This window comes from Mycoplasma todarodis, assembly GCF_004335995.1.
Classification (GTDB): domain Bacteria; phylum Bacillota_I; class Bacilli_A; order Mycoplasmatales; family Metamycoplasmataceae; genus Mycoplasma_K; species Mycoplasma_K todarodis.
Map to the genome: position 1 here is coordinate 1 of NZ_PSZP01000005.1, position 57,671 is coordinate 57,671.

54 protein-coding genes and 1 tRNA gene (1 of these 55 running past the window's edge) are annotated in these 57,671 nt (G+C 30.4%); 10 read left to right on the top strand and 45 right to left on the bottom strand.

Annotated elements, in window-relative coordinates:
• Positions 1-915: 915 nt before the first annotated feature.
• Entirely contained in the window at positions 916-3,051 is a 2,136-nt protein-coding gene (locus C4B25_RS01030; RefSeq protein WP_131613213.1) for an ATP-dependent Clp protease ATP-binding subunit, read from the bottom strand.
• 158 nt (positions 3,052-3,209) lie between these two features.
• Positions 3,210-3,980, bottom strand: a complete 771-nt coding sequence (locus tag C4B25_RS01035; RefSeq protein ID WP_131613214.1) for a tetraspanin family protein — start codon at positions 3,978-3,980, stop codon at positions 3,210-3,212.
• A 37-nt stretch (positions 3,981-4,017) separates the two neighbouring features.
• On the opposite strand from C4B25_RS01035, the gene C4B25_RS01040 reads away from it, so the two are divergent.
• The 3 genes from C4B25_RS01040 (at position 4,018) to C4B25_RS01050 (ending at position 6,149) form a co-directional block, all read left to right on the top strand.
• Positions 4,018-4,680 (top strand): copper homeostasis protein CutC, encoded by a 663-nt coding sequence (locus C4B25_RS01040; protein ID WP_131613215.1) that lies wholly within the window; start codon positions 4,018-4,020, stop codon positions 4,678-4,680.
• A 78-nt stretch (positions 4,681-4,758) separates the two neighbouring features.
• Positions 4,759-5,205 carry an NfeD family protein gene (locus C4B25_RS01045; protein ID WP_131613216.1) on the top strand — a complete coding sequence of 149 codons (447 nt, stop codon included), beginning with the start codon at positions 4,759-4,761 and terminating at the stop codon, positions 5,203-5,205.
• Complete coding sequence (locus C4B25_RS01050; protein WP_131613217.1) at positions 5,205-6,149, top strand: SPFH domain-containing protein; 945 nt, start codon at positions 5,205-5,207, stop codon at positions 6,147-6,149. The genes C4B25_RS01045 and C4B25_RS01050 overlap by 1 nt, the downstream gene beginning before the upstream one ends.
• Positions 6,150-6,179: 30 nt before the next feature.
• Here the strand turns inward: C4B25_RS01050 and C4B25_RS01055 are convergent, their stop codons facing one another.
• The 13 genes from C4B25_RS01055 to C4B25_RS01115 all read right to left on the bottom strand — a co-directional run bounded on the left by C4B25_RS01055 (position 6,180) and on the right by C4B25_RS01115 (position 20,449).
• Positions 6,180-6,482: a hypothetical protein gene (locus C4B25_RS01055; RefSeq protein WP_131613218.1), complete on the bottom strand. Its 303-nt coding sequence runs from the start codon at positions 6,480-6,482 to the stop codon at positions 6,180-6,182.
• A gap of 2 nt (positions 6,483-6,484) precedes the next feature.
• Positions 6,485-7,003: a 3'-5' exonuclease gene (locus C4B25_RS01060; protein WP_131613219.1), complete on the bottom strand. Its 519-nt coding sequence runs from the start codon at positions 7,001-7,003 to the stop codon at positions 6,485-6,487.
• A 285-nt stretch (positions 7,004-7,288) separates the two neighbouring features.
• On the bottom strand, positions 7,289-8,407 hold the full coding sequence (locus tag C4B25_RS01065) for a hypothetical protein (protein ID WP_131613220.1): 1,119 nt from the start codon (positions 8,405-8,407) through the stop codon (positions 7,289-7,291).
• A gap of 1,489 nt (positions 8,408-9,896) precedes the next feature.
• A complete protein-coding gene (locus C4B25_RS01070) occupies positions 9,897-10,382 on the bottom strand; it encodes a hypothetical protein (RefSeq protein WP_131613221.1) in 486 nt (161 codons plus the stop codon).
• 65 nt (positions 10,383-10,447) lie between these two features.
• Positions 10,448-11,794: an ABC transporter permease subunit gene (locus C4B25_RS01075; protein ID WP_168380656.1), complete on the bottom strand. Its 1,347-nt coding sequence runs from the start codon at positions 11,792-11,794 to the stop codon at positions 10,448-10,450.
• Entirely contained in the window at positions 11,787-12,755 is a 969-nt protein-coding gene (locus C4B25_RS01080; RefSeq protein ID WP_131613223.1) for an ABC transporter ATP-binding protein, read from the bottom strand. Before C4B25_RS01080 ends, C4B25_RS01075 begins: the two co-directional genes overlap by 8 nt.
• Positions 12,756-12,764: 9 nt before the next feature.
• Positions 12,765-13,499 carry a DegV family protein gene (locus C4B25_RS01085; RefSeq protein WP_131613224.1) on the bottom strand — a complete coding sequence of 245 codons (735 nt, stop codon included), beginning with the start codon at positions 13,497-13,499 and terminating at the stop codon, positions 12,765-12,767.
• Positions 13,480-14,292 (bottom strand): DUF1295 domain-containing protein, encoded by an 813-nt coding sequence (locus tag C4B25_RS01090; protein ID WP_131613225.1) that lies wholly within the window; start codon positions 14,290-14,292, stop codon positions 13,480-13,482. Before C4B25_RS01090 ends, C4B25_RS01085 begins: the two co-directional genes overlap by 20 nt.
• Before the next feature lie 177 nt (positions 14,293-14,469).
• Entirely contained in the window at positions 14,470-14,838 is a 369-nt protein-coding gene (locus tag C4B25_RS01095) for a hypothetical protein (RefSeq protein WP_131613226.1), read from the bottom strand.
• Positions 14,838-16,856 carry an AAA domain-containing protein gene (locus C4B25_RS01100; protein WP_131613227.1) on the bottom strand — a complete coding sequence of 673 codons (2,019 nt, stop codon included), beginning with the start codon at positions 16,854-16,856 and terminating at the stop codon, positions 14,838-14,840. Before C4B25_RS01100 ends, C4B25_RS01095 begins: the two co-directional genes overlap by 1 nt.
• 93 nt (positions 16,857-16,949) lie before the next feature.
• On the bottom strand, positions 16,950-18,878 hold the full coding sequence (locus C4B25_RS01105) for a transketolase-like TK C-terminal-containing protein (RefSeq protein WP_131613228.1): 1,929 nt from the start codon (positions 18,876-18,878) through the stop codon (positions 16,950-16,952).
• On the bottom strand, positions 18,878-19,753 hold the full coding sequence (locus tag C4B25_RS01110) for a 6-phosphofructokinase (RefSeq protein ID WP_131613229.1): 876 nt from the start codon (positions 19,751-19,753) through the stop codon (positions 18,878-18,880). Before C4B25_RS01110 ends, C4B25_RS01105 begins: the two co-directional genes overlap by 1 nt.
• A 48-nt stretch (positions 19,754-19,801) precedes the next feature.
• The gene (locus C4B25_RS01115) at positions 19,802-20,449 is read right to left on the bottom strand and encodes a hypothetical protein (RefSeq protein WP_131613230.1); all 648 of its coding nucleotides are present in this window, start codon (positions 20,447-20,449) and stop codon (positions 19,802-19,804) included.
• Between the two features lie 306 nt (positions 20,450-20,755).
• Here C4B25_RS01115 and C4B25_RS01120 point away from each other — a divergent pair, with 306 nt between their 5' ends.
• Positions 20,756-22,075 carry an SHOCT domain-containing protein gene (locus tag C4B25_RS01120; protein ID WP_131613231.1) on the top strand — a complete coding sequence of 440 codons (1,320 nt, stop codon included), beginning with the start codon at positions 20,756-20,758 and terminating at the stop codon, positions 22,073-22,075.
• Between the two features lie 41 nt (positions 22,076-22,116).
• Here C4B25_RS01120 and C4B25_RS01125 read toward each other — a convergent pair whose 3' ends face one another.
• The 4 genes from C4B25_RS01125 to C4B25_RS01140 all read right to left on the bottom strand — a co-directional run bounded on the left by C4B25_RS01125 (position 22,117) and on the right by C4B25_RS01140 (position 25,487).
• Positions 22,117-22,836 (bottom strand): Bax inhibitor-1/YccA family protein, encoded by a 720-nt coding sequence (locus C4B25_RS01125; protein ID WP_131613232.1) that lies wholly within the window; start codon positions 22,834-22,836, stop codon positions 22,117-22,119.
• A 115-nt stretch (positions 22,837-22,951) separates the two neighbouring features.
• Positions 22,952-23,215 carry a hypothetical protein gene (locus C4B25_RS01130; RefSeq protein WP_131613233.1) on the bottom strand — a complete coding sequence of 88 codons (264 nt, stop codon included), beginning with the start codon at positions 23,213-23,215 and terminating at the stop codon, positions 22,952-22,954.
• Positions 23,199-24,821, bottom strand: a complete 1,623-nt coding sequence (locus C4B25_RS01135) for an ABC transporter ATP-binding protein (RefSeq protein ID WP_131613234.1) — start codon at positions 24,819-24,821, stop codon at positions 23,199-23,201. Before C4B25_RS01135 ends, C4B25_RS01130 begins: the two co-directional genes overlap by 17 nt.
• A complete protein-coding gene (locus C4B25_RS01140; protein WP_131613235.1) occupies positions 24,822-25,487 on the bottom strand; it encodes a PHP domain-containing protein in 666 nt (221 codons plus the stop codon).
• Between the two features lie 231 nt (positions 25,488-25,718).
• On the opposite strand from C4B25_RS01140, the gene C4B25_RS01145 reads away from it, so the two are divergent.
• Positions 25,719-26,159, top strand: coding sequence for a hypothetical protein (locus C4B25_RS01145; RefSeq protein WP_131613236.1), 441 nt, complete (start codon positions 25,719-25,721; stop codon positions 26,157-26,159).
• A 22-nt stretch (positions 26,160-26,181) separates the two neighbouring features.
• Here C4B25_RS01145 and C4B25_RS01150 read toward each other — a convergent pair whose 3' ends face one another.
• The 4 genes from C4B25_RS01150 to rmuC all read right to left on the bottom strand — a co-directional run bounded on the left by C4B25_RS01150 (position 26,182) and on the right by rmuC (position 29,028).
• A complete protein-coding gene (locus tag C4B25_RS01150) occupies positions 26,182-27,312 on the bottom strand; it encodes a Vmc-like lipoprotein signal peptide domain-containing protein (protein WP_131613237.1) in 1,131 nt (376 codons plus the stop codon).
• A 123-nt stretch (positions 27,313-27,435) separates the two neighbouring features.
• Complete coding sequence (locus C4B25_RS01155) at positions 27,436-27,654, bottom strand: hypothetical protein (protein ID WP_131613238.1); 219 nt, start codon at positions 27,652-27,654, stop codon at positions 27,436-27,438.
• 57 nt (positions 27,655-27,711) lie between these two features.
• Positions 27,712-27,903, bottom strand: coding sequence for a hypothetical protein (locus C4B25_RS01160; protein ID WP_131613239.1), 192 nt, complete (start codon positions 27,901-27,903; stop codon positions 27,712-27,714).
• Between the two features lie 33 nt (positions 27,904-27,936).
• Positions 27,937-29,028 carry a DNA recombination protein RmuC gene (gene rmuC, locus C4B25_RS01165; protein ID WP_131613240.1) on the bottom strand — a complete coding sequence of 364 codons (1,092 nt, stop codon included), beginning with the start codon at positions 29,026-29,028 and terminating at the stop codon, positions 27,937-27,939.
• A gap of 94 nt (positions 29,029-29,122) precedes the next feature.
• Here rmuC and C4B25_RS01170 point away from each other — a divergent pair, with 94 nt between their 5' ends.
• Positions 29,123-29,416 (top strand): hypothetical protein, encoded by a 294-nt coding sequence (locus tag C4B25_RS01170; protein WP_131613241.1) that lies wholly within the window; start codon positions 29,123-29,125, stop codon positions 29,414-29,416.
• Between the two features lie 43 nt (positions 29,417-29,459).
• Here the strand turns inward: C4B25_RS01170 and C4B25_RS01175 are convergent, their stop codons facing one another.
• The 13 genes from C4B25_RS01175 to mnmE form a co-directional block, all read right to left on the bottom strand.
• Positions 29,460-30,263: an HAD-IIB family hydrolase gene (locus C4B25_RS01175; RefSeq protein ID WP_168380657.1), complete on the bottom strand. Its 804-nt coding sequence runs from the start codon at positions 30,261-30,263 to the stop codon at positions 29,460-29,462.
• Between the two features lie 25 nt (positions 30,264-30,288).
• Positions 30,289-30,597, bottom strand: coding sequence for a thioredoxin family protein (locus C4B25_RS04705; protein ID WP_168380658.1), 309 nt, complete (start codon positions 30,595-30,597; stop codon positions 30,289-30,291).
• A gap of 21 nt (positions 30,598-30,618) precedes the next feature.
• On the bottom strand, positions 30,619-32,055 hold the full coding sequence (gene proS / locus C4B25_RS01180) for a proline--tRNA ligase (RefSeq protein ID WP_131613243.1): 1,437 nt from the start codon (positions 32,053-32,055) through the stop codon (positions 30,619-30,621).
• Positions 32,056-32,224: 169 nt separating this feature from the next.
• Complete coding sequence (locus C4B25_RS01185) at positions 32,225-33,805, bottom strand: MHO_4530 family protein (protein ID WP_131613244.1); 1,581 nt, start codon at positions 33,803-33,805, stop codon at positions 32,225-32,227.
• Between the two features lies 1 nt (position 33,806).
• Positions 33,807-35,948, bottom strand: a complete 2,142-nt coding sequence (locus C4B25_RS01190) for an ATP-dependent helicase (protein WP_168380659.1) — start codon at positions 35,946-35,948, stop codon at positions 33,807-33,809.
• On the bottom strand, positions 35,948-36,625 hold the full coding sequence (locus C4B25_RS01195; RefSeq protein ID WP_131613246.1) for an RDD family protein: 678 nt from the start codon (positions 36,623-36,625) through the stop codon (positions 35,948-35,950). Before C4B25_RS01195 ends, C4B25_RS01190 begins: the two co-directional genes overlap by 1 nt.
• A gap of 7 nt (positions 36,626-36,632) precedes the next feature.
• Positions 36,633-37,601 carry a glycosyltransferase gene (locus C4B25_RS01200; RefSeq protein ID WP_210725161.1) on the bottom strand — a complete coding sequence of 323 codons (969 nt, stop codon included), beginning with the start codon at positions 37,599-37,601 and terminating at the stop codon, positions 36,633-36,635.
• A gap of 34 nt (positions 37,602-37,635) precedes the next feature.
• Complete coding sequence (asnS, locus tag C4B25_RS01205; RefSeq protein WP_131613248.1) at positions 37,636-38,982, bottom strand: asparagine--tRNA ligase; 1,347 nt, start codon at positions 38,980-38,982, stop codon at positions 37,636-37,638.
• Between the two features lie 237 nt (positions 38,983-39,219).
• Positions 39,220-40,182, bottom strand: a complete 963-nt coding sequence (locus C4B25_RS01210) for a ribose-phosphate pyrophosphokinase (protein ID WP_131613249.1) — start codon at positions 40,180-40,182, stop codon at positions 39,220-39,222.
• Positions 40,172-40,768, bottom strand: coding sequence for a DapH/DapD/GlmU-related protein (locus tag C4B25_RS01215; RefSeq protein ID WP_168380661.1), 597 nt, complete (start codon positions 40,766-40,768; stop codon positions 40,172-40,174). Before C4B25_RS01215 ends, C4B25_RS01210 begins: the two co-directional genes overlap by 11 nt.
• Positions 40,769-40,824: 56 nt before the next feature.
• Complete coding sequence (rsmA, locus tag C4B25_RS01220; protein WP_131613251.1) at positions 40,825-41,634, bottom strand: 16S rRNA (adenine(1518)-N(6)/adenine(1519)-N(6))-dimethyltransferase RsmA; 810 nt, start codon at positions 41,632-41,634, stop codon at positions 40,825-40,827.
• Between the two features lie 37 nt (positions 41,635-41,671).
• Positions 41,672-42,430, bottom strand: coding sequence for a TatD family hydrolase (locus C4B25_RS01225; protein WP_131613252.1), 759 nt, complete (start codon positions 42,428-42,430; stop codon positions 41,672-41,674).
• A gap of 41 nt (positions 42,431-42,471) precedes the next feature.
• Positions 42,472-43,782 carry a tRNA uridine-5-carboxymethylaminomethyl(34) synthesis GTPase MnmE gene (mnmE, locus tag C4B25_RS01230; protein WP_131613253.1) on the bottom strand — a complete coding sequence of 437 codons (1,311 nt, stop codon included), beginning with the start codon at positions 43,780-43,782 and terminating at the stop codon, positions 42,472-42,474.
• 123 nt (positions 43,783-43,905) lie between these two features.
• On the opposite strand from mnmE, the gene C4B25_RS01235 reads away from it, so the two are divergent.
• The gene (locus C4B25_RS01235) at positions 43,906-44,697 is read left to right on the top strand and encodes a hypothetical protein (RefSeq protein WP_131613254.1); all 792 of its coding nucleotides are present in this window, start codon (positions 43,906-43,908) and stop codon (positions 44,695-44,697) included.
• A 30-nt stretch (positions 44,698-44,727) separates the two neighbouring features.
• Positions 44,728-44,811, top strand: a tRNA-Leu gene (locus C4B25_RS01240).
• Positions 44,812-44,861: 50 nt separating this feature from the next.
• Here C4B25_RS01240 and C4B25_RS01245 read toward each other — a convergent pair.
• From C4B25_RS01245 to C4B25_RS01255, 3 genes are all read right to left on the bottom strand, one after another.
• On the bottom strand, positions 44,862-45,683 hold the full coding sequence (locus C4B25_RS01245; RefSeq protein ID WP_131613255.1) for a hypothetical protein: 822 nt from the start codon (positions 45,681-45,683) through the stop codon (positions 44,862-44,864).
• Positions 45,683-47,440, bottom strand: a complete 1,758-nt coding sequence (locus C4B25_RS01250; RefSeq protein ID WP_131613256.1) for a hypothetical protein — start codon at positions 47,438-47,440, stop codon at positions 45,683-45,685. The genes C4B25_RS01245 and C4B25_RS01250 overlap by 1 nt, the downstream gene beginning before the upstream one ends.
• Before the next feature lie 285 nt (positions 47,441-47,725).
• Positions 47,726-48,766, bottom strand: a complete 1,041-nt coding sequence (locus C4B25_RS01255) for a M24 family metallopeptidase (RefSeq protein WP_131613257.1) — start codon at positions 48,764-48,766, stop codon at positions 47,726-47,728.
• A 114-nt stretch (positions 48,767-48,880) separates the two neighbouring features.
• Between C4B25_RS01255 and C4B25_RS01260 the strand changes: the two genes are divergently transcribed.
• Positions 48,881-49,960: a M42 family metallopeptidase gene (locus C4B25_RS01260; RefSeq protein ID WP_131613258.1), complete on the top strand. Its 1,080-nt coding sequence runs from the start codon at positions 48,881-48,883 to the stop codon at positions 49,958-49,960.
• Positions 49,961-49,991: 31 nt separating this feature from the next.
• Here the strand turns inward: C4B25_RS01260 and C4B25_RS01265 are convergent, their stop codons facing one another.
• On the bottom strand, positions 49,992-51,491 hold the full coding sequence (locus C4B25_RS01265) for a phospho-sugar mutase (protein ID WP_168380662.1): 1,500 nt from the start codon (positions 51,489-51,491) through the stop codon (positions 49,992-49,994).
• Between the two features lie 97 nt (positions 51,492-51,588).
• Between C4B25_RS01265 and C4B25_RS01270 the strand changes: the two genes are divergently transcribed.
• Positions 51,589-52,404 (top strand): MurR/RpiR family transcriptional regulator, encoded by an 816-nt coding sequence (locus C4B25_RS01270; protein WP_168380663.1) that lies wholly within the window; start codon positions 51,589-51,591, stop codon positions 52,402-52,404.
• A gap of 7 nt (positions 52,405-52,411) precedes the next feature.
• Here C4B25_RS01270 and C4B25_RS01275 read toward each other — a convergent pair whose 3' ends face one another.
• The 5 genes in view from C4B25_RS01275 to C4B25_RS01295 are tightly spaced (at most 9 nt apart) and all read right to left on the bottom strand, a layout consistent with a single transcriptional unit that may run on beyond the window.
• The gene (locus tag C4B25_RS01275) at positions 52,412-53,374 is read right to left on the bottom strand and encodes an aldose epimerase family protein (RefSeq protein WP_131613261.1); all 963 of its coding nucleotides are present in this window, start codon (positions 53,372-53,374) and stop codon (positions 52,412-52,414) included.
• Positions 53,374-54,789, bottom strand: a complete 1,416-nt coding sequence (locus C4B25_RS01280; RefSeq protein WP_131613262.1) for a DUF4922 domain-containing protein — start codon at positions 54,787-54,789, stop codon at positions 53,374-53,376. Before C4B25_RS01280 ends, C4B25_RS01275 begins: the two co-directional genes overlap by 1 nt.
• Entirely contained in the window at positions 54,749-55,906 is a 1,158-nt protein-coding gene (locus C4B25_RS01285; RefSeq protein WP_131613263.1) for a galactokinase, read from the bottom strand. The genes C4B25_RS01280 and C4B25_RS01285 overlap by 41 nt, the downstream gene beginning before the upstream one ends.
• Entirely contained in the window at positions 55,899-56,879 is a 981-nt protein-coding gene (galE, locus tag C4B25_RS01290; RefSeq protein WP_131613264.1) for a UDP-glucose 4-epimerase GalE, read from the bottom strand. The genes C4B25_RS01285 and galE overlap by 8 nt, the downstream gene beginning before the upstream one ends.
• 9 nt (positions 56,880-56,888) lie before the next feature.
• Positions 56,889-57,671: the final stretch of a glycoside hydrolase family 2 TIM barrel-domain containing protein gene (locus C4B25_RS01295; RefSeq protein WP_131613265.1), read on the bottom strand. It continues 2,343 nt past the right edge of the window; the window shows 783 of its 3,126 coding nt (coding positions 2,344-3,126); the start codon falls outside the window, past its right edge; the stop codon is at positions 56,889-56,891.

The window sequence follows — 57,671 nt, forward strand, 5'->3', positions numbered from 1 at the left end:
TACCTTCAACACCGATAAATCCAAAACCTTTAGTTTCATTAAAGAATTTTACTTTTCCTGTCATAATATATATCTCCTTCCATATGCTTACACACTTCTAGGAGCGTATACATAAATATATTATATAGTGTTATTTGATGTTTGTAACCACAATAAAATAAAAAATAGCATTCAAGATGCCCTATTGATCATATATATTCATACAATGTTACGCATATTAAAAAATTGCAAAGGAAAAACCTGCTCGCCAAAGACAGGTTTTTGAAGCACTCAATCAAGCCAATAATTGAATGCATAATATTTATTCTGAGAGAGAATACACTCTATAATGAAGAAAAACACCTTTATTATTCAAGACCTTTTTCATAACGTGATAATGCATCGCCAAATAAACATTAGCACCATTACAGAATGTTTTATATTAAATTATTAATACACGTAATTTTTCAATTACATTATTATTATACACATTTTATTAATCATTTTGAACATAATAAGCAAAAAAATCATTTTTTTGTTGTTTTTTACATTTTAAGGGTCATAAAACACAATTAAATACTCATAATTTCTTGCTATTGCTTACTTTCCTGTATATACAGTTTTCGACAAAGAAAATGAAAATATTTTCAAATTATGTTCTTAAATGGTAATGAACGAGCATAGTTTCAAAGTGAAAACATTATTTTTTTTCAAAATAAATGGAATATAAATGATTTTATGTTTTTTACATTAATATTAATTGTTAAACCCGCAAAATAAAATACTTAGCAGGAGTGTTCGTTTGTTTTAAACATAATATATCCGCCTTTGAGTGTCATTGTTCATTTTCAACATTTATATATTTTCTCCCTTCAAATCTAACATTCAAATTAGCTATTTTCTTGCTTTTTTCAAAATTGCAAAGAAAAGATGCCATTATGACATCATTGTTTTCTTATCTTTAATAGTGAAAGTTTTCATAGAATAGTCTATTTCATAGTAATTCTTAGCAATTAATTCTCCAGAAATGATTGCTTTAGCTAGTATTGACTCTATGTTTCTCTTAATATATCTCTTAATTGGTCTAGCTCCAAATGCAGGATCGTATGAATTATTAGCGATAGCATCTATAGCTTTTTGAGAAAATGTCAGTCTAATCTTCTGATCGCCTACTCTTTTTATTAGTTTTTGGAGTTCTAATTCCACGATTTCAGTAATAACCTTCTTATTTAATGAGTTGAAAGGAGTAATCTCATCAATTCTGTTGATAAACTCAGGACGAAGATACTTCATTAGTATTTCTTTAGGTTTAATACGTTTTTTATCGAGCATCTCTTGTGCTCCTAAGTTTGTTGTCATTATTACTATTGTATTTTTGAAGTTAACAAGTTTACCTTTTGAATCTGTAACTTGTCCATCATCTAGTATTTGTAAAAGTATATTCAATACATCTGGGTGTGCTTTTTCAATTTCATCAAAAAGGACTATTGAATATGGTTTTCTTCTTACTGCTTCTGTTAATTGTCCGCCATCACCATAACCAACATATCCCGGAGGGGAACCGATCAATCTTGCTACGGTGTGTTTTTCCATATATTCTGACATATCTATTCTAATCATTGCTTTTTCAGTGTCAAATAAGTTTCTAGCAAGTGCTCTCGCTACTTCTGTCTTACCTACACCAGTTGGACCCATAAATATAAATGAACCGATAGGTCTATTTGGATCGTTTATATTAGCTTTGGATCTAAGGATTGCATCAGTTACTAACTCAAGAGCTTCATCTTGACCTTTTACTGATTCTCCCAATGATTCTTTTAGTTTTAATAACTTTTCTTTTTGTGACTCTAGTAAGTTGTTAAGAGGGATACCAGTTCATTTAGACACAATGCCTGCTATCTCTTCTGAATTAACAACTTCTTTAACTAAGGTATTATTATTTTCTTGTATATTTATTTGTGCTTGTTTTAGTTTATTTTCTATTTCAGGAATTCTTGAATACATTATTTCGGAGGCTTTCTCGAATTTACCCTCTACTTGGAATCTGTTCAATTCTGCTTTTGCTGTTGCTAAATCTTCCTTTAGCGTTTGTACACTAAGTACAACATCTTTTTCTTGTTTTCATTTATTAGTTAATTCTTCTTGATTTTCATTAGCTTTATTAAGTTCCACTTCTATTTTTGCTAATCTTTCTTTAACTGAATCGGTATCTTCTTTTGAAAGAGCTGCCTTTTCCATTTCTAATCTCGCAATTAATTGTTTAACTTTTTCTAATTCTTCTGGCATTGAATTCATCTCAGTTTGAATTGCAGCTGCCGCTTCATCAATTAAGTCAATTGCTTTATCTGGTAAAAATCTATCAGAAATGTATCTTGAAGATAATTTTACTGCTGCTATTAAGGCATCATCCTTAATAGTTACACCATGGAAAGTTTCTAGTCTTTCTTTTAATCCTCTTAATATTGAAATTGAGTCTTCTACTGTTGGTTCGTTAACAGGTATCTTTTGCATTCTTCTTTCTAATGCTGGGTCTGATTCGATGTATTTACGGTGTTCATCAAGGGTTGTGGCACCAATTAAATGCATCTCTCCTCTTGCAAGCATAGGTTTAATGATTTGAGCGGCATCCATACCACCTTCAGCATTTTTACCCATACCTATTAAAGTATGAATTTCATCTATAAAGATAATGATCTTACCATCAGAATCTTTAACCTTTTTCATCAATGATTTCATTCTTTGTTCGAATTGTCCCTGGTAACTTGCGCCAGCTATCATAGATGGTAAATCTATTTCATACAATTCTTTATCTTTAAGATTTTCTGGAACTTCTCCATTTGCTATCTTTTGAGCAAGACCCTCTACTATCGCCGTTTTACCAACTCCAGGTTCTCCTACTAGAACTGGGTTGTTTTTTGTCTTACGTGTGAGGATACGAATAATACGTCTAATCTCTTCATCACGTCCTATAACAGGGTCTAATTTATTTTTTATGGCCTCATCAATTAAGTTCCGCCCAAACTCTTTTAATGGGTCTTTCTGTGATTGATCTGGTGTGAAATTAAAGTTCATTTTATCCTCCTTGTTTTAGAACATCTTGGAATGTCCTAATCAAATTATAACACATTATTAGCACTCTACACTTGCGAGTGCTAATAATATGAAAACCATTAAAATATTGACTAATAGCATAAAAAAATACCATTAAAGGTAATTTTTATCATAATATTCTATCTTTTTTTAGAGGCTTTATATTGTTTTTTAGCTTCTTTTATTTCAACCTTAGCCGTTTTAATTTGTTCCTTTGAAGTTGGTTCTTTTGGAGTGTTTGTTTCTGTTGTATCTTGTTTCTCCACTTTTTCTTCTGGAACTTTTGTTTCCGCTGGTTTTTGTGTTTCTGGTTTTGTGTTTACTTCTTCTTTCTTTTCGATTACCCCAGTTGGTCTTGACTCAGTTTTTAAAATTCTTTTGGCTCTTTCTTTGATGGTTTTATATTCATCTTTTGTTAAGAAGCCATTTTCATTTAATGCATCTATTTGTAATATTGATTCTGATTTTGAGATTCTAGTTATAGTAATTGTCTTGAATGCAAGTAATACTAATACAAAGTTAGTTAAACATCCAAAGTTAATCAATCATGGTCATATTGATCACACATGAGCAATATCAAGTATTGACATTACAACCATTATTACCGAAACAATCAATGTTGAGATGAATGATATCACTACAATTCTTTTGGCTTTCTTATTTAATTTTAATGCGAAGAATGTAATTGAAAGTGCAAGTATAAATACAGAAATTGCAATTAATATCCCTCCCACAGCTGTCGAACCTTGTTCTCCAACATGGATCAATTGATTGGCTTCATCAACGTTTCCTTTTGTTCCATATCCCTTACCGGCGATAAATACAAATACTGCTCCAAACAATATAAGTATCATAGCTAAAATTCATAAAATGAAGTTAGTTATTATTAGTAATTTTGTTTTTTTATTCATGGAGACATTATAACTTAAATGGTCTTATAATATTAATATGAAAATAACTACACTAGAGGTCATTGCACAAAGTATTGAAGATGTTATAGCAATAAACAAATCAAAGGCACATCGTATTGAATTATGTGCGAATTTAGAAGTTGGTGGATACACTCCAAACTTAGAATTAATTAAGGAAGCAACAAGTATTTCTAATATACCAGTTATGGTTATCGTTCGTAATCATTCCGATACTTTTGAAATCACAAAAGAACAATTAGATTTAATTATCAAACAGGTGAAGGAGATAAATAAAACTAAAGCACACGGAATAGTGTTTGGGGCAACATTAAATAATGAAGTTAATAGACAAGCATTAGAGTTGATTAAATCAGCATTGAATGATAAAGAAATTACGTTCCACAAAGCCTTTGACGAAATAAATAACAAGGAACAGGAATCAAGATATTTAAAAGAACAAGGTGTTTCAAGAATATTAACTTCAGGTAGAGAAGGTAACCCTGAAGAATTCATCGAAGAATTACTTCAAACTCAATCTTCAGGAATTGAAGTGTTGATAGGTGGTGGAGTTACTTTAAAAAATAAAGATTTATTAGTTAAAAATGGTTTTACCAACATTCATATTGGGCGTGCAGCAAGACAAAATAATTCTTGAGATCATTCAATAGATATTAATAAGATTAATGAATTCCTAAAATAAGAACTTTAAAGATACTTACGTATTTTTTTATTTATTTTTTTATAGAGTTATAATACTTTTATAAAACAAGGAGGTTGTATGACATTTTATATTATCATGTTCGCAGTTTGAGCCATTGTAGCTATTGTTTCAGTTATCATTGAATTCAACACTGTTCAACAAGTCGGTTTTGCGAGTTGTATTGGTGCCTTAGTCGCCTTAATAGTACACTCAGTAAAAAGTGATATGTATTGACCAGAGTTTGTAGCTTACGGTGCAACATGAGCAGTTTCATGAGTTGTGTTATTCTTCGTTATGTTAAAGTTCAAACATAAAATCCACGATACAGAAGATGGATTCTTAGACTTTATCGGTAAAGAAGTTGTAGCCAACAAAGGAAATGAAGATGAAACTTACGGAGAGATAAGTTTTGGAGATAAGATCTTTAGATTTAAATCACATGAAAAAATCAAAAAAGGTGATGTAGTAATTATCGAATCAATAAAGGGTGTTACTATGACCGTAAAGAAAAAAGGAGATAAGTAATGGGAATAGCTATTGGAATAGTGATTGGTGTATTAGTACTACTTGTACTGATATTCGTAGCAATGGGAGTTAAGATTGTCCCACAAACACATGTTTATGTTGTTGAAAGATTAGGTTCATTTAAAAGAACACTTAAGAATGGTGTTACATGAGTCTTCCCAATCTTAGATAGAATCGTTTTAAAAGAAACATTAAAAGAAAGAGTGTTGGATTTCCCAGCGCAAGACGTTATTACAAAGGATAACGTTACAATGAAAATTGATACTGTTGTTTATATGCAAATAACAGATCCAAAATTATATGCATATGGTGTTGAAAACCCAGTTGGAGCTGTAGAAAACTTAACAGCAACAACATTACGTAACTTAATTGGTGATCTTGAATTAGACCAAACTCTAACATCAAGAGATACAATCAATGAAAAACTTAGAGCAATACTAGATGATGCAACAGATTCATGAGGTATTAAAATCCTACGTGTTGAACTTAAAAATATTCTTCCACCTGAAGATATTAGACGTGCGATGGAAAAACAAATGCGTGCTGAACGTGGTAAACGTGAAAAAATCTTAGATGCTGAAGGGGTTAAAGAAGCAGATATCCTTAATGCTGAAGGTAAGAAAAGATCGGCTATTCTTAGAGCTGAAGGGGTTAAAGAAAAAATGATCCTTGAAGCTGAAGGTAGAAAGCGTGCAATTGAGTTAATTAATGAATCAAGCCCTACACAAGCCTCATTATTACTTAAATCATATGAAGCATTAGTTGATGCATCAAATTCAGATTCTTCAACAATTATTCTTCCATCTGATTTAACAAACGTTGCTTCAATGGCAGCTACATTCAAAGCAACAAATGTTGCTCCAAAAACAACTGCTAAGAAAACTGCAGCAAAGAAAAAATCAAACGCTAAAATTTCTAAATTATTAGAAGAGCTAGATAAATAAAAACAGCATCTTATGATGTTGTTTTTTTATTTACTTTTGAACCTTTTTAACTACTTCAATTCATCCGCCATAACGATCTGTTTGGATTTTCATGTTCCCATAAATATCTCCACCCAACACAAATTGCTTTGTAATTGAATATCTAATTCCATTAACTTCACCTTTGGTTTCGTCACCAATTGCTTCAATTGATTTTTTAGAAAGAAGCATTCTATTTTCAGGAATTCTCACTCCACCTTTTGACTTAGGTCAAATATATGTTCCTGTTGGCTCACCTTCATTACCGAAGCAATCTATGTTTTCAAATCTATCTCAACTTCATGTCTTTTTCACGATTACTCCTTTGTCATCTTCATTAATTCTAATGTGTGTTTTGCATCACTTAAACCACGGTGATCTTCTTTAGTTGCTAAATCTAAATCAATTATTAGAGATTCTAATTTATAAGTTTTTCTATCAGGTCATTTTTGTTTGAATAATTTAATAGTATCGAATCATTCTGTTTCGATGTAATCGATTGAATGTTTCATAAGGTTTGTTCTAATAAACCCTTTATCAAATGGTGCATAATGCGCATAAACATTTAAATCACCAGCGAACTCTTTCAATAACTTTAATGCCATACTTAGTGGAATTCCACTCTCTTCAAGCATTCCTTTTGTTATACCTGTTAACCTAGTTATGAATGGCGGAACATTACGTTCAATGTCGATAAGATATTCGAATGTATCAATCACCTCTAATGTCTTCCCATCAACCTTGATTGCTGCAATTTCTATAATATCCTCTGTTTTAGGTGATAAACCTGTTGTTTCTATATCTAGAACTAAAAAATCTTTTCCATTATTAATCATATTTGACCCCTTTATTATTTAACCCAATTATAAACAAAAGTATAACTTAACTCACATATAATAAAAAACAGAGCTGAGCCCTGTTTTCTCTATTCTCTCGAAGTATTTAAAAAGCAATTTTTATAAACTAATAAGGAGTTATCAATTTCTAGATGTGTTTTGAAGGCTTAATTCAAAATTAAAATACTTTTATAAATACGAATTTATCGTGTCAATCATTAATAATATATCGACACATTATTAATTATACACAATTTTGTATATACAAGTATATTAAGTAATAGCTTATATATCTCCTAGTAATTCTTCCATAAATTCTTCATTCAGTTCTTGTGTCACTATTTCCTTTTGCTCGGGAATCTTTGTTTCTATATCATCTTCTCTGATGATTGGATCATTGTGCATAACTTCTTCAACTTCAATAATATCTTCAACACTTTGTTGCACAAGAGTGTTTGAATTTAATAATTCATCCATGAATGAATCATCAAGTGATTGATTATGAAGTTTAACTTCCTTGTTAATCTTCTTCAATTTTTTAGTTGTTGGTTTTTTAGGTTGAACAACAACCGTTTCTTCCAAGCCTACAGAATCCAATAATTGTTTAGCATAATTGTCATCATATTTTTGATTATGAAGTTTTGTTGATTTGTTAACAGGTTGCTTTTTAGGTTTATTGTGGTGTTTTTTATTATTTTTAGCGTTTACAGGTTGCACCATTTCCACTTTTTTAATTTGTACTTTTGGTTCTTCATTAAGACCTATTGCTTTTAATAATTCCTCAGCATATTTTTCATCAAGCTTTTGTGAATATATTTCTTTATCAGGTTGCTTGTGACGTTTAATTCTTTTGGGATGCTTAGCTTTTTTATCTTTGGTAGAGTTTGCTTTCTCATGTTTCCCTAAACCAAATTTAGTTTCAAATTCATTAAAGAATTCTTCAGATGATTTACCACCAAAAAATGAATCTTTAAGTATATCTTCAACTTCGTGAAGTTTTGATTCTTTAGTATATTCTTTTTTCATAAACTCAACAAATCTACTTGTTGAATTAATGAATGCAGTTATCAATAAATAATTCTTTTCATCACCAGTTCTAGTAAACGCTAAAGTCATATCCACTTCTCCGAATGGTATGTTAGCAATAAAGATTCTTTCATTCTTATAAGTAACGAAGGTCTTTGTTGTTCCGTAAATCATAGACCTTATAAATTGAGAGTACTCAGCTTTCTCTTTATTAAGTTCCAATCTTTCATTTAATCTCATTAACGCATGATCTGTTATGAAAACTGTTCTATCTGTAAATAATTCTTTTGATTCTATTCTTAATTGATTTGAAGGTTTGACTTGTTCTGTGAATTTATTGATTATGTGGCTTGTAAGTTTAACTTGATTAAGTGTCATGGTATTATTATAACCTTTAAAATGCCGGCTTATGAAAATGTCGAAATAAAAAGCCCCTTTGCCAGAGACTTATAATTAATATTTGTAAGTTTTTTATCCTCAGAATGCCAACCCCTTGGAAAAAAACTAAATTTGTATACGTTTAAAGAAATGAACGATAATACATTTTCATCTGTACTATCTAATTTTATCTGTGTGGGACGAGAATACCCACCCTTTACTTTATTCGAGAGAATATATCAAGTAAGGGAGAATAACTTGTTTATTGGAGGATAAGTTATTCTTTGCGATAAATAATATCGCTATAGGAAGTGTTGCCAATTATCTAAGAGTGTACTGTTAATTTGCCGAAAATCAGTACATTGTTCCATGCTTCCCTCATGAAACCCTTCCTCCTAAACCAATTATACATTTAAAATGAGTTATATTTTTGCAACCAAAATGACAAATAACCCATATTTAGTGAATATTGGAGCTTTTACAAAATATAAAGACACCACTTTTTTTAAGGCCACCCTTTAAAAATTAAAAAACCGAACGATAAAAAAATAAGAATTAAAAAAATTGTAAAAAATAAAGCAAGAAAAGTATTTCGAAATCTAAAAATACCCAATATGAAATCACTGTAAAAACTTAAAATTACGAGCAATAGGACAATGAATTAATTTTATTGAAATGTTAAAAATATCTAAGAAAAAACACTTGTATACTCATGTGTTAGTTTTTTATATCTTTTAAAAAAAGAGTTCAAAAACTCAAATACATACTAAAAAAACACATTTTTTGCCAAAAATCGCACTTTTTACAAAATGAGCATTAATTTTGTATTCTTCCAATACTAAAATCCATAATATAATTTACTTGTCCTAATAGATTTAAGGGATATTCGGATACAAAAGAAAAACTCACATTTTAAATATCGTCACATTTAACTTTCATAGATTTAATGCAGTTTTTCTCAAATAAATACATCACCCTTTAAGGATGTATTTATACTCAAATCTATATATGATTAATTAATGATCATTATAAATTCGAGGCTTCCAATCCGCTCTTCTTTACAAAATGCTGTATTAAAGAGAGTGATCGGGAGATATAGGTCAAAAAATTATATTGAACTTATTTAATACAAGTAATTCGCCAACCGCTGGAATTGTTAACACCTAACTCAAGAAATAACCTAACATATTTCTTTATATATTAAAATGTTCCCATTTTGTATTTTGTTAGAAGCGCCAAATCAACAAAATATAGAAGGAATTTCGTAAGCGAATTACCTGTCCAGTACACATTCAATACCTTATTTTATTTAAAAAAATAATTAAAAAGAGAACATTCATATGATGTTCTCTTTTATTCTGCCTTGATATCATGCAAATTCAGACATTAAAAGCATTCTGAGAGCTTTTTACCCTGTGAATGTAAATATACTCATACCTTTTAACGATTGGTCTCTAATAAGTCATAAACATAATTAAAAAACACAAGTTTATTCTTGTGTTTCTTCTTGTTCTGTAACGTATTCGAATGTTGAATGATTATTATGGAATTGTCTAGCATATATAAATCACTTAACTCCAATAAAGACATTTAAGAATGTTCCAGCTCCATTGATTATCATTTGAACTTCTAATCCATTATCTGTATCAGTAAGAACTTCATGTATATCTGATTGTCCTAATGCCGTTACCTCTGTTGAAGTTATATCGATGATTTTCTTTCCATGTTTTCTTATTGCTAAGAATAATGCTCTCTCTATTTTTGACATCTTACTTCATATAATGTGTTTGAATAATAATTGCGCAAATCAAATTGCTGCAGTTACTATGGCTGTTATGGCTCATTTACCCATTCCTTGATCTTTAAATACTAAAGCAACAATTGCAAATACTAAAGCTACATTAAACATAATGGCTTCAATTAAGAAATTAGTTGCATACACTCATACTTTTGTTGTTATTTTTTTCATTTTCATAAATGTATTATATTCCTTTGTATGTTTGAAAAAACAAAAGAACTCAAACGAGTTCCTTCATCATTTTATTTAAAGTCTCTACCTAAGTATTTAAATACTACCAATCCAGCAAATGCGATTGCAATTAAACTTCATACAACATAAACCACGATTGGACTAACTCAAGGTGTTTCAGTATAGTAATTCAACACTTTGTTAGAATCATATAATCCAACTTTAACTAATGTTTCAGGTTTTTGTCATAAAGCTTGATCAAATGTTGCGGGTGCATCTTTGAATTTTCTAGCTAATAAATAATTGAATGCTGGTACTCTTTCAAGAATATTATTAGATTCATTTGTTCATTTGAATCCAGATTGTTTTACATTAAGTGTTAAACCAGCAATTGCTTTTTCATATGTATCTCATGTTTTACTATTGTTTCATATAGAAGCATCGCTATAGATTTTATTAGCATCTTCTATATTTTTTCTCATTACTGTACCACTAGTTTTTTGACTTCTGTAACCTTCAGGTTTGAAGTAAAGTAAACTGTAGTCTTTACCACCAATAGTAATTTGCATTGCATTTTTAGCAAAGTCTTTATCAGTTTGTTTTTCTCAGCTTGTTACATTGATTAATGATGTATTTTTTGTTTGGAATACTGAGTAAAATTTAATTAGTTGTTGATAAACATCTGCATAAGCAGCATATTTGTATCAACCATCATTTTGTTCTTCGATTGCTTCTTTAATAGTCTTATCATCTTTGTCATATACTCTACCACTTGTATATGTTGTTGTTCCATCCATCTTAATCGCAATTACATTTTCCTGTCTTGCACCTGAAGATATTTGTCCGTTACCCAATGGTGAAAGAATGAAAGAAGTAATTGAAAATACGAAAGGGATTAATATTGCAGTTACAAGTGTAGCGATCTTACCGAATGAAGATGCTATAAATGTAATGATTGAAGACATTATTATTGTTATAACTAAGTTACCTATAAATAATGAACCTGCAAAATTAAATTTTTGTGCTGTACTTGCATTGTGATCAGCTGCACCTAAAATAATTCCCAATATAAATATAAATACAGAGAAGAATATTATATGAACATATAAAGCCATGAATTTGGCAACTATAATTTTTATCCTTCTAATTGGCTTGGCAACTATGATTAATTCTGTTCCATCTTCTTCTCCATCTTTAAAGATTGTGATTGCTTTTGTCGCAACATATAGAGGACCAAATACAAATGGAAATAAATAGAAGTATGCAAGCAAACCATCAATGACTGCTGCATCTGATTTGTTGTTAGCTATTTGAATTCCTAATGTTCCACCAAAAATTAATGCTAGTCCAAGCGGTATTAAAATTGTTGATAATTTTCTAAAACTTGAACGTAAAAGATATCTTGTATATTTAAACATTTTTACCTCCCTTAGAAGGTTCTTGAACTTCGTCATCTACAGAACCAAGAGATACGTATTTTTTGTAAACTTCCTCTAATGTGTTCTGGTTATTCTTGAATGTATTTACCACCAATCTAGAACTTGCTAATAAACTCATTAACTGTTTAGCTTCTATTTTTTTATTCAACTTAACAATACATCCATTGGTTGTTTTTGAATAGTTGAATTTGTGTTTCTTAAGGAATTTAATTAATGCATTGTTATCAGTTGTTTGAATCATGTATTCTAAATCAGAATCCCCAATAGCTTCTTCTAATTTACCCGTGAAAACTACCTTCCCTCCATCGATTATTGTTAATGAATTCACATATTTATCAAGTTCAGTCAAAATATGTGAAGATATAAGAATAGCAACACCTTTTTCTTGTAATTTCTTAAGTGTGTCAAAGAAGTCTATCCTTGCTTTTGGATCCAAGTTAGCAGCTGGTTCATCCATGATTATTATTTCAGGATTGTGAACCAATGCTTGTGCAAGTAAGACCTTTTTCTTTTGACCTGAAGAAAAGGTATTTGGATTTCTATTCTTTAATTTTTCTAGTCCTATTTCTTTTAAAACATTATTAGCAAAATCCTTGGATTCTCGCATTGATAAGCCCGATAAATAAGACATGTACACAATATATTTATAAGTTGAATATCCTTTTGGAAACTTAGCTGCTTCAGGAATATATCCAACTTTTGATTTAGCTTCTTCACTCAAGTGATCTAACCCAAAAATCTTAATATCACCTTGGAATTTAGCATACGCCCCAATTAATGATTTAATGGTTGTTGTTTTCCCAGAACCATTGGCACCTATGAAACCATGAAACTCTCCTGGATACACATTGAAACTCGCTCCAGATACGGCCGCTTTCTTAGCACCCTTGTATTTCTTAGTGAATTTTTTAACTTCTAACGCTGGTGTGTTTTGACCCATATTGCCTCCTTAATAAATAACGATAAAATCTTGTCCTGAATGAGCTAACATACTATTCGTCATACATTGTTTATTAATTATCAATTCAGGAAAACTGTTTTTTATTTTAGTAATTATCTTTCCTGCATATGACTCATCTATATTTGAGTAGATTATGTTTGCCACCTTCTTTTCTTTGATAACATTCTTCACTAAAGATGTTCCGTTTAAGGATACTTTTTCCTTTACTCACTGACCACCTTTTCATTTCATTTTGATTTTCACATTGGATGTTTTAATTAACATCGCAATTAAAGAATGCACTCTACCTTTGAGATTTAAAGTTTTGGCATTTAACACCACTCCCGTCATCTCGACTTTATCATTTAATTCTTTTATTCTTGTTTCTATTTCTTTGAGTGAATTACCGTTATTAATGATATCTTTCACATCATCCTTGTTTGTAAAGAATGCCGTTCCTTCAACAATTAAAATGTTTTCTGAATTGTTTTGATTTGTATAAGTATTTCATTGTCCACTCATCGATTTTGGAATAGTAAAGATAATAGTTTTTTGATTATCATCTTTTATGTATTCTTCTTTTAATTTTTCAAATGAAAGATACGCTGTTTTGTTATCTTTATTTGAAATTATTTCTCTGATTAATTCTTTATTATTCGTATCTTCCTTCCCATTTATAAAGACAGGGAAAGAAGTGAATCATTGTTCTTCTTGAACAACAGAACTATCCACCAATATTTTCATCCATTCACCCCCTTTTCATGCCTTTTAAACCAATGAAAGGAATTATTCTTGGTGTCTTATTAACATAAATCAGGTATTCAGGATTATTCTTAAATGTTCTTCACATCCCTTTTTCTAACATTGGAAGTCCCGAAACTTTATAAAGCATCATCATTATGAATAAAGGACCTAAAATAGAAATTCAAACTAATGAACTGCTTGTTGCTAGAACAACGAATACAAAGTTAAATATTCAAAATGTGTATTCACCAAAATAGTTTGGGTGCCTTGAAATTTTTCAAAGACCTTTTTGAATAAATTGACCTTTATTTCTTTGTAAAAATGTAAATTTCTGAGCATCAGCAATTGTTTCAAATGTTAAAGCTAAAACAGTTCCTATAATACCAATCAATGAAAATAAATTAAATTCATTTTTTCCTAAAAGTACTACAAAGTAAGAAGGCAATGAAACAATAAATACTGTAACAGCTTGGATTATTCAAAAGAAAAAGAATTTGTAAAAATTGTTCCTCATTTTATCAAATCTATGATCAACCTTTTCTTTGAGTATCCTTATAAATAAAAATGTTCCAAGTCTAATAGATCATGCTCCCACTATTATTAATGAGATTATTGAATTTATCCCAAAACTATCGCTTAATAACATCGCAGCAAGCAAGGTTATAGGAAAAGTACTGGCATAAGTTATGTCTGTAAATAAATCTTTTTGTATCATAAAGGCGAGTACAAAAAACGTCATATTAATGGCTAAAGAAATCGAAAATATAATAAATAATTCTAGTGCAATGTTCATATTGCCTCCTTTATTTGGTGCAATACCTACATATTAATTATATCACTTGTGTATACATATATACTATGTACTTTTATTGTGAAACACATTTAATAGCTTTAAAATGAGTAATATATTAAGTTTTTTTTGCAAATTATAAAAAAACACAAGTTAGAAAGAGTAAATAAAAAAACAACATTATTCGTTGTTTTTCTTTTCTTTAACTTTCACAAAACCTAATTTAGCTAACGTTGTATTTAATGTCGCTGATTTTGGTATTTTGAATTCTTCGTGATTCTCCATATTCATCAATATGCGCTCTTCTTTATATTCATGGAACATAACCACATATCCGTTAGTTATTTTTACTGTTTCTTTATAGTTTATTCTTGAATCAAGAATTATTCCTGAATCGACCAGTGTAACAACAAACTCCCTATAAATATCAGTACCTTCAATGAATAATATGTCATACAGTTCTCTTCAGGTCATTTCTTTTTCTTCAAAATCTTTTGCAAGTGTTCTAATTAATAGAATGTAAAATGGTATGGTTTTATGTTCGTTCATTATACGTTCCCCTTTACATCGAATTTACTTAAAATATCCTCGAAGGTATATGGTAATTTCACATCTTCATTAAATATCGGCGCATATCTGTAAGCGTTAACATTCATAATCATAATCATTTTTTGTCTTGTTCTTGAAAGTGCGACATTCAATCTTTTTATTTCTTGTAATTGTGTTTTAAATTTAGCATTTTTAGGAAGTCTTTTTCCTTCTCTTGCATATGTCGTATTCAAGAATACTATATCAGCTTCGAGTCCTTGTAATTGATCGACAGTCCCATGAGTAAATGAAGCAAATTTCTTTTCTCAATATTTGATTCTTGAGTTTTGTTTTCTAAAGAAGTGTTTATATTGGTCTTTATAAACAAACATAACCATTACATCAAGCGTAGATGCATCCTTTACATTCCTTGAAATAAAACTCAATTGTTCCATCAATACTTCTATTTCTTTATCATTAACTTTAGACATTTTAGAAAGAGTTGTGTCAATTCTATGAGTACCTTTATTATCAAGTAAAATCAAGTTTGCTTTGTTGTACATTTCAACTAACTTCATTTCTTTTTTAGAATTCCTAAATACAATGGGTTTCATAACATCAACTTTGGATTCTATTTGATTATCATAAGCAATAGGATTGTAAAGATTTAATACATATTGTGGTGACCTGTATGTGGTCCTAAACATTAATTTATTATTGTCTTTTGAATACAATCTTTTGAATACCGATTCAAAGAATAACTGATCAAAGATATTTCTTTCTTTTTCATTCAATTCTTCATAAAAACCACCATAACTCGATTTGTTAATTGGGATTGGTGCAAGTTGCATATCATCACCAACTAATATGATTTGTTTTGCATAAAGTGCATATCTTAAAACATCAACAATTGTAGATTTTGAAACCTCATCCATAATTAGGATTGATTCATCAAATCTATATCCCTTTTCAAGTTTCTTTTCTAATTTAGCACTTGTTATTGTTCCAGCAAAAAGTGAGGGATGAGAAAACCCTTTTGGTGTAGATAAAAATCTTTTGGGTCCTGCTTTGGCTCCAAATTCTTTTTTAAGTAAGTATTGTAAATCACCCTTTTCTGGAGCAAATTGTTTCAATCTTTCTCTGATGTTTCTAACAAGTAATGCGTCACGATCTGAATATTCTCTATTGTTATCTCCATATGAAGATTTTTCTAATATCATTCCAGAATAATTCTTAGATGCGGGTGTGTGAGATAAGTTATTAATAACATTATTTAAAGCTGCGTGAGTCCTTGAAGCTAAAATAACTTTTTCTCCTCTTTCATAAACAAAATGCTTGATTAATTGTGTGATAGTTCTTGTCTTACCTGTTCCAGGAGGACCTTTAACTAACAACATATCATTGTGAGATGCTGCTGCTTTAAAGATGATTTGTTTTGATTCATCTAGGTTAGCCATGTATTCTGACTTTACCTCTTTTTCAATATAAATTTGAGGTGCTGATTTCAACCCTAATAATATTTCTAAAACTGATTGATTGACAATAGAACCACTTCTGATACCACTCGCAATACTATTTAATGTTTCCACTTCAAAGTATCTATTAATATCACATTTATAAAGTATGTAATCTTGGAAGTGCGCGTCTATATTTTTTCAATCTTTAGGGAATTTACCTGAAATCTTTATCAATTGTTCTTCAACGGAAACAACCTCTATTTTTGGTTTAACAAATGCATACTTTAAAAGCCCACATTTCCTTGGGTGTGATAAAGCTAATTTCTTAACTTCAATATCCTCCAATAATTGCTCGGGATCATTAATGTAATCTATTTGACTAACTTGTATCGTTAGTTCTATTTCCCTTAGGAATATTTCATCCAAAGGAATATCAACTTCAGGATCTTCCATAGTAACATCCTCAATTTTATGTATTATTCCAACTCCTGTATGGAATCAGTAAGTAATATTTTGTATGTGAGTTGCGTACTTCGATATTATGCTCGCTGTAGTTGCTCTTTCAAGTTCGTGGTTTATCATTTAGTAATTATATAACTTTATTTAACTAAATTTAAGTTTATGAAATATCGTTTTAAAAAAAAGATGCACATTTAATGTGAATCTTTTGGCTTTTTAAATTAATTCTTTCACCATTTTTTTGATGTTTGTAGAATTAAATCCATGTTTTTCATAAATGACATCACCCGGAGCTGAATGCCCAAAATCTTTTGCTAAATGAGCGTTGATTTTGTTGTATTTTGATAATCTAAATCAGTATGAATCTGATGATGCTTCAATAGCAAGCATAGGAGCTCTATCTAATAATAACGCTCTAGCTAATTCATCATCATTAACTAAACCTTGAAGATTAGGGACTGAAATAACTCTTACATTAATTCCTTCTTCTTTTAATTCTTCATAAACTCTTACAGCTAATTCAACTTCTGATCCAGTAGCTAACAATGTAGCTTGGAAATTCACTGAATCTTTGATGATGTATGCAGACTTAAATTCATTTGATTTTAATGTATTGAATGATTTAATTGGTTGACGACAAGCAATTATAGACACTTGTTCATTCTTCGCAGTTAATGCATATTGGAATGCACCTTTCATTTCTGATTCATCACAAGGTCTAATAACTGTCATATTAGGCATAGAACGTAACATAGGTATTTGATCTATTGGTTGGTGTGTTGGACCATCTCCTCCAACTTGATATGAATCATGAGTAAATACATGAACAGAAGGAATCTTCATTAGTGATCCTAGTCTCATTGCAGGTTTCATATAATCTGCAAATGTTAAGAATGTTGCATCAACAGTTCTCAATCCACTCGCAAGGTGAATTCCATTATTAATGGCACCCATTGCAAATTCTCTAATTCCGTATTTGATGTTTTTGCCACCATCTTTTACATCTTTTGAAAATCCTACTTTGGTTGCAGCTTTTAAATCAGCTGAACCACCAATAAAGTTAGCAGTTTCTTTTTCTAAATACTCCATGATTGGAGCGATGTAATTTCTTGTTGCAACATCACTTTCTGTGAATTCCACTTGAGATAAATCTATATGATTTTCATCATTATAGATATCTAATAATTCTTTATAAACATCAGGGTATTTTATTTGATATTCTTCTACCAATACGTTTCATGCTTTGTATTGAGCATTTTTTGGTTCTCATAGTTTTTCTGCACTTTCATAAACATCAGCATCATATTCAAATGGAGTTTCATTTTTAAGTCCTCATTTTCTTTTGAATTCTGCTGTTTGTGTTTCACTCAATGTTCCGTTGTGACCATTACTTTGATTTTCAAATGGTGTTCCAGGTGCAATAACTGTATGCACTTGAATGAATGAAGGTTTGTCAGATAATTTTGCTAATGCAATAGCATTTGAAATGTTCTCTGGAGTTGGATCTGTAACTTCAAAAGTATCGAATTTTTGAGATTTGAAGAAATCAATAATATTTATATTATTAACTTCCTCTGTTCTTGAATCGATTTGCACTGCATTGTAATCTTGAATGATGATTAATTTATCTAATTGCATTGTTCCTGCTAATTGAATAGCTTCAAGAGCAACACCTTCTTGTAGACAACCATCACCATGTAAAGCAAACACATTGTGATCAATTATTGGTAAGTTAGTTCTGTTGTACTTTTTAGAAAGATATCTTTCTGATATTGCCATACCAACTGCCATAGCAACACCTTGTCCTAGTGGTCCTGTTGTAGCATCAACATAATCAAACATATCTATCTCAGGATGCGAAGGAGTTTTTGAACCATATACTTTATGGTTTTTCATATCCTCTACGCTTAAAAGCCCCATAAAATGCATGATTGAGTATTGTGACATTGAGGCATGTCCTGCTGATAAGACAAACTTGTCCCTATTCATTCATTTTGGATCTTCCTTTACGAATTTTAGGTTTTCACCAATTATTGAATATGTGATTGGTGCAGAACCAATAGCCATACCAATATGACCTTGTCCAGCTCTATTTATAGAGTCTAATGCGATTGAACGCATTGAATTAATTATTTTGTTTTTCATTATTTCTCCAATTTTATTTTTATATTTTTACCTGTTGCGATAGACTCATGTTTACGAATTGATTTTTGTATTGCTTTCGCAAATTCATATGCTAATATTTTGTCTCCGACAGTTGTACGCCCACCACGTTGTATATGCCCTAATATATTAGGTCTTGTTGGGATTCCAAATTTAGAAATCTCATCTGCATATTCTTGAATAGAATATTTCATTTTTTCCATAACTAGGATAGTTGCTGTACCTTTTTCGTCATAGATTTTTTTGACTTCTTTTGCAAATTCCTTAGGTGTTTTTAAGGGGTTATTTGTTACAGCTAAATCTGCATGAGATAACTTAAGTGATAACTCTGTTAGATCAGGACAATTCCTCCCCATAATTTCTACTAATGAGACATATCCATGTGCATTCACAGAATAGTAAATACGATTAATCGATTCAACAACTGTATTTAATGCTGTACTAAATCCTAAAGTTTGTATCGTATAGTCTACATCATTGTCTACTGTTAAAGGAACAAATGATATGTTCACTCCATTTCTGGAAAGTGTTTTTGCCAATTCATATGAACCATTACCACCCAGAAGAACCACGTGCTCGAATTGCTTTGCATTTTCGATAGTTTGTGCGAGTATTTCTTCGTTACCAACAATCTCTGGGAAACGCCCACAACCAATGATTGATGTTGGTATATCCAATAAATAATTTATGTTTTTAACATCAATCTTTTTAATATCATTCTTCCATAAACTTCTTGCTCCATAAGGTGAATAATGGAACTCGATATCTTTAGTTGAAAAAGATTGTCACAGATGATAAATAAAATCATTTATTCCTGGCGCATCTCCTCCTGACGCTATCAATAATATTTTTTTCATTTTTTCCTTCTTTCGTTTTTACTTTTTTAAAAAAGTGTCTTGTTTGTGTTAAGCATATTTGTTTAATTCATTTAGCTTTTCAACATCATTAAATAAGTTGATGCTTGCTCGTTCATTTTCTTTTTTTAACGGTTTCTCTTCAACTCTATTTTTTAAATATTCTTTAATTTCAGAGGAATAACATACACCCCTATTTTCAAAGTTAATTATTTCTGATGATTTGTTCTGTACCGGACATACAACTTCAACAATATATTCCTTTCCAAACCTTCACTTCAGATATTCTTCAATTTCTCTATATCATGAGTAATCAACGTTCTTAACATCCTTGATTTTCCGCCCTTTAACAATGTATGGAACGTCACCGGTGAAGATAATTTGATCAGCTCTTTTTACAGAAATAATATTGGTAATGATAAATATGTGTTTTCCTTTTATAATCAGCGCCGGTATTATTGATACCCCTTTTACAGCGAATTGATTTTTAAATGATATATTGTGAACTAATAGTTCCTTCCCTGTATCAAGATGAGTTTCAATGAATTTATTAGTTTGACTTGAAACCTCATCGTTATTTTCATGTGAACCTTTATTATTTTTAAAAAACATAAACACCACAAATCCAATAATCAACATTGCAACTAATCCAATCAACACCCAAACAATGACTGAAATATAATTTAAACTTGTTAGCATAACACCTCCTTGGAACTCAATTATATTCCTTTGAAAAATGAAAATCAATCCCGTCTATATGGCTTTTATTTCCTGTGTTTTTCGCCTTAAAAAATAAAAAATTCAAACTTATTAAAGCTTGAAAAAAGAGTTCTAATTTTATTGGTTAACAAAATACTTTACGAATAAAATTAACTTCTAAAGTAGATGTGAATTCATTAGATGATTAAACTTAGTGATTTAAAGCTAAATTTAAGTATTGTATTTATTTTATTTTTATGTGATTTGAATATATAATTTAAAAAAATGAAAGAGAGAAAATAACAAATGAATTCACAAACAAACTTCGTCAATAAAGGAAAAATAAAAAATAGAATAACCATCTTCACAATACTTGGATTAATACTTTTATCAGGGCCAATATTAATATCAATGGTTAATTTAGGTATTGTATGAGATACAGCTCGTGTAATAATGTTAGCTCTTACGAGTATAGGTGCTTTATTCTTATTTTTTGGTTTTATAAATGCAAGAATATATGCAAATAAAATTAAGGATAAAGTTTCTCTTACTATATTAAGAGCAACTCTAGTAGTGTTGATTTTCATAATGTCAGTGCTAAATTTATTCACTTTAGGTTTAAACTATGCGCTTTTACTTAAATACTATTACCACACTAATGTATTTGCTTTATTAGAGATATTAACAATAGTTGTTTCATTCCTTGCTGTCATTATCTTTTTAGGTAGTGCGGGAAATGATACTCCTTACTTCGCAAACTCAGAATCAGAAATTAAGAAAAAAAGAATTGTTAAAGGTGCTTCAAGCGGTTTTGTTGTTGGTTTTGCATTCTTGATAGTTATTATCATTAAATTTGCAACCTCAATGGATAAAATGAACTTCTACTATGACCACGCTTCAAGAAATGGGTATATAAATGGTAGCAATATAACAATAAGTTTTCTATCTATATTTGGTGCAATGTGATTTTCACTTTACATCCATTCACTAATATCAGCATCATCAATAGCTTCAAAAATAGATCACAATAATAGTTTTAACCAAAGCGGACTAGGTAATTTAAAAGCATCAGCAATATTTAATGTTTTTGGAATTCCATTTTATATGGCTGCAAAACAATGAGGTAAAACAACATCTTTCTCAAACAACTCTATTACACACATGGATGAAATTCCAGAAATGATGTCTTCTATTAATGATTTAAATCATGAAAATAGCGGTTATAGAAAATACACAGATGACGATGGAGCAAACGTTGAAGAAAAAGTTGAAAGATACGATACTGGAAACGGAACTAAAGTAGTTAAGACAGTTAGAAAATCTTCAAACACAACAAACACTATAAGCAAATCTTCTTCAACAACCAATTCAAATCCTTCATTTGATCTTAAGGACTTTGGTATTGATGGAGACTTCGCAGAACAAATAAACAAACAACTAAGTGATTTCGGAAGTGATTTTAATTCTTCATTTAATCATGAAAGTGAAAATGAATACGATGCAGAAGATCGTTTAAAAGAAAAAATTAAAAAGCTTAGAGACTTAAAAGATGAAAGAATCATCACAGAAGAAGAATTCAAAGAACAACAACGTATATTAGTTTCTAAATATACAGAATCTCTTTAGAATCTCATAATAAAAAAGACCATACCAGGTCTTTTTTTATATTAGTTGTCTAATAATAATCTTGCTAAGAATCATACTAATTGGATAAAATCAATCAATAGAGATAATCCAAATAATATTCCATATCTTAAGACTATACTCTTATCGGGATTCTCACTGATGTTAAGTATTTCATCTAAACGAGAAATTCTTCAAAAGTCAAACCCAACATATAAAGTAAATATTCCATATCCGATTATTGAATAAATCTTTCACATTAATTTAATACCAGGAATGAAAATCATAATAATACCTGCAACCATCAATCCAATTAAACTAAATAATAAGAATCTACCTATTTTAGAGAAATCAAATCATTGTTTATATCCAATAACACCCATTATAAACATTGTTATCGAAGGGATAAGTAATAGTAATAATATTTTTCATGTTTGGTCTGCGAAGGCAAATCTTATTAATAATATTGAAAGTGAGAAACCTTCAATAACTGCAAATGCAATATACATCATTATTAATGTCTGCACACTTGCCTTTCTTACCATGAAAGTAAGAGCAAGCATAAGACCAATAGCAAATATTGATAATAAGATCACAAATGGTCTAGAAGAAAATAGTGTAATTGATACTTCTTGCATTTGTGGAATTAATCCAAATATTGTAGCTACCCCAAGCATTGCAACCAACCCAATAGCAAATCACATAAGTGATGCATTAAGTACTGTTGTTCTACCTGTAGCAAAACTCCTTGTTCTGTTCATCATATTTTCTCCTTTCTTGTATATGGTTATTATATAACATTATTTAAATAATGTATTTTGTGCCATCAGCCAAAAAAAGAATAAGTCAAAGACTTATCCTTACTTATTTCCAACCATTTTAAAGAGTTTCGTTGTATTCATCAGTAAAAGACTTGAATAATTGAACGATGTGCTTGTACACGGCGTTTTCATCTTCTTCATCGTAATCAATAACCATTGTTTCTTTATCAGGTGTAGCAGATGCTAACTTAATTAAGAAGTTATTAATACCTTGGTTATTTCAATCTTGTGAAGTTTCAGATACTTCTAATACTTCTTTTCCAAATGAAACAAGTATTTCATTTTTTTCTTCTGTTGATTTGTTATTAATTTTTATTGTCATTTTGTTCTCCTTCAATTACTTTATATCTTTTCTTCAGATAAACCACTCCACCTTCTAGGTAATGAGCTGCATCCGATTCTCCAGTTTTTGTTTTAACGATTGTTCCTTCTGAATATTGTTCCTGTTCATTATTTAAATCAGCAACAATTGTAGCTTCCGGATTACTTAAGATTCCAATGTTAGCATTATGCGTAACTATAAATACTTGTTCATCTTTTTTATTTATTAATTCAAGAATGTCACTTGCTATTGTATGGTTATCTAAATTATCTTCTGGTTGATCTAAGAATAGATCTTGACCTTTTGATTTATTGAATTTATATTCAATACCATAAATAGATCTTTGACCTAGAGACATGTGTTCATATACACGTCCATTAGCTAATACAATAACTTCTTCTTGAACAATCTTTGAAAGTTTATTAAGAAGTTTATTTCTATCTAATGGCTTAACGCCTTTTTTAATGATTGCTTCTAATCATTTTGTTATATCTGCTACAGAACTTCCTGGTGTATGTAGAACTGTCTTTAATAATGCATATACATCACCATCTTTAAGAATTACTTCTTCTGGCATTTTGTACGATAACAATGCATTATCTTTTGTTACATTTTTAAATTCAATAACAACTTCTTCTTGAACCAATGATTCAAAGGTTTTCTTTTGTTGTTGAATTTCTCTAGCCATTGTTCTGAAGTGTTCATTTGAATTAATTACAAATGATTTAATTCCTTCAATTTCAAAATCTTGATTTTTAATTGAGTCAACTTCTTTTTTATATGATTTTTCAAATATCATTGACATTAATTTGATTTTATCCAATTTACTTAATTGCTTATTTATGCCTTGGATAATATTATTATTTATTTTAATCAATGCTTCAATTGATTTATTGAAATTATCTATGAATTCTTGATCAATTAATTTTTGATTTCATTCTTTTTGAAGAAGCTTTTTATTTATCATATTCTGGTTTTGATAATTTCTTAGTGCCTCTTCAAGAGAATTCTTTTCTTTTGATAAGTCGGTATTTAAATACATAGTTGAATAGTTCAATTTAAGCATTAAATCATTTTCTGTATTTGACACCTCTTTAACTATAAAAGAGTTAGTTCAGTTAATATCACTTTTGTTATTTCTTTTAGCTAATGCATTCATACCATAATAGAATGAATCTATCTTTTGTAGAAATTCTTCTACTGCTTCTGAATTTTCACACTCTTCTTTTGCAAATTCAACTTTTGCCTTTTCAATTTCTTTCCTGTTATTAAGATTCTTTTTAATAGGATCATCTTGATATATAACGTCGTTTCTTTCTGCGAAAAGTTTTTCTTTATCCTTTGCGGTAATTTTTCTTAAACTATTACTATGGATTTCTTCTCCGTTGAACTTAATCACTTTAATAAACTCAAGGTTGAAAGCCGCAAGTGCTTCAATAACGTTCTTTGATATATATGATTCTTTTAAACCAGCAACCAAATCAAATAATGTTGACTTACCCCCACCCTTGGGTCCGATGATTATATTCGTCTTTGAACCGAAGTTAATTTTAACTATTTCATCAGCCAAAGAATCTGTTTTCTTAAATATTAATTCTTTAATCATTTATGCCCTTTCTTTAGAGTAAACTCTATGGAGTTCTAAAAACTCTTTTAATTCATCAAAACATGGTTTTTCTAAATTCATATCAGTAATTAAAAAACCTTGTTGTGGATAATTAGTTCATACATGAGTATCAGAGAATGATACTGTTGAACTAATTAGTCCTTTCTTTAAAATAGAAACATAATTAGGATGTTTCATATTAGTTACTTCGAATGCGTCGTATTTCAAATCTAATAAATCATCATATTTAAAATGATCTGATTTTCCAATATGAGGTATTCTAAGTGTTTCAAAATCTTTGAATAATGCATTAGCACTTTCAATAGATATTCCCCGCTTCGGCAATTCTTTCCTTGCTATACTACTTATCTTTTTTAATTGTTCATCTGTTAAATCTTCTCTAAAAACGTAGATTAGATTAGCAATGACCCCATTCTTCCTAACCACATTCGCTTCTATTGCTGGAAGAAAGACCATTCCACCTGTTTTACCCAGTTTTCTGACCTCTTTATAGAATTCATAGTCAAATGTATTGTGGTCTGAAAAAGCTGCTAACTTAATACCGTTAGAGTGTAGTGTCTTAATTGTTGTATAAGTATTATTTCATTTAATGGCATCACCATTATTTTCCGATGCTGGAGAATGTAAATGAAGATCTATCTTCATAATTCCTCCTTTAAAATTTGTTTACCTTCTCGGTAAGCGAGCAACCATCATCAAGATGTAATATTGAAATTAGCTTGCACTTTAATTCAAGATTAATCTGCTATTTAATATTGCATATAAATTATACAAGGTCATTGTTAGTATTAGGACATTATTATCAAAATTAAAAAATGTATTTATATTAGAGCTACGTTTTTCACTTCGTTTTACTAAGGGGTATAATTTAATTGTATGGAAAAAGAAAAATTAGAATTACTTATTAAAGAAATGAAAGCCGAGATAAAAGAGGAATTAAGAGAGGAAATTCTTCAGGAACTAAACAGAAAGATTAAACCTACTAAAGGTGAGAACTTTGACTTCAATGCTTATAAAGATCAAGTTGTTGCTGATGATATTAGAAAAGCTGAAGAATTCATTGATACAAATCACTGATATTGATATATTCCTATTATTGGTTATTTCATATATATGTATCACATGAACCAAGCACTAACAAGTATAGATAGAGGGGTTTTAAGAAAGAAAATTAATAAAGCAAGTCTTCCATGATTGTGAGTCGATATCCCCTTCGCATACTTTGTGCCTATAATGATATTATTTAACTATTGACCTTGAAGAACAAGAGCCGTTTTCAGAAAAGCTATTGAAATGACAAAGGGAAATATCGAATAAAAAAATGCCTTCTTGGGCATTTTTATTTTATTCAAGAGATATTTTCAGGTTTAACATCTCCAATTAATCCTTTGAATTTTGGATTTTTCTTAACTTTTCTTTGTAAGTCTTTTATGATTTCTGCTGGTTTGTAAGTATACATTTCTTTACCAAATATTTTAGTGATGTCACCATTATTTTTGTTGATGTGTTCCATAACAAGGTTATTGATGTATTCTTCTATTTTCCGGAAACGATTTACATTTTGTTTAAAATTATATTCGTTTTCTTTTTTTATTTCCAATAGTGCTTCAGGCATGCTTAAAGATTTCGATAAAGTTTTTCTTGTTAATATATTTTTTGAAAATCTTATACCAAGGAATCTTTTTGAAATAACATATTTTGTAAGGAGTGTTTCATCTTTTGTTGTCGCTTCATCTCCCTTTGCTTTATTGGAGTTTATTTGATCGATAATTTTGTCTAAATCACCATGTGCATCCTTTATTGTTATTTCTTTATCTTCAGATGAACCCATAATTTTTCCAGAAAAAGGATCACGAACGAAATAACCAGTAACACGTCCTTTTGGAGGTTGTGTAGAAAGAGTTGTTTTAATTGCTATTCCTTTTAATGTATTCTTAATTTCTTCTACCTTATAACTTCTTGGTAGCCCTTCTAAAATATCTTTCCCACCATTTGTTCAAGTGATATTTTGAATGAAATTTCTAGTTTTACTAATAAGACCATTTACTTTTGTTTGAATTCATTTTTGTATAGCTATTTCCATTTGACCAAAGGCGTAACATTCTTTCGTAGTTAACTTGCGCTTTTCTTTTTCAGTTAACAAGTAATCATAATACCTAACATCAGGTATGTCAGTTGTCAGATTTTCAAACATACTTGTTGCATTAGAAAACAAAGTAAATCCACGCCTAGAAAGTCAAATTTGTAATTTCATAGTTTCTTCAGCTAGTTGTTGTGTCAAGCTGAAACCAAAAGTATCCTCATGAGCATCTTGTTGTTCCATTGCAAGTTCTTGTCCAACTTTTAATTCAAAGTTTGATTTTCCTTTTCAATTGGGGATGTTCTCATCACCGCAAGAAACTGCAACAGCAATTGGCGCTGTTGTTAGTGCTATTAATGATGTTCCTAAAAATGCTTTTTTAATTTTCATTTTCGACCCCTTTTGATATTTGCTTAATTATAACATTTTGTAGTTTTATTGCAAAACCAAATAAATATTAAAGTTCATTTTTTAGAGTAATAGGACAAAAAAACAACAATGGTTAGTTGTTGTTTAAATTTTAGAAAATATTCAAGCAAGTTCTTCTATTGCTAACCCAATTCTATTATCTAAATCCCTAATTGGGTGATCTGCAGGCATTTCTTTAGCATCAATAACATCTCCTGGTTTAATACCCTCTTCTTTACGAGCAATACCTTTTTTACCCTCAGTAGTCTCGTATATGGAATACTCTTTATGATCTTCTAAGTGTTTTTTAATTTTTTGCGACATATTACCCTCCTAATATAATTATAAAACTTTCACACAAAATAAAAAAACAAGCAGTTTTTAAAACTCCTCGTTTTCAGTACAAATCAAAATATGATCATTTGCAATTTTCATTTGTTTTGTATTTGTAGTTCAGTTTGCACCTTTACCTCTCGCGTTTAAAATTCTTTTACCGCAAGACATAGTAATTTGATTATTGAATTTATTAATTGATTCAACTTTACATTTAACGATTTTATGTTTCTTAGCCATTATTACCAACTTTCTTATTCCTATTATATAGTTTTATTTATTTTCTATTGTAGGAAGTTCTTTTATCTTTCCTTCTTTAACCAATTTTTTAACAAGGTTATTTTGTTTTTTCTGTATCGTTGGATAGTGAGTTGTCATAGCAATATTAAACTCTTTATGTGTTGAAGCTAATTTGTTAGAAAATTTGTTTACACTTTCTAAAATACTTACCATTTGATCATAAATCATTTCATCTTTATGAACTCTTTCATAAATTTTGATGATGTTCGCTATTGATCAAGTTATTTGAACAAATGACGATGGAGAAGTAATGTACACTTTATGTTCTTCAATAACTTCTTTAAAGAATGATGGAAACTCATTATAAAGTTTCATATAAATCTCATCATTTTGCAATACTAATAATCCATAATCTGCAGTATTGCTTTTACCTAAGTATTTAGTTATTGTTTTAACTTGTGCTAGTACTTTGTTTTTGTATTTTTGATCTACAATAATTTTATTTGTATCCGGATCAATTTCTGTTTCTAATACTTTTGAATCAATTGGAATTCATTTTTCATCTTCGTTACCTGATTGAATCGCGAATTCAACAACGTTTTTACCAACTGTAAGGTTCTCTACTCAAATATTGTTGTCAAGACCTGACTTTTGTAAAAGCGTCTTTAATTGTAGTTCTCCTAATTCACCTTTACCCTTATTTCCAGATGATGCGAAAAACGTTTTTTCAATCTTGTTTAATGGAATCAATTTATCATTGATTTGTTTTTTATAGTATTCAAGATTTGTTCTTTCATCTCTTATCCTATCTTTTAGAACTTCTATCTCTTGTAATTTCTCACTAATAGAAATATTTGATTCTTGTTCTTTTTGTTTAGCTACTTCAAAATCATGAGTTTGTAATTCAAGTTTTCTTGAAATCTCATTCTTTTCATTTTTAACTTCTGTCAAAAATACATTAAGTTCATCTTTTTGTTTAGTGATCTCTTCCAATCTTTGCTCAGTCATTCTAAGTTGTGTTTTCATTACAGCCATTTCTTTATCATTAGAATTATTCGATGTTATGTGTTCTTCTAATTTTTTTCAACTCATAAACAGTCTTGCAAATCAATTAATTTTTATCATATTATTTCTCCTATATCGCATTTAATGTGAACCTAATTATATAAAAGTAAATAGTAAAATACACATAATTAAAAAGTAAGGGTAAAATAGATGTATGAAAATAAAAAGTTGAGATTTTAAAACACATAGAGATTGCTTCGGAAATAAGGGTCCCACTACGGTTGACCATATCTACCCAAAGAGCAAGGGTGGAATTCGTTCAAGAAGGAATTCTCAATTACTTTCTAAAAAATCTAATTTACGTAAAGCGGATAAGTTGGAAGGTAAGATTAATAAAATACCTTTCAGAATAATAAAACAACTAGACAAGAACCAAAAGGTTCAGGGAGTAATGAGAATTCAAATCGATGAAGAATGATACGATGTTGAAAGAGTTCTTTTAGACTAATGCTAAGGCATTTTTTTATTAAAAAAATAACCGTTTAAAACGATTATTTATTTTCTTTAACTTCTTTATTAAGTAGCACTTTTGCAAGTCCGGCTGGTTTATAAGACGGACCTATTCAATCTGCCATTTCAATTAATTTAGGATTTGAATTTGCCATAGCAACAAGCATAGTTTTATCCTTACATGTTGAATCATTCATTGAATCACCAATGTGTGCAGTTTTCATTGGATCTACACCCAATAACTTAGCAACAGCAACATTAGCTTGACCTTTTGTTGCTTCTCCTGATGTAACCTCAATTGTGTAACCATTACCAGATGTAACAATTGAAAGTGAAGGGAATTGCTCACTTAGCTCTTCGTTTAATTTTGAGATTTTCTTTTTACCAGCACCAGAGAATACTAATTTAGTAAATTCTTTTGTGTGCTCAAAATCATATTTTCTATGTGTTTTGAAACCAACGTGTCTTGTAATCATTCCATATGGGAATCTTGCCCCATAGAATATCCCATCATCATTTGGTTTAATCATCATTTTGTTTTTCATCATGATTTTTAATATACGTTCTGCGATTGGACCTGGGAAGTTATGTTTCTCGATGATATTTCCTTCTATATCAACGATTTGTGCCCCATTTTGACAAACAGCATATTTTAGACCTAATTCTTGTATAAGTGGAAGTGCATTTTTGACGTGTCTTCCTGTTGAAATAATAACTGGCGTTTTTTTATTTATTTCAATGATTGCTTTCTTGTTTTCTTCAGAGATTGCGTGGTGTCCATCAACTTTTGTGTCGAATGCAGTACCGTCCAAATCAATGAAAAATGCTTTTGGATTAAATTTCATATACAAATTATAAAGAAAAAGAGGCTTAGCCTCTAACTTTTTCTTCAAATTCTTCTCTAGGCATGTATCCTGATGCTTCACCAGTCTTTGTACCTTCTTTATAAAAGAACATTGTTGGTAGTCCTGAAACGTTATTTGCAACGGCTCATTCTCTATGTTCATCAGCGTCAATTTTGTAAATTGAAATGTCTGTTTTTTCTGAGTTAATTTGATCTCATACTGTTGATGTCATCATTTGACATGGTCCACATCATGAAGCAGCTACGGCGATTACTGTAAAAGTATTTTCTTTAACTTTAACTTCAATGTCTTCTGGTTTAATAAATTCTGTCATTTTCTCTCCTTTTTAAAACGTTTAGTATGCCTTAGCAAAGACAACAAAACGATTTGTTAATTGCCCTGTAATTATACACTTTCTACGTCCTGGTTTTTCAAATTTAAATGGTAAACATCTTGTTGATGCTAATGTTTCTCTTTTAATCATTTCTTCATCTTTATCATTACCTGCAAAAGGTACAATAACGAATTTTAGATTCTTGTCATCTTTAAAGATTGATTTAAATTCTTCATATGATTCTGTATAAATTGTTTTTTCTTCTAATCTAGCTTTTGCAGAAGTTAAAAGATTATTATGAATGTCATCTAGAAGCGGTTTAATTTGTTTCTTCACTTCATCAATAGGCATTTGGATTTTTTCCAAAGTATCTCTTCTTACAAGTGTAACTATTCCTTCTTCAAGATCTCTTGGTCCAACTTCAATTCTAAGTGGTGTTCCTTGAATTTCTGATTGTCCAGCTTTGAATCCTGGTCCTTTTGAAGATGCATCTAAGTTAACTCTTCATTTACGACCTAATGTTTTTTGAAGTTCAACTGCGGCAGTATGAACATTTTCATGTTTGTGTCCAAAAACTTCAATAATATCAATTTGTGTTGGGGCTACTCTAGGTGGAATAATAATTCCTCTATCGTCACCGTGTGTCATGATGATAGCACCAATTAATCTTGTTGATACTCCTCATGATGTTTGGTAAGCAAGTTCTTGCTTATTGTCTTTATTTTGGAAAGAAATGTTGAATGCTTTCGCAAAGTTTTGTCCAAGGTAATGTGAAGTACCTGATTGTAAAGCTTTACCATCTTTCATCATTGCTTCAATTGTATAAGTTGTAACTGCTCCAGCAAATTTTTCTTTAGGAGTTTTTTTACCAACGATTGTAGGGATTGCAAGGTATTTTTCTAAGAATTTTGCATACTCTTTAATCATTGTTCTTGAAAGTTTTCTAGCTTCAATAGCTGTAGCATGAGTTGTGTGTCCTTCTTGTCATAGGAATTCAGATGTTCTTAAGAATGGGTTTGTTGTTTTTTCTCATCTTAAAACATTAGCTCATTGGTTGTACATGATTGGTAAATCATTGTATGAATTAACTTCTTTTGCGAATAATTCACCAAATAGAACTTCTGAAGTAGGTCTAATTACTGAATATTCATTTAATTCTTTATCTCCAACTTTTGTTATTGTTGCAAGTTCAGGTGCAAATCCTTTAACGTGGTCTTTTTCTTTTTCGATATATGATAATGGTATTAAAACAGGTAAATAAACGTTTTTTACTCCTTTTGATCTAATTACCTTGTTAAATTCCATTTGTATGTTTTCTCAAATTCCGTATGAATTTGGTTTAAATACAATCGTCCCTTTTACTGGACCATATTCCATCAGTTGTCCTTGTTTAACAACGTCTGTATATCATCTAGAAAAGTCTTCATTTTGTGGTGTTATTTTGTCTAATTTTTTCATAAGTATTAAGATTATACAACAACTTTTAGCAAATGTTAAAAAAGTGTGAAAAAAAGTTAAATTTCTTAGAAATGGGTTGTTTTCTCATAAAAATCAAGTTATTATTATGTTTATTTTTTTGTTTTATTACAATTCAAAGGCAATAAAAAAAAGACTATTGTTTAGTCTTTTATTTATAGTCGTAATAGAACTCTAGTCCTATAACTTTTCTTTGTTTTGAATCAAGCTTCAACGAAGGTAATTCATAAATCATTTTTGTACCTTTTTTAGCAGCCACTTCTCTGATTACTGATAACTTAACGTATGTCTCAGAGTTGTGTGCAACTTTTGATAGTTCTCTATCAATTACTATAAATTTAGGAGCAACTCTTGTTAAAGCCGTCATGTCCTTAACATCAGCTTTACGTATTCTAATACCACATAGAATACCTCTTTCTTGTAATTGCATAATAATAGCAAAAAGAAGCTTTTGAGGGGTCTTGTCATTATATTCAACCATATAGATTATTTTATTATTAACAATCTTCCTAGAGTTGTCAATTAGTCATTGAGCATTAACATCCATAATACCTGGACTAGAACTTATCTCTGAAGTTATCTTTTCAGCATGCGAATTCATCATCTTAATACGCATAACTTCATTTGTCAGAACCATTGCTATAAACCTTGAAGGTGTCCCTTTAATGTCAGGGAATATATATTTAATGATAGATCTTTTACCACCGAATTTTCTAACTCTCGTTTCCATAGTTTCCATAGATTTAGCTTTTATTGTTTGTTCGATTGTTATATAAGCATGCTTGTATTTTTGGAAAACTTGGATATCATCTTCAGCATAAGTTGATTGTGTGTTTAGTTTTAATGATTTTCAAATAATATAATCCAATTTAATTAATAAATCAGCATTTTTCTTAGGTGAATCAATTCTCTTTGTGAATAATGTTCCGGAATGATCAAAGTATTTTTTAGCACCCTTTTTCTTAAGTACTTTTTGGATTTGAGGATTTCTTTTCTGTATTTTCTTCTTAACTTGAATTAAACTTTGTGTAGGCATAACTAATACTAATTTATTTTCATAAAGGAAATATTTCATATCACTGATACCAATTGCTTTTTTCATTTGATTGAAGAAAGTATTTTTTATTTCTGGTGTTGTTTCTCTCATGCAGAAAACTCAGAACCCAATAAATTTAGCGTCAAATTTAGACATTGATTTTTTGCTAACTTTATCAGGGAAAGTCATTTTTGTTTCAGGGTTAGGTAATCAAAACTTAATTTCACCACCAATAAAAGAATTTTCACACTTGAATAATGTTGTTTTCATTTCAAAATTCTTTTTACCTTTTCACTCTAGTTTCTTAAGAATTTTATTTTTTCTAGTTTGAATTTTCGGTTGATGATTTCTCACTGGCCGAACTTCAAAACTCACTTTAACATCTTTTTCATTTTCAATATCATGCATTGCATTTCTATACTTTTTATTTGTTTCTTTATCAAAGAAGGTCATAAATTTATCAAGATCTGTTCATTTAGTTGTATAGAACGATGATATTTTTTGTGAGTTCGGAATCTTAGTTCCACTTAAAGCGGGGTGTTTTATGTTTCTAATTTTTCTTTTCTTATAATCGATTTCGAACATTATTTTACCACTATCGTTTGCTATAAGTTCTTTATTGAATAAGAAATACAAGATTGCTATTAACAATCCAGTAAACAATATAGTTATTATTACGATAATGGCTATAAACATATTATTCCTCGTCTTCCTCTATTATTTCTTGTACGCTTGATAGCGATTTATGATTTTTCATTAATGTTTTTGTTCCATGTGGATCTTCAAAAGCAATTTCTGCCATTTCTCCATCAATCTCAGTGATTACACCGATACCAAATACTTTATGTTTAACTTGTGAACCCACTTCGTATTCAACATCTTCTATCTTAGCGTAATGTGTTTCCATTTGTTTAGGTATGAATATCTCCTTGGTGAAGTCTCTTATTCTAACACCCATTTCTGTAATGAATCTTGAAGGCACTTTCATGAATCTATGATCAATTGAGTAACCTTTTGAATCTGAAAGGAAAAGTCTTTTTCTTGCACGAGTTATAGCAACATAAGCTAATCTTCTTTCTTCTTCAATAGCAGCTCCACCGGCAGCGATAGCTTTTGATGAAGGGAACACTTGTTCTGATAATCCAATTAAGAATACATTATCAAATTCAAGTCCTTTCGAAGTATGAATTGTCATTAGAGTAATATATGAAGAACCTGAACTTAATTCATCTTGTGCAGACACAAGTGCAACTTCTTGTAGGTATTCTTCTAATGTCTTACCTGGGTTTGCTTCTTCTCATTTACCAATCATGTTTATTAATTCTTTAATGTTGGCAATACGGTTTAATTCATTTATTTGAGTTAATGAATCCATGTAACCAACTTCAATTAAGAATTTTTCAAGAACTAATTTAATTGTGTTTGATTTTAAAGCGGCTCTATATTTAGCAAATAGGTTAAATAGTTTACCTAGTGAATTTCTTTGTGATGCTGTAACTGGAATTTCTCCATAGTGAGCAAGAATCGCGTCATGTGTTGTTTTACCTTTTGAATCAGCAAACTTAGCAATCTTTTCAACAGTTGTTTTACCAATCTTACGAGAAGGAACGTTTATAACTCTTTGTAAACCAACCTCATCTCCATTAGCGATAACTTTTAAGTAAGCAATAGCATCTTTAACTTCTTGTCTTTCGAAGAATTTAACATCTCCAAAGATTTTATAAGGAACATTACCATTGATTAATGCTTGTTCCATTGTTCTTGAAAGGTAATTTGATCTATAGAATATAACCATATCCTTAAGTTGAACTTTTTGTCTTCTAAGCTCATCAATTCTTTGAACTACTCATTTAGCTTCAGCTTCTGGTGAGTATGCATGGTTGAATATTATTTTTTCACCCGCATCATTATTAGAGATAAGTTTTTTAGGAAGTCTGTTTTCGTTGTGCTCAATTAATTCATTTGCAGCATTAAGAATTGATTGAGTTGAACGATAATTTTCTTCTAACTTAATTGTTTTAGATTTTGTAAAGTCTTTATCGAAGTTAATGATTAATTCAACTTTTGCTCCACGTCATGTATAGATTGTTTGATCTGGGTCACCAACAATTGTGATGTTATCGTGGTGTGCAAGAACTTTAACAATTTCATATTGTATTCATGAAGTATCTTGAAACTCATCAACAAGAACATAATCAAATTTTGCTTTTCATTTTTCAGCAACTCTTTGATCAGTAATGAATAATTTATGAACGAAAATCAATAAGTCATCAAAGTCAAGTGATTTTGAAGCAAATGTTGATTCTTTATACCCCTTATAAATCAATGCTTGATATTTATCCCCTTCAGTCTCAGCTGAAGCAAGAAGTTCCTCAGGGTCCATCATGTTTGCTTTAGCTTTAGAAATATAATCAATCATGTGTGAATAAGACATTGTTTTTGAAGAAACATTATACTTAGCGTAAATTGGTTTTAAGATTTGTCTTTGATCAATGTTATCAATGATATTAAAGTTTCTTGGGTATCCAAGAGATGTAATATCTTGACGAAGAATTCTCACACACATTGAGTGGTATGTAGAAAGTAATGCTTTATGTGCAGCTTCTTCACCAATTATGGCAGCAACACGTTCTTTCATCTCTCCTGCTGCTTTATTTGTAAATGTAACCGCAAGAATTCTTGATGGATCTACATTCTTTTCTTCTATAAGGTATGCAATTTTATGTGTAAGGACTCTTGTCTTACCAGATCCAGCACCAGCAATAAGCCTAAGTGGACCTTCTGAATGCATAACCGCTTTCTTTTGATTTGTATTTAAACCTTCTAATATTTTACTCATTATTTCTCCTTCATGTTGATTCATTCAACACTATTATTTTCTATGTTAACTGGTTCTATGATTTTTGTTTGTTCTTCAATTTCTTTATCAATCTTTTTGTTTGAACTCACAACAGCAGCATGTGCTCACCTATCATGTCATCCTCTTTTATCTTTATTTGGAATTACTGTTATACCTAATCACATTTGAATGAATCAAATAAGTCCGGAAATAGAACCTATGAATGTCATCCTTGTTTTTTCAAAAGCAGTTAGTTGATCTAAGGGGTTTGTGTAACCCTTAACTCTAGCAGCCGAATCTATCAATGTGTGATTTATTATAGCCATACCAAGTAAAGCAATAGTTACTCATGCAACACCAAACGCCATTTCACGTTTTAATATTGCTTTATATATATTTCTTCCGTCAGTGGCAATGACTTTTATTCTTAAGAGTTTCATACCAAGTGTTCAACCTTTAGTTGCTAATGGTATCGCAATCATAAAAATACCTATACAAAGTATTGTTATTAAAGCTCATACATAAAACATTCATGGACTAGCAAATGTTGCTGGACCATTCTTGTGAGGTGTAGCAAGAATAAAAAGCAAACCGATTGAGATTACGGCAATAAAGAAAAAATCTATAGCTCTAGAAATTAATCTTTTAAATAATCCAATTGGTTTATTAACTTTCATGCTGCTCCTATCTAAAATCTTTTATTGACTTTTTAAGTTCTGTTTTTGTTCTTTTTGCAGAAAGTCAAATAGCTTCCCTGTCATTTTTTAATAAGTATTTATTTGTAATCAATACTGTTTTAAGATCTTTGTCATACATTTTTGAAATTTGTTCAAATAACTTATTAAACATAACATTATTTTTATAAGCGATTGTAAATATTGGCAGGAATATTGCAACACTATATAAAGTTGCATATGTAATCTCTTGTAAATATTCTGAATTAACCATTTCTGCTTGTGCAATATTTTTAATTAATTGTCTTGAAAGTCTCATTGGGTTAAATGAAACTGATTCTTTTGCAACATAAGTTTTAATAATTCTTTTATTAACAGTTGCGAATGTTTTTGCATGTTTATTTAAGAATTGGTATAGAAGTTCAATTGAGAATCTTGTGTTTAATTCTGCGCCAGCATATTGACTAGCTGCATCCACTAATAATTCTGTTTTATATATTTTATTAAGTGCGAATGGCATTGTCTTAGCAATAACGATTGGTTTCTTTTCAATCTCAACCATTGTTGGTGCTTTAATTCTTAAATCAGAATTTCATCTTGTAACACCTCTAAATGTTGCTGGGAATTCAAGAATGTCTGGTGAACCAATTTTTTTCAGTGAAGTTATGATTTCATCAACACCTTCAAATCTTTTAATTTCATCTGATGTTGAAATGAAAAGTGTGTATTCTCCTGATGCCATTTTAATTCCATCTAAATTAGACTTTGTTCTTCCTTGACGTTTTGTATTGTATGCAATCTTCATTTTATTTTTAAACTTTTTAGATCATTTTTGTAATTTTTCCATTTGCCCAAAAACATTAGTGTCCACTACAACAATAAGTTCAAAATTCTTATTTTTTTGTGTGTACATTCTTTCGAAGAATGGGTCTATTTCTTCTGGTCTTCTATAAATAGTTGTGATAATTGATAGTATTAAAAAACAACCCTATAGGGTTGGTTCTTTTTTCTAATTACATCATTAATTTACCAGGTGTTCTTGGGAAAGCAATTGCATCTCTAATGTTCTCTACACCAGTTACATACATAACTAATCTTTCAAACCCAAGTCCAAATCCAGCTGACATTCCTTGACCAAATCTTCTTAAGTCTAAGTATCATTGTAGATCTTCTTGGTCGATACCCATTTCATTAATACGAGTAACTAATTTGTCGTAATCACATTCTCTTTGAGACCCACCAATTAACTCACCAATTCCAGGTACTAGTAAGTCGAATGCAGCAACAGTTTTTCCATCTTCGTTTTGGAACATGTAAAATGCTTTTATATCTTTTGGATAGTTAGTAACTGCAACAGGTCCTTTTACAAATTCTTCTGCGATGTATTTTTCGTGTTCTGTAGCTAAATCAATTCCAAAGTGAATATCTTTTTCATCAAATCTATCAGAAACTTTTTGAAGTTCCTTAATTACATCTGCATAATCCATAACTGTTAGTTTTTGTCCGATGTATGATTGTAGTTTTTCATTCAATCCTGGAGCAACAAACTTTTCTAGGAAAGTAAATTCTTCCTCATGTTTTTCAATTGTTTTTGTAATAACTGTTTTTAACATTTCATCAGCAATTCTAATTATTTCTTGCAAGTCAGCAAAGGCAACTTCTGGTTCTACCATTCAAAATTCTGCAGCGTGTCTTTGTGTGTGTGAATTTTCAGCACGGAATGTTGGTGCGAATGTATAAACTCCACCAAATCCATTTGCGTAAGCTTCTGCGTGTAGTTGTCCTGTAACTCCAAGTGTGGCTTTTTTTCCGAAGAATAAATCTTTTGATTCATCATCAACAACGAATGCTTCTCCAGCTCCTTCTCCATCATTTCCAGTGATAATTGGTGAAGGTGCTAATAAATAACCTTTATCAGCAAAATGAGCATGTATTTCTTGTGCAAGTGTTGATCTAACTCTCATTGTGGCACGGAATAAGTTTGTTCTATGTCTTAAGTGTGGAATTTCTCTTAAAACTTCTCTTGAAATACCATTTTTTTGTAATGGGAAATCTTCATCAGTGTTCTTAAGAATCTCGAAGTTTTCAGCTACTAATTCAGCAACTTGTTTGCCTTCTGGTGTATGTAATAATGTACCTTTAATGATTACAGAAGCACCCATCCTTGCTTTATCTACAAGTTCTAAATCCAGTTCCATTTCTGCTTTTGCAACTACCTGCAGGTTAGCAAATGTTGAACCATCATTTACAGCGATAAATCTTATTTTCTTGTTCCCTCTATTAGCTGTAATTCATCCTTTAATTTCTTGTTTTGTTTCATGTAATGAAGCAATATCTTTTAATAATTTTTTTATAGTCATGACTAAATTATATAGCAACTAAATAATGTTGCCATCCTTTCTTTTTTTAATTTTATGAATTTAAAAACACACCCTTTTTAGAATGTGTTCTTTATTAATTAAAGTTCCACATTCAATAATAAATTGACGTAGAACAAATGATCTACGTTTTAACAATTATTATTATTTAATGCGAAAGTGTTTTTCTTCATAACTGAATAATTATACTATCAAAAATAAAAAATAAGACATTGAGTCTTATAGTTTATCTTGGATTTGGCTATAAATTGTTGAAACAGAAGTTCCTTCAATTGTAGCTTGAATTATTTTTGATAAGAATGTATCTAATGAAACAACTTTTAATTTATCAGATTTAATGTCATATACACTTGCGATTGAATCGGTAATTAATACGTGTTCAATTGCATCTGATTCTTCGAAGTGTTTGAAACCTTTTGAGAAAATACCGTGTGTTGCAGCGATAAGAATCTTTTTAGCACCTTGACGTTTAAGTTCTTCGGCAGCTTTAATGATTGTTCCACCTGTATCGATCATGTCATCGATAATAACACAGTTTTTACCTTTAACATCTCCTAGTATTCCTGAAATAACTGATTGGTTAGGTCCTGTTCTACGTTTATCAACAATAGCAACTTGAACTGTATCAGCAACTAGTTCAGCTAGAACTCTAGCTCTAACAGCTCCACCATGGTCTGGTGAAACAACTGAGAATTTTCCTGTTTTCTTAATTTCTGGAGCGAATACAAATTGTCCTTTTAAGTCATCAAGAGGAATATCAAAGAACCCTTGGATTGATGGGTTGTGTAGGTCAACTGCGATAATTTTTGTAGCTCCTGCTGTTTGTAGTAAATCAGCGAATAATTTAGCACCAATTGGTTGTCTACCTTTTGCTTTTCTATCTTGTCTTGAGTATCCGTAGTAAGTGTTAACAACAGTAATGTGTCTTGCTGAAGCTCTTTTTAGAGAATCTATGAATAAAAGTAATTCCATAATATTGTCATTTACTGGTGTTGATGTTGATGCAATGATGAATACATCTTTATTTCTAAATGTGTCTTTTGATTGAACTAATACTTCTCCATCTGAGAATTTTGTTTTTTCTATTTGTGATAATTCAATACCAAGTATTGATGATATTTTACCACCAAGAACTTCTGAGTTCTCCATGGCAAATATTCTTGTTTCATTGTTATTTTTCATTTTGTTCCTTTGTAACTTGTCTGGCTCTACCAAAAGCCATTTGTTTTGTTTCTACATTCTTTGTGATTGTTGAACCAGCTGCAATTACAGCTTCGTCCCCTATTTTTATAGGAGCAACAAATACTGCATTTACACCGATTTTTACATTTTTACCAATGATAGTTTCGTATTTGTTACCGTCATGTCAAGAGTTCGCAGTCACAATACCAGAACCAATTTGTGTACCCTCTCCAATTGTGGCATCAGATACAAATGCTCTATGATATGCTGAAGCCCCTTCATGGAATGTTGAGTTTGAAATTTCTGAGTGTGGACCAATTACGTTTTTTCCAAGAAGAATAACATTGTTTCTTAGTAATGTGTATTGTCCAATGTTAGAACCTTCTCCAACAACTGATTCTTTTACAATTACTCCTTGATATAGTCTTGCACCTTTTTGTATTGTAGATTTTGCATCAATACTTACAAGAGGTTCAATAAAGCAACCCTCTTCAATTTTTGCACCTTCTTCAATAAAGGTATTTTCTATATCTGTAAATGTTACTCCTGGGTAAACCGAAGCGTCTCTTATTCATTTTTTAATCATAAAATTATTATACATAATTTGGTCTATTTTGTATTTAAAAAACACCCCAAAGGTGTTTATTTAGTGAACTTTAAAAAAGCTTCTTCAAATTGTTTGTTTGTTAGTTCTTGAGGTCTCACAGATTCTTTTAAACCCATTTCTAAGATTAATTCTTTTGCTGCTTCTGGACCCATAATTAATTTTCAATTATTAAATAGCGTTTTACGTCTTTGAGTAAATGATTTTTTAACAAATTCTAAAAAGGCTTTATTGTCTAAATCCTGAGTTTTATTAAATGTTAAAGACACTATCGCTGAATTAACTCTCGGTGCAGGAGAAAATGAAGATGGTTTAACTACAAATTCTTTTTTCACTGTTGCATAGTAATTTGTTGAGATTGTTAATTTACCATATTGTTTTGAACCAACAGGAGCACTCAATCTATCAGCAACTTCATCTTGAATCATGATAACTGCTTTATCGAACTTTTCAACATTCTCAAATAATCTAAAAAGTATGTCCGAAGTAATATAGTAAGGAAGGTTTGCCACAAGAGTTTTTTTACCTTCTCATTCTAAAGGTTGCTTTAAGAAATCTCCATCTATTAATTCAAAATTTTCATCCTTTATTTCTCCATTTAAGACCGTAATCATATCTTTATCAATTTCATAAGCTGTTAGTTTTTTAGCTTCAGGAAGCAAGAACACAGTTAATGAACCCATACCTGGTCCAACTTCAACGACGTCTTTACCTTTGATATCAGCAACTTCAATGATGTGTTCAAGAACATTTTGATCAATTAAAAAGTTTTGTCCAAATCTTTTTTTAGCGTGGACTTGTAATTCATATTTAGTTTGTAATTCTTTAATTTTGTTTAGTGTTAACATATTGTTTTAATTATAAAGAAAAAACCATTAATATGGTTTAAACATTGAATACCTTTTTAACATTTTGTTCAATCGCTTCAACAACATCTTCTAATCTTTCTTCTCTTAGTTCTGCAATGTGTTTAATTGTATCAATTACATAGGCAGGTTGATTCTTTTTACCTCTATGTGGAATTGGTGCTAAGTAAGGAGAATCAGTTTCTGAAAGCAATCTATCTAAAGGAACCTTTTTAGCTGCTTCTTTAAAGTCTTTAGCATTTTTAAATGTCACAATCCCTGAGAAAGAAATGTAACATCCTAAATCAAGGTAATCTTGAAGTGATTCTTCACCATAAGCATATGAATGCATAATTATTTTAAGATCCTTGTATTTTTCTTTTCCAATAACTTTTAATGTTTCTTCATTTGCATCACGAGAATGAATTACTACAGGAACACCTTTTTCCATAGCTAATTCCATTTGAGCTTCTAAAGATTCTAGTTGTGTTTCTTTAGAAGGATTGTCTTCTCAGTGGAAGTCTAATCCTATTTCTCCAATTGCTATAACTTCTTTTGTAAAGTGTTTCCTTACAAATTCCGCATCCGCTGCTCCTGTTGAATCATTAGGATGAATCCCAATTATAGGATGTATATTTTCATATTGTTTTGCTAGTTCTAATGTTTCTGGTATTGTTTTTTCTTCACAACCAACAACAAACATTTTATTAACGCCATTATCAAAGGCGTTTTGTAATATTTCTTGGTAGTCTTCAAATTCTGATGGCACTACGTGCATATGTGTATCTATATATTTCATAATCAAATTATAAAGAAAATAATAAAAAACACCCAAGGTGTTTATTTTCCAAGACAAAAGTTCTTAAACATTGAATCCAATAAGTCTTCTTGATCGGCTTTACCAAGTATATTTGCTAAATCATCTCAAGCTTTTTGAATATCAATAATAACAGTGTCCGGTCCAAGTTGCATTTCTAATCCATTTATTGCATCTTGAATAGAGATTAATGCTGCTTTAATCAATGAAAGTTGTCTAGTGTTATAAACTATTCTTTCATCGTTTAAATCAATATCTTTAAATTTATCTTCAATTGCATTAAATAATTCAGTAACTTTATTCTCTTTAGCAGAAATTGAAATACCCTCACGTTTTGCTAAATCATTTTTATTTCACACTTTTAAGTATGGTCTTCCTTTTGAAGCAGCTTCTATTTCTTCATCATCCTTTGTTTCTCCAATTTTTGAATCAATAAGATGGATGACTAAATCAGCATTCGAAATCTCAGTAATAGATTTTTCAATACCCATTTTTTCTACTTTATCTTCAGTATTGTGAATACCTGCTGTATCTTTCAATTTCAATAGAACTTGTCCAATTTGAAGTGTTCCTTCAACAATATCTCTTGTTGTACCTGGTATATCGGTAACGATAGCTTTTTCTTCTTGTAATAGTGCATTTAACAATGAAGACTTACCTGCATTAGGTTTACCAACAATAGCAACGGAAACACCTTCGTAAATAGCTCTTGAACTATTTGAAACGTTTACTACATTTGTTATTTCCTTTTCAATTTCTTTTAAGGCAGGTAATAAATTTTCTGTTGTTAATTGTTCAACATCATCATATTCAGGATAATCAATATTAACTTCACATGTTGCGATGATATTAAGCATTTTCTTTTTAAGACCTTCTATTAGTTTTGAAGTTCTCCCATCGAATTTTTTAACAGATAGTTTAGTTTGTGCTTCAGATTTAGCGTGGATCAAATCATTTATCGCCTCAGCTTTAACAAGGTCCATCTTACCATTCATAAATGAACGTCTTGAAAACTCTCCATTTTCAGCTATTCTTGCTCCATTAGCAAGGATTAAACCTAATATTTTATTTGTATTAACTACACCACCATGAGCATTGATTTCAACCGTATCTTCTCCAACAAAAGTATTTGGACCTTTGAATCATGCAACTAAAACTTCATCAACAACTTCTTTTTGATCCATTATCTTACCAAAAGTTAATGTTTTATCCTTTCCTACTTTACCTGTGAAAATTTTAGAAACGATTTCAAAAGCCTCAGGACCTGAAACCCTGATAATTGATATAGCCTGGTTTACATTACCAGATGATATTGCTGTTATTGTGTCATACATAATATAGTTATTATAAACTAAGAGTAATATAAAACCTTAAAAACTTAAAAGTCAGTAAAAAATAGCAAGAAAAATATTTATTTATTTAGCAAATGCTTTAATATTATGTATAGGGAGGTGGTTATGGAAAACAGAACATTAGGCGTTTGAGTTACCGCTATAATCAACATTTTTATTTCTATCTTTATTCTTGCCGGGATTTTCCTTATGGCATGAAATCTATATCACTTTTTAACAAAAATTTTAGGGTTAGCTTATGCAAAGGAAATTAGTGAATATGTAAATGGTTTCACTCATTATTTTAAAAATAAAAAGAGTGTAGGTCCACAAGACATTGAAAATTTACAAAAGTTAGTTAATGCTTTAAATGCAAATCTTGGCGATCACAAAATTACACTATCACACAGTCTATCACCACAGGAAAATTTCCAACACGTGAATGATGCGATTCAGGATTTAATTAAAAACGAAGAAACACAACACACATTCTTTAAAGCGATAATTCAATTAGTTAAAGATAAGAATGAAGTCCTAAATGGAATTCAACCAATAAATGATAAGCATGTTGAATTTGCCAAAAGTTTATTCGAATTCTCAGATTATGTTTCATTTAAGAAAATTGCTGCATTAGCACTCAAAGATACTGTAGATAAAAAAGGAATTGTTAATTTACTAGTTGAAGGTATGTTCAAATGATTTACACAAACAAGTGGTTGATTCTTTATCGGATTATTAATGTTTGCTGTTGGTTGACTATCAGCAACAGTTGCTTCAATAACTACAAAAATCGTAAGGAAAAAGAGAGACTTGAAGGGTGGAGGTTGACTTATTTTCTGAGCATGATTCATGCCTCTATTTGGTTTTATATTCTATCCAATAATTTCTTTTTCATATATATTACGAAAGAAAGCTTAAAAAATATTATAATAAAAGGGCAACACATATGCCCGAGTGATGGAATGGTAGACATGAGAGATTCAAACCCTCTTGCTTTACAGCGTGCTGGTTCAAGTCCAGTCTCGGGTACCATATCAACAATAGTTGCCCATTAAAAAATGACCCAAGGTCATTTTTTCTTTTTAATGATCTAATCCATCAGCACCTTTTGAATTATGATCGTATGTAAATTCCATAATATCATTGTCATTTAAATAAGTGCTTGAAACACCCATTGATGCAAACTTATGATTAAAGTAAAGCATCATGAAATAATCTTGGTAATTTCATTGTCTGTTGGTACCGTGTAATCAATGAGTACTTTCTGCTTGATTTTTTGTCTTCTTGAATTTAAATGTGTTCATAAAACGCCCAAATTGTTCATGTTCGAAATATCTGAATTTAAACCTTTTTGATGCATCCATTAAATCCGTTAATTTTTTATGATCATTAGCGATATCAATGATTTCAGTATAGAAATGGTGATTCGCTATTACAACAAGAGCTATTTGTTTTCCAGGCTTTTTAACCATAGTTTCATGAATTAAGTTGTAATCCGTTTGTTGTAGAATCCCCTCACCTTTACCTTTAAATGGAACTCCCTTTATATCTGTTTTATCAGTTCTATTGCCATCTAAGTTATAAATTGATTTTGTGGGTTTAATAACCTGTTTAGGCTTGGGAGTTATTTTGGGTTTAAGGGTTTGTTTTGGTTTAGTAACTATCTTAGGTTTGGTTGTTACCTTTGGCTTTGAGATTGTCTTTGGTTTGATGACTGTCTTTGGTTCTGCGATTGTCTTTGGTTCTGTGGTTGTCTTTGGTTTAACTTTTTTGACACTATTGTTATTTTTACTATCGCTTGAATTATCGTGTTTGTTTTCTTTTGAACAAGAGACTGCTATCGTTGTAGGAATCACCATCACTGCGGCTATTAAAGCCAAATTTATTGTTATTTTATTTTTCATTATTTGAAGAAAACTTCTTTCCTTGCAACAATGTCATATCTTCATGGATAAGCATGTCTATTTTCATACCTTGCTCAAGTATTTTGAGAACCTAAAGCAAATGGACCGTATGTAACATCTTTTTTATGATCAACAGTTCCAAATTTTCATAATGCCGCAACCATAGCAACATCACCAGAATTATGGAAAGTAACTTTAAATAATCTTTTGCTTATTCTTTCATAAGTTCAAAATCCACTTTTATTAAACTTAGGGAAAAACTTTCTTCTTTTTGCAAAATCGATTTTAGATGCTTTAGGTGCTTTAGCATTGTTGGCAATAATTGTTGAATCTTCTTCGTAAACACCTTCATCATTAGTTTTTGCTTTGTATCCATAATATTTTGCGATCTTTTCAAAAGTTTCTTTACGCATTCATTTACTTGCTTTGTATAAAGCTTGTTGAATTTTAAATGCAGGCGTACCATGAAATGAATAGCTAACTAATGAATTATCATCCGTATCAATTCATGCAGGCATATACCCTTCATCTGTGTTTTTTGAATCATTAGGAATCATAGTAAGTTTAGGAACTTCACCATCTATTTTTTTCTGCATCATATTTAATCCCAATATTTCTTTATTTCATTCAACTACTTTTGGGTGGTATTTAGCAACTACTCCAGTATCATAAAATCAAAGGTTTTTAAGGAAATCAGCAGGTTTAATACCATCCGAGTCATCTTCATTATATTTGACAACGAATGAATCACCATCACCAAATTGCATTGTTTGTTGTTGTGTTCCTGCTCAACCAGTATGTTTACCGAGTTCCATAATATTTTTAGAGCTATCTAATGGTGTTCATTTAACATCCTTACCAATATGACCTTTTCCAAGTCTACCGTTGTAAAATTCTCTAGTTAGGTATAACCCCTCTGCTTTTTCGGTTGTTTCTTCTTTAAAGGAAACCTCTAAACTAAAATGGTTTAGCCTTTTATCCTGTTGAAGAAATTTTTTAACCTCTTTTATAGAATTTATTTTTTTACCTTGTTCATTAATTAATTCACTAAGTTTTTCCATTCCTTCAAGAGGACCGTTTGTTAATAATGTTTTTTTGTAGTACGGATCTGATAATTCTTTCTTCATTTTTGCGATTCATTCATAAGTAATTACATAGTTGTAGTATTTTTGGAATTCTTTGAATTCATTAGCTTTGATTGTGATTGTTTTTCCTTCATCATCAATCAACACATCTTTTCCCTCGTTGATAATCTTTTGATTTTTTTCTTCTCTCTCTTTTAAGAATTCATCACTTTTAAATTTATCTATTTTAAATCCTTTATCTTGAGTATGCAACAATAAGTCAACACTTGTTCCATATCAAATGTGTGTCATCATAAAATAATTAAACGTCTTATCATTTTCAACATTCATATTATTTGTAGCTGTTTTTCAACTTTGCATAAACATTTGGTAATTCACCAATTGTGTTACAGGAACCTTTGTTAAGTTTGTTTTTTGTTTTGGTTGTTTCTTCAATGTTGGTTTTGATTGTTTCTTTGCTGTTGGTTTTGATTGTTTCTTTGGTGTTGGAGTAACTTTTTCTGGTTCTTCTTTTCCTCCGATTTGGTGATCACCTTTGTTATTAATTTGTTTATTTTTTTTCGGGTGTGCAACTCCCTTTTCATTCGTTTTACCACATGAAATAATTGTTGCTATGGGTGTTGCTAAAGCAGCCACCGTTACGAGACTCATTCCTATTTTCTTTTTAATCATTCTTTTCTCCTTTTTTGTATTAAAAACGCACAACTTATTATTAAGTTGTTGCGTCAAAAAAGAGAGGTAACAACTTCATCCTTAGTAAAGTATTTTATTTTATTATTAAATAAGTTTTCCGGCTTCACGGTTGCTAGGACAGCTGACTTAGTCATTCCTTGTACATTTAATAGGTTATATGTAATTGTGCATTTAAATTATATAACTCTGCATTTTTTTAGAGTGGTATGTTTTTATAATATTGAGCTTATTATCAAAATAAAAAAATGGCGAACCATTTTAAAATTATATTTTCGATAATATTTCATATCCATCTTTTGTTACAAGGATATCATCTTCAATTCTATAACCACCAAGACCTTCAATATAAATACCTGGTTCAACTGTTATTACATTTCCAACTTCAAGGGGATCTTTATTATATTTAGATGCATCAGGGAACTCGTGCATATCAATTCCTAGTCCATGACCGGTTCCATGACCGAATTTATCTCCATATCCTTTTTCAGTAATGTAATCCCTTGCAATTGCATCAATTGTTGCTCCTGATACACCTGGTTTAACAGCCGCAATGGCTAATTGTTGAGCTTTCCTTACGATATTTGCAATCTCTTTCATTTTGGGATCTACTTCTTTACTAACTGGTATTGTTCTTGTTATATCACACATATAACCTTTAAAAGTAACCCCAAAATCAACTACAACATATTCACCTTCGATAAGTTTTTTATCTCCGGGTACCGAGTGTGCTTTCGCTCCATTTGGCCCCGAACCCACAATTGTTTCGAACCCCATTTTGTCAGCACCATTAAATTTACAACGTGCTTCTAGAAGATTGGCAATTTCTTTTTCAGTTATACCCGGCTTAATTTCATCCATAATTTCTTCCAATGACGTTAAAGCTATTTGAGAAGCTTTTCTTATTCTTGAAATCTCATCTTTATTTTTGACATTCCTTCAAGTTTGGCTTTGCAAGGGAATTAGTTGAGCATTTGGAAATAATTCTTGAAGTTCAATGAATTCTGAATACGGAATATAATCAGCTTCAAACCCAATTCTTTTATATTCATTCCCACTAACAACTTCTTTAATTGGTGTCTTGTTTGTTAGGAATACATCCACATTTTTTGCACTTTCTTTGGCAGTTATGATATATCTTGAATCCACAAACAATCTTGCATCTTTATTATCAATTATGAGAGTTCCATCTGATGAATGAACGTTTGCATATCAAAATCTATTTTGATGTGATCAAACATAAATTGCATCCAATTTCTCTTCTTTCATAATATCTTTTATCACTTCTATTTTTTTATCTTTTATCATACAAGAATTATAATTCTAGAATGGGTAAAGAATATTTTTTCCATTAGGGGGAAAATAAGTTTTTAAACCCTTCACATGAAATAATTAATGTGTATATATTAAGGAGAGTAAATTATGAATAAAGATAAAACTTGAAAAATTTTAAAAGACTACATGGAAACTGACGGGCTTTCAAGATTCGAAGAAAAAGTAGCTAAAAAACTGAGAAATTCAATAGATGAGAAAGCATTTGAAATAACAAGAGATAGAATGGGTTCAATGTTAATTAGGAAAGGGGAAGAAAACGGACCTAAAATAGTTTTTGCTGCACATATGGATGAAGTTGGTTACCTTGTTCAAGACATACAAAAGAATGGGCAGATCAGACTTTCAATGGTTGGTGGAATATGAGGTCACTCAATAGTAGGTTCTGAAGGTAAGATAGTGTCTTCTGGAGGCAAGGAATTCAAAGGTATTTTTGGACATACTTCAACACACTTAAATACAGATGAAAAAGAAAAGAAAGTAATGGAACTAAAAGAAATGTATATCGATTGTGGTTTCACTTCTAAAAAGCAAGCTGAAAAAGCGGGTATAGAGATAGGTGATCCAATTTACCTTGTAGCTAACTCATTTAGAATGGGGGAAGACAAGGAATTTGCAAACGGTAAAGCAATGGATAACAGAGCAGGATTAACAGCTTTAACCATGGCAATAAAAGAACTTGAAAAAGAAAACATAAAGTCAAATGCTTATTTTGTAGGTACAGTTCAAGAGGAAGTTGGAACAAGGGGTGCAAAAACATCAATTTCAATAATTAAGCCTTCGGTTGCTTTTGCAGTAGATACTTGTCCTTCACACGATACCTATGGAGCACAAGAAGGGACACCTGAATTAGGTAAAGGTGTTGCTATTCTTATCAAGGACGGAAGAACTATGATGGATCCTAAATTAGTTAAATATGTAATGAATATTGCTAAAAAGAATGATATCAAGTGTTATAAATATGTCGCTCAAGGTGGTGGAACCGATGCGGGTGAACTTCAATATGGTGAAGGTGGAGTTGCGACCATAACACTTTCAATACCTCAAAGATATTTACACTCCCCAAATGGAATGAGTCACTTAGATGACATTATTGCTACATCTAAATTGATAGTTGCAATCGCAAAAGATTTCGACTCTGAAACGCTAGATAAGATAAGTTACAAATAAATAATAAAAATACTAGAATTACTAGTATTTTTTATATTAATTTTTTAGAGATATTTTGAATCTCGTTAAATCTTTTTAATAAATCATTTTTGTCTTTAGATTTTGCGTTTATATAAACCTTAATAATTGGTTCTGTACCCGAAGGTCTTACAGCAATTCACGATTCATCTTCGAACATTATTTTTATCATATTCCCTTTAACTTCTTCAGCTTCTTTGTTGTTGAAATCAACAATTTCTTTAACACCTTTTATTTTTCTTGCTTTTTTCATAAGTTCACTAATTGAGAAGGTTATTTCTGGTTTGATTTTTATAGGGTTCATCTTCATTTTTGTGAAGTAATGTTCTTTTTGTATTTCTTCATAAACATCCAATAATGTTTTACCTTGTTTTTTATAAAAATCAGCTATTTTTGCTATTAGAACAATTGATTGAATTGCATCTTTATCTCTACCTATTTTAGATGTATATAAACTTCCATACGACTCTTCAAATCCAAACAAGAATTTATTACCTTCAGCCTCTATCTTATTTGCAAAATTACCAATTCACTTAAAACCAGTTGCGAGTTCAATGACGTTTATATTGTGTTTCCTTGCAATAGCTTTTGGTAGATCGGTTGATACAAATGAATACAACATATATCACTCTTTTTTAAGTTTTACTTCTTTTATTCTTTTTGCTAAAAAATCAAAGACAATTGTTCCAGTTTCATTTCCATCCAGCAAAATATATTCACCATCTTTAAGTACTCCCACACCCACTCTATCAGCATCAGGATCTGTAACCATTATTAAATCTGTTTTGTTTTGTTGACCTACTTTTTTCACACCTTCAAATGCAAGTGCGTGCTCTGGATTACAAGACTTTGTATTTTCAAAAGAAATTGATTTAAAATTTTGGGTTTTATCTTCATAGAATTCATAACCAAGTGTTTTTAGTAATTTAGGAACTATTTTATATCCTGTTCCGTGTAATGGTGAGTATGCAATTTTAATTGTTGGTTTCGCTTGCGGTCCAACTGTTTTTAAAATCCTTTTTAAATAACTATTAATTATTTTCTGAGGAACCTTTTCTAATTCTTTAATTTCAATGGGATTTTCATGTTCGTACTCCCATGTATGTGACTCACTTTGAACCTTATCTGCAAAAGTTGGCAATATTTGACATCCTGTTGAATCGTATGCTTTGTAACCATTATATTCTTTGGGATTATGCGAAGCTGTGATCATAACTCCAAAATCACACTTCATTTTTCTAATTGCGTACGACACAAGTGGTGTAGGACTTATATCTTCGAATATAAATGTTTTTATACCAAAAAATTCAAATACACTTCCTGCAACTTCGGCGAATTCTAATGACATATTTCTATTGTCGTAACCGATAACACATTTCTTATCTTCATTTCCTTTTTCAAGAATAACTTTTGCCAATGCAAAAGAAACTTTTTGTACGGTGGTTTTATTCATGTTCATGTTACCTGAACCGATTATCCCTCTAACTCCCGCTGTTCCAAATTTTAACTCCATATTTACCCCTTTATTATCATTCAAATTAATTATGTTCCTAAGGAAAAAGATTTGCATATTTTTTTCAAGTTGGAAAATTCAGGAATATAATTATTCTATGGAAACAAATTTAAGTGTAATATCAATGAACAATACATACAACTTATCCGACTTAGATAAAAAGATATTAGAGTACCTAAACTCGATCAATTCACAAAACAAATTATTCGTCTATAAAATCAATGACATGGCAGCAGAAATAGGGGTAACACCTTCCAAAATAACTAAAACTTTAAAGAAGTGTGGATTCAATGGTTTGAAAGATTTTAGGAAAACAGTGTCGATGGTTAATGGTGAAAGTGTATCTAAAAATAAGCTGGTTCAATATTTAGAAAAAACCCTAATTGTTTCAATGATCAAAACTGTTAATGATATTGATGGTTTTGACATAAGATTTTTTAATAAATCTATAAATGAAGCGGAACAAGTTTATATTTTTGGTGGTGGAGCAAATATTTATCTTGCAGAAGATTTTGCTGATAAATTAAATAAAATAGGTGTTCGAGCGGCAGCAATAGACATAGCTAAGTCAAAGGCAAACAACATTTTTGATAATTCATTGATAATTGCATTGTCAATATCTGGTCAGAATTACAAAATGCACAACAGAATAGAGTATTTAATGGGTAAAAATAAAAATACCAAGTTAATATCTATTTCACTCGCTAGTGAGTCTAATATAAGCAAATTCGCTGCAAAAGAATTCTCTATTAAGTTTATTGATACACTCTTCCTAAATGAACGTGAGTTACCTAGACATTCAAGAATATTAATGCTTACACTTCTTGATGTTCTTTTCCTAGAATACTACCGTACTAACAAAGAAAAATTCGATAAATTAATTGAACAAAACAAAGACATAATAAAAAAATAAGCACAGATTAAACTCTGTTGCTTATTTTTAATTCATATGAAGTATTCTCTTCATACGGATTATTTGGATCGATAATAATTTGTCTGTAATTAGGGTTCTTTTTAGATGTTGGTGGATGTTGATATTCAAAACAAATAGCTTGATTCTTTTCTCCAGAATTTAATAACTTATGTTTTGAAGGTCAATTGTGTGTGTAAATAACCAAATCATTCAATGATGAATCCATAATTAAACCAATTTCAGCTATTTTTGATACCAAGGAAATTCTCGACGAAGTTATTAGACTTATTGGGTGGTCAATACCCTGATTAACCATATTTGTTTGGTCATCCCCTATTTTCTTCATGATTTCTTTCACGCTGTTTTCTGAATTTAAATACCAATAAGTTTTCTTTTCGGGATTAAACGTTTTATTAAGCTTTCAAAAGTAATTTGAATACATTTTTATATTTTGATCGAACACACTTTCTTCGCTAGGAAGTTTCCAATATAAATGTTGCGTTGGATTACAAATAGTTTTTTTATCGGAAGTTACTTTGTAATGAAAGTTTATAACTCTTCTCTTTGTGTTGAAAATAGTAATAGTTATTTCTATTTTATAAGTACAATCCAATTCTTTGTTGTATTGCGTAGCAGTACCTATTAACGCTTTTGAAATATCATCCTCTTCTAACTTGAAATCAAAAATTAAGTTAGCTCATGTTTCATCATTTCCGTGTATATAGTTATTATTATCGTTTACTGATAACTTGACTTTCTTACCTTCAAAATCAACTTCACCCGCCTCAATCCTTCCAGCTACAGGACCCACAAATGCGTTTAAAAATATATCATTTTCTTCATAACTACTTTGTTTATCAAAACGCAATAAGAAATCAAATAATTCCCCATCCTTTTTAGCTGCTATTCTTTCAATTGTAAAACCTTTTTTTCTAACCTCTATAAAGACTAAATCATTTTCTAAAATCATTATTGTTCCTTTACATAATCAATTAACTCTTGTTCACTAAGAACACCACAATCCTCTAAACATTTCAAAAATGTGTCAGAAACGTTTTTAAGGATCTGTTCCATGGTGATATCTTTGTCATAACCATATTTTTGTAATCAAAGATAGTGTTTTGAATCTTCGATGTTTTTACCATTTTTAATTTTATCAATCAATTCAATGAATTCGCTTTCTAACCTCTTTGGCAGAATAGCTAATCCCCCTGCTTCCATCAAACCAATGTTTTCTTGTTTGATGTTAAATCTTTTTTCTTTGACATGGAATACACCATAAGGTTGTTCTGTTGTTGTTGAATTATTTCTTAAAATCATCCATACATTGTACTTACCTTCATGGAAATTACAGATATAAGTCACAGAGTTATTGTTTTTATTTATAACTCCAGGTGCTCTAAATTTTCTTCATTTCTCAAGTCATTCATTTACATTTAAAATAATATCATCAAGCGACTCTGAAGAAAATTTTATAGTTGACAATGGTCATCTCACAACACTTAATTTAACTTTATCACTTAATTGTTTTTGGAAAATTTCCTTAGCTCCCATAACCGGAAGCTCCTCTGCTCCACCTTGGAAGTGATTATGTCCTAATAAAGAACCTCCAACTATTGGTAAATCAGCATTTGTTCCTATGAAATATTCATTATTCTCACTTAAAAACGTCAAAAGATTTTTTATGGTGTTGTTATCAATCTTCATTGGTGTATGTTGAAGAGCATTGACAACAAAGTGTTTTTTTAGATATGCATATGGAGAGTATTGAAGAAATCATTTCCCTTCGTGCATTCTAGGGAAAACAACCCTTAAATTCTCTCTTGAAGGTTTAGTTTCATTGCCTTTAAATCCTATGTTATCAAAACAAATGGGACATTCAGGTTCCCCCTCAACTTTAACTGCATTTTTTTGAGCAATTATTTGAGCTTGAGTCTTTTCTGGTTTTGCTTTATTTATAGAAAGATTTAGAGTTCCATATTTTGTTTGTTCGTCTCATAAAATGTTCTTTGCATTCTTATCGTACTTAATATAATATGAGGCTAATGATAATTGGTATAACCTATCCAACTTATTTTCTTTTCATTCCATCACTTCTTCTTTTGTTGGAATAAACTTACTCATTAAATCATTTATTTCATTTGAAGCTTGGTGTTGATTTTTACCTTGTTCTATTAAGTACTTTTCTACATTACCTATATTATTTGCATGATCTTTGAAATCCTCATTGTAATTAGGTAGTTCTTTAACTTCTTCGATTTGAAATGTTTTTAATATACTGTTTAATGTATTTAAGGCGTGTTTATGTTCAGATAGTTCATTACCAACCATAAACGCCGCTATTTTACTTAAGGATTCTTGTAGAATCTGAGATTTCTGTTTCATATACCTCACATTCATAACCATATTTTCCGGCATATCTTTTAATAACTTTATTTTTCATTTCTTCAATCGAATCTTTTTTAACAAGAGCTATTAAACAACCACCAAATCCTGCTCCAGTCATTCTTGCACCAGCAACACCTTCAACTTCATTAGCTGTTTCTTGTATTAAATCCGATTCAGGACAAGACACTTCATATAAATCCCTTAATCCAGCATGACCTTGATTTAAAATCATACCCATCTTTTTAATATCTGTTTCCTTGATAGCTTCCATAAACATTCTTACACGCTCTTGTTCTTCAATGGCGTATTTAGCTCTTTTTCTTATAATAGGATCTTTAATTAAGTTTAAGACATTTTCTTTTTGTGCGATAGGGATTGAACAAAGATTTTCATACGAATATTTCTTGTTAATAAGTTTCAATGCTTTTGTTGTTTCATCCACTCTTTCGTTATATTTTGAATCAATTAAATCTCTAGGTTTTTTTGTATTTAGAACCACAAACCTGTATTCCCCAAGATTTATTTTAAAGTTTGAATACTTAAGAGTTGATGTATCAAGTAACATAGCGTGATCTTTAATACCATTAGCAATTATGAATTGATCCATAATTCCATTTTTCAAGTGCATAAATTTATTCTCTACTTTTTTAAATAATTTTGCAATTTCAACACCATCTAAGTGCATTCCATATAATTCAGTTATCCCTTTCATTATTAATACACCGAAAGCAGCTGATGATGATAAACCAGAAGATGCTGGGATATCAGAATTTATTGATGCGTTGAATCCACCTACTTTATATCCCTCATCTCTGAGGATTTGCAAGCATCCAACAACATAATTCAAGAATCCATTGTTTTCATCATATGAGAACTCATTTTGATCTGCGATGAATCTAACTCCATCTTTTTTGAAATTATGAGAATACATAGAAATGTTATTTGATTTTGTAAAGTAACCAATCATATTTAAATCTATGTTCGCAGGAAATACATTTCCCCCAAGATAATCTATGTGTTCACCAATAATATTAATACGAGATGGGGAGATGACTTTAACTTCCGGTTCTTTTCCAAATAACGTTTTGTGTATTTCTACTAGTTGATTATTCATCTTCTAGCTCCTTTCTAAAATTGTATTCTGATTTGATCATTGTTTTTAGTTGTTGTGTTGTTGCTCAACCAAGTGTTTTAGCAGCATTGTCAACATTGGCAAGCAATGTTGCGGGATCACCTTTTCTTCTTCCTACTAGTTTATTGGGGATATCTATATTAAGCTCTTTTATAGCTTCATTTAGCACTTCAAGAACTGAATAACCCGTTCCCGAACCAAGATTAAATATTCCAGATTGTTTGTTTTTAATTGATCATTCAAGACCTTTAATATGAGCTTCAACAAGGTCTACAACATGGATAAAATCGCGAATACATGATCCATCCCTTGTATTGTAATCAGTTCCCATAACATCAAACATTTCTCTTTTTCCAATAGCAGCTTCTATCACACAAGGAAGTAAGTGAGTAAGACCTCTACCTCTTATCCCAATTTTTCCAGAAGGGTGTGTTCCAGCTACGTTGAAGTATCTGAAAATAACGTGATTCTTACTTCTAGCTTTCGTTCAACCTCTAATTAGCGCTTCAGCCGCTAATTTTGATTCACCATATGGGTTTACCGGTTCTTTAACATCCCCTTCTTTAATAGGAACTACTTTTGGTTCTCCATATACTGCTGCAGTAGATGAGAATACAATATTATTTATATTTGCATGATCTGCTGCCTCTAATAATTTTTCTACTGAGTAAACATTATTGTTGAAGTACATTAATGGTTTTTCTACTGATTCTGGAACGACAATGTATCCAGCGAAGTGCATAATCCCATCAATTTTTCCTTCTTTATCAAAAACGTTTTTAACTTCTTCAACATCTCTTAAATCAACCTCATAAAACTTAGCTTCTGGGTGCACATTCTCTTTGTAACCTCTTGAAAGGTTATCAATGATTACAACCTCATAACCTTTTTCGATTAAAGCATAAACTGCATGAGAACCGATATACCCTGCTCCACCTGTAACAACTACTTTCATTTTATCTCCCTATTTGATTTTTAAACTAAAGTCAATATCAAATTTTTCTACTGTACATCTATCTTTTTGCATTGGGTATGGTCCACATGAATTTGAACCTAATCCGTTTTGTTTGTAATCTATATTCATTGTTAGATAGTCACGTTTTTTTAATTCATTTGTGTGCTCTGCATCTGTAATATCTTTATCATCGTATCAAACCAATGAGAAGTCAAATCTATGTGCTTTATCACGCGATTCAAACAGCATCTCTTTATTATTGTTTAATAATTTAACTCATAATGTTTGGTGTTTATTTCCACTTTCTTGAGGGTGTACATAATGTGTGAAAGCTTCTTCTGCAGTTTGTTTTCACAATCCATATGCATTAGCTGATTTTGAATCGGCATATGTTTCGCCAGGTCCACGACCAAAGTATTCAAATGTTTCTCAATCTTTTGGAACTTGCATTTTTAGACCAATTCTTGGCATCATTGCAGGAATTAAATCATCTGGGTCAATAGCAATTGAAGAACCAGAACCAGCAGCACTTACCATTTCTTCTGTAGCTTTAATCAATCCACCTGGTTGCCCTGTTACTTTAAAGTCTATTTGACCGTCTGGGTAAATAGTATATTTGTAATTTGAAAGGAAATATCATGCTTGGTTAACAGCACCATTGATTGATTCTACATCCACAACTACATGTTGACCATTATCGGTGATTTCCATGTTTAACATTGATTCTGAGAATAAATGAACAAAGAATTGTTGAGTTCATTTTTCTTTAAATTCATCACGATCATTGTCTGT